Below are 53558 nucleotides of genomic sequence, written 5' to 3'. Positions count from 1 at the left end.
GAGATTTCTGGTCTTCTCTCACTTTGCTGGCCAAGTCGATGTAGTGATCGAGCTCGGCGATCTCGGATTTCAGCAAGGCCAAGTCCACGGCTGCGGGGGCGCTGGTGGCTTCATCCTCAGCCTCCAGCTCATCGACCAAGTCGGATTCGAGGTCTTCGTCGTCCAGCAGCTTGCCCAGCCAGTCTTCGTCAATGCTTTGCTCGTTCAGCAGCGCTTGCAGGCGGGCGCGCATGCCTTGCAGCGTAGCCAGCACGGCTTCAGTGGATGAGGCCAGCAACTTGCGCAATACCAGTGAAACCAGGTGCTTCTGTCGCAGCGGAAAGCCGTAGCTGAAATCACGTTGCAGGTAGGCCGTGATGCAGGCGTAGAGCTCTTGCTCTGCGTCGCTCGGTGCAAAAGGCGTGGTCAGGGCATGGCGCTGTGTGTAGGGCACGTACTCCAGCACGTCACGGCGCAGGGTGCGTTGCACGAAGGGCTTCAGGCGCTGTCGCAGGGCATTCAGATCGCCATCACTGTGGCTGTATCGGGTGCGGAAGCTGCGCTCATCACCGAACACGTTCTCGTCGATCAGCGAAGTCAGGCCATACAGCTCCATCAGGGAGTTCTGAAGGGGCGTGGCTGTCAGCAAGAGCTTTTTGCGGCCCGCCAAGGCGCGTTTGAGCGATTGGCCGGTTTCATGACTTTTGCGGTGGGCGTTGCGGAGCTTGTGTGCTTCGTCGATCACCACCACGTCCCATGGGATGGCGCCGAGCTGCTTTTCCATCCTCGTCGCGAAGTTGTACGACATGACGCTGATCACATCTCGGTTCAGCGGATCGAACTCGCCGGCCTTGCGCAGCAGTCCCCACGTACGGGCATCGAGCACTTCGGCGGGCAAGCTGAACTTGTCTGACAGCTCTTGCGCCCATTGCTTTCGGAGGGCTGCCGGGCAGATCACCAGCAAGCGGCGGCGGCGCTCTGCCCAGAGTTGACACATCACCAGTGAGGCTTCGATGGTTTTGCCGAGCCCCACCTCGTCGGCCAGCATGACACCTTGGCTTAGCGGGTTTTGCAAGGCGAACAGCGCCGCATCGATCTGATGGGGATTCAGGTCAACGCTGGCGTCGAACAGCGATTGGGAAAGTCGGTCTTCTTCGGAGGAGGACCGCTTGCGCGACAGTTCCCACGCGAAGTACTTGGCGTGGAATGCGGAAATGCTTTGAGCGCTGTTGGACACGATTTCTCCCCTTGCGGCCAGCTGTCTTTGTGGACGAAAGCGTAACCGATGGGCAGCAATTTCCAGTGGGCTGGGCTGCCCGTGTGTTCAGTACCCGGCTTGGCTGCCTCGGGGCGAATATCATTTGAGGAAATGCTAGAAATCGTTCGGGACTTTGTCAGTCAAAACCCAGGGTTGAAGGCGAGAACGATTGCTTCTCGCCTTGACATAGAGCGCTCCACCATCAACGCGTTGCTTCATGCGAACAAGGACACATTCCATCAGGACGAGTCCTCCTGCTGGTCAGTGGTGCCACCAGCGGAGCTGCGGGTTGAATTTGGAGTTGACGGTAAGAAGTGGCTGACCGCCAGAGACGTCGAGAAACTGTTGAGCAAGGCTGGTTCACCGCTGGACTCGCCGTGTCAGCGGGTGGTGTTCAGCCTCAAAAAGGGCTCTCACATGATGCTGGATGCGCTGGCTCGACTGCTGGCGCTCAGCAATCAACTTGCTCACGCGGGCAAGACAGTGGTGCTTGACTTCACCGAGTCACGAAGCACGTACACCTATCTGGACCGGTTGGGGTTTTTCGACCACTTGAATGGGGCGATTCAGGCGCTGCCCAAGCGGGCTTCGCGCGGCCGGTCTCAGGAGTTCAGGGGCAACAATGATGGCCTCATGGAGCTTCGGTCGATCGATCCAACGAAGGAAGATCGTGAGGTGCCCGATCTGCTGGAGCGCAGTTTCGTGAGTTGTGCGGGCGAAAGCTATTCCGTTGCGGTCAGCACCATCTTGTACGAGCTATATCGCAATGTTCTTGAACACTCGGGCACGCAAGCCCCGGGGCTTGCTGGACTTCAGTTCTATAAGGCGAGCGGAAGAATCCAGGCCGTCATATCAGACAGTGGTGCCGGCATTGTCGGAACCTTGATGCCTGTGCTTGAGGCGCGCTACCCCGATGTGGCCAAGAAGGTTGCATCTGCGAAAGGTCACCCAGGCGTCACGTTGTTGAAGCAGGTTTTTTCCTCGGGTGGCATCAGCAAGGTTGACGATGATGGCCGTGGAACCGGGCTGAAGATCTCGGGGGACAAGGCGAAAAAGTTCAAGGCAACGATATCGGTTCGGCAAAGCGACTTCGAGTTGCGCATCGAGCACCGTGACGATGGCGTACGGTTTGCGTCAGCCGCCGACCTTGTGCGCATCGAGGGCACACACATTTGTTTCGACTTCAGGCTCACGCTTGACGCCCCCGGCAACGCTCTTTAAACTGCTAAAATGAACCAGAATTCCATCGTCGTGAAACTACGCGACTTCACGGGAGGCACTGATCGTCCGTTTGGCAATAGCCAAGGGAAGGCTGTTTTCCGTGGTCTGGCGGACTTTGTGGAAGCTCACCCGGCCACGCGAGTGTTCGGTGTTTCCCTGGATGGCATCGAGGCGACCGACGCCTCTTTCCCTCGTGAAAGCGTGATCGCTCTCGCCAAGCAACTGCGTGGCGAGAGAGGGATCTATCTCACGGATCTGCACAACAGGGACTTGATCGACAACTGGAGCTATGCGGCTCTGGCCAAGGCGCAGCCGATGGTCATATGGAACGGGCAAGACTTTGAAGTGATCGGGCCCGAGATGAACCAAGCGACCAAGGCGCTCGTCCACTACGTGCTTCAGCAGGGCCAAGTGACGACCTCTCAGGTCGCCGCCGATCTGGGCCTGTCTGTACAGAACGCCAGCACGCGGCTGAAGAAGTTGGTCCTGGAGGGCTACTTTTTGCGCGTTGAGGAAGTGGCTGAGACGGGCGGCATCGAGTTCAAGTACCTCGCCATCAAGTAATCTGGATAAACGGCTTGCTTTAAGCAGAACTTGGTGATAGTCTTCACACCAAGTCCTCGGCAGTGTTGTTGTGGGCGAAGTTAAACAGATTCATTTAAGCAGAAAGAAAGGACACTGCAATGAACGCCCAAAACCAGCATCCGGCGAACAGCCAACATGAAATCGGCACCCATGAACTGCACCTGATCAGCGATGAGCTGTGCACCGTGCGCGTTTGTACCCCGCCCAACGCGCATGAGGCGCTTGGTGAACATCTCCTCTCTTTGGTGGGGCATCCTGTTTCCCCTGATCAGATCGTGCTGCAGTTGCTGCACGGCGGAGGAATGGAGAGCATCCGGCTCGATGAGCGCATCAACTTGGCGCAGGGGAACACGTTCGTGATTGCCTCGGGCGATCGGGTGTACCGCTTCACCATCGATGGCAAGCAGTATGAGTGGCCACATCGCTTCATCTCTGGGGCGCTGCTGCGAATGCTTGCGGGGAACCACCCTCAGACGGTGATCGAGTTGATCGGTCCGCAAGACGCCGTGGAGGTCGCCGCCAACGAGCGTGTTGACCTGACTCTCCCCGGCGTCGAGACGTTCAGGTCGCGGATCAAGCCTCAGGCCTGGACCTTGTCGATCCAGGGGGTCTTGCTGGAGTACAACCAACCAGAGGTCAAGGTGGCAGACGCCATGGCGCGAGCTGGCTACGACCCGAACAAGTCGTGGCACATCTACCTCATCGTGCATGGCCAGCCGAAGCAGGAGATCACGGGTGACTTTGTCGTGGACTTGCGCCAGCCGGGAATTGAGAAGATCAGGCTCATGCTGCGAGACGTCAACAACGGCGAATGCGCTTCACTCGCGCCTACCCGTGCCTTTCAGCTGCTCCCCAAGGATCATCAGTACTTGGATGCTCTGGGCCTGAAATGGGAAACCGTGATCGAGCACGATGCAACTGCCGGCGCCACGCGACGCTGGTTGCTCATCCACGACTACCCCCTGCTGGAGGGCTTTTCTCAATCCAAGGTTCAGTTGGCCCTGGAGATCGTGCTGGACTATCCAGCCGCCCAGATCGACATGTTCTATTTCCTGCCCTTTGTATCACTGGCCAATGGCCAGGAAGTTGCCAGCACCCAAGTGCGGGCAACCATCAAGGGGGCGACGTTTCAGGGATGGTCGCGCCACCGCAATGGGGCGAGTGCATGGGATCCGAACTCAGACTGCGTGCAGACCCAGCTGGCTTTGGTTGAATCTTGCATGCTCAAGGAGCTGGGCGCATGACGCCCGCCACCACGCTGAGCCTGACGCAGGCAGCTCACCGGCAGCTGTTGGCTCACCTGTTCCCCGGTGATGGTAAGGAAGCCGCCGCCGTATTGGTGTGCACACGTGTACCCGAACCGCGTGTGCGGCTGTTGGTGAAAGACATTGTTCTGGTGCCGCATCAAGCCTGCAGCCGCCGTACGGAAAACGCTCTGACTTGGCCTGGCGAGTACATCGAGGCAGCAGTTGATCTGGCGGAACCTGCTAGGTTGAGCATCATCCTGCTGCATTCCCATCCAACGGGCTACCCGGACTTTTCTCGGGTCGACGATGCGAGTGACTCGGAGGTCATCCCGTGCCTTCAGGCTGCGGTCGCGGCGGATCATGGTTCAGCAGTGATGCTGCCTGATGGCCGGATCTTGGCGCGCTTGTACAGCCCAAGCGGCCAAGCGACACCGGTCGACCTTGTGTCGGTGGCGGGGGATGACCTGAGCTTCTGGTGGCGTGAACAGATTGCTTCCCCAGCGTCGCGTCCAATGGCGTTCACCCCCGAAATGAGCAAGGAGCTTGGGCGTTTGACTGCTTGCGTCATTGGTGTTTCTGGCACGGGTTCCGTGACGGCTGAGCAGGTGTGTCGACTGGGTTTCGGTCGAGTGATCGGCATCGACCATGATCACGTTGAAGAGAAGAACCTCAACCGAATACTGAACACCACGCTGGCTGATTCGCATGGCGCGAAGATCAAAGTCCACGTATTCGCTGATCGCATCAACCTCTTGCGGGCAGAGCCCTTTTTCTCGCCAGTTGACGCTGATGTGATGACCCGGCGTGCGGTGCTGGCGGCGTCACAAGCAGATGTCATCTTCTGTTGTGTCGACAAGCTTCGCGCAAGGATGGTGGCAGACCGCCTGGCTGCGGCATTCCTGCTGCCATTGATCGACGTGGGTGTGGCCATCCCCACGCGTGCCACACCGCATGGACTGGCGATTGCAGAAGTCACTGGGCGGGTGGACTACGTGTTCCCTGGTGGAAGCAGCCTGGCTGATCGCGGCGTTTACACCGCTGCATCTCTGCATGCTGAAGCTCTTGAGGAGGCAGACCCAGCGGCGCATGCCGAGCAAGTCAAGGCGGGTTACATCGATGGCATGTCCGAACAAGGCCCCTCGGTGATCACGCTCAACATGCGTGCCTCTAGCGCATGCGTCATGGAGTTCATCGCCAGGGCATATCCATTCCGGCAACAGCCCAACTGCAACTTTGCGCGCACGCGCTTCATGCTTGCAGAGGCATTTGAAGAGCATGAGGCCGAATCGGCTATCCCAGTGAAATCAACTTCCTTGTTGGGGATCGGGGCGACGGAGCCGTTGCTTGGACTGCCGGTACTCGGGTACCAGGAGCGCGCATGAGTCAGTTCAAGATTGCTTGGCTCAGGCTCGCGGAGTGGTGGGCCGGCCCTCGAAAACTGATTGAGGTACAGGGGGACTTACCACTTGATCAGTTGCCGCCAAGAGATTTGGTGTTGCTGCGTGAGGGCGGGGAGGCATGGTCGGTCATGATGCGCTGCCCTTGCGGCTGTGGTCAATCTGTGGAGCTTCCGCTGATCCGTGAGGCCCGTCCTCGCTGGTCACTTCAGGTGGATCAGGATGGGCACCCCACGCTGGCGCCCTCTATCTGGCGACGCGAGGGGTGCCGTGCACACTACTTTGTGAGGCGTGGCAAGGTGGTGTGGGTCTGACAAGCTCACTCGGTACAGGGCGATGGATAGACCCAGTGCGAACCTGCCTCGACTCAGCCATAGTTACGGACTCTATTCCGGGGCGATGTCGGTCGAATCGTCCATTTTTACGGACTTTATTCCATGGTTACTGACTCTATTCCGTTGAACCACGTCGACCTCGATCAGGAGTGCGGCCAACTGCCGCTGCCAGGGTTTCGCGCGCGAAAGTCCCTTCTGCAGCAGCGCCACCAGCTCCTGAACGTCCTGGATGGAGGGTTGGCCGATATTCAGGAAAATTTATCAAAAAGTGAGCTAACTCTTTGATATTAAACGACTTTTCGAGCGCAAAAGTTGTGCTGTACGAGCCCCTCTTCTGGCCGAGCGCAACTCGCCCTTCCGCACGCTACGGTGACTGGCTAGAGTCCCGGACTGTGAAGGTCCAGCCATGAAGAGAATTCGAGTCGCACCCGGCAAGTTCGTCACCATTTCCGCCGAGCTGGCAGAGAGGGCGGCGCGCGTGTTCGGCGCCGGGCTCATGCGCGATCACGTCCTCGCGCTGAGTGGGACCGAGCCGAAGGGCACAGCCGGTCTTATGGCTGGCTCACCAAAGCCCCTGGCCATCGCGAAGGTCCGAGGCGCTGCGAAATCTAGACCTCTACCCGGCAAATCCGCACGTTCCCGCTGAATGCGGAACTTCCGCATGCAGCGGGATTTGCGGGAACCTCGTCACCACGAGCACCACCGCTAGCCGTCGGTCAGCAGCGATTTGAAGCCCCGCCGAATACGGCCGGTGTGTCGGCGGTCACCGCGGCGGCCCTGTGGCTTCGGTGAGACTTCAATCCGACCAAGCCCGGCCTGGAACCACACGCGCTGGCCCAGCCGCCACGGCAAAGTGCCTTCTGGCAGTACGACTTGCTGACTACCGTCGGGACGGCGCTTCAGCCGGGCCACCGTTGATGGGGGATGCTTACCCCTCATGCTTTCGACCTGGAGGATCGTCGGACCCAGCCGCTGTTGATGCACTTGGTGGCGCCAACACTTCTTCAATGCTGCCATCGCGAAGCCAGATGTCGATGGCGTTGTTGATCGTGTCCGACATCCGCTGCTCCATGTCGATTAGCCAGTAGATATCGCGGCCATCGAACATCAGCTTCCCCTGGCCCGGATCGATCAATACGTCGTACTGCTCTCGGCCATTGAAGAAACCCAGCATGATCTGCTTGCGAATATCAAAGTGGCGTTCGACGTGAGCGCCCTTGCTGCCAGCGCCGCTCATGAGCTTTTCTTCCCGTGGCGGGCGGCACGGCGCGCCCGGCGATTGGGCGCCTGGCCGGCCGGCTTCGGGTCGACGCGCAGCAGCAGTTCCTTCTCGACGTCGCCGACGTGCTCCGGGATCAGCCCGCAATCGAACTCCTTGCCGTCGGTGTCGGCCAGCACGATGTGCTTGCCAGTGGGCGAGCTGTGAACCCAGACCTCTCGGATCTCGCGAGACCACCACTGGCCGGTGGGCGACTGCCAGGCGGGCATCATGCACACGATGCCCTTCACCCGGTCGGCGTCGAGCGGGCGCAGCACGTCGGCCAGGTCGTACTCCCAGGCGATGCACAAGGTGCGCGTGATGCTCAGTTCGGGCTCATCCGGATCGACGAGCTCCACCGAAAGCAGGAACCATGGCGCGTGCAGGCTCAGCTCCACCATGCGCCAATGCTGGGTGCCCGGGTCGTCGAGGGCTGGCGGGATCGGGAACTCGTACTCGGGGTGCGAAACGAACATGGGCAGCTGTCGCAGGCGGGTCGATCCGCCGGCTGAGTTTTGGAAGCCGCGGATTCTTTGAGCAGGCCTGCGATATGCAAATTCTTGATATGGAAACGGCTGGGATACGGTGCGAGGCTGAGAGAAATCCATGTCCAAATCCCTATACAGCCGCCACAACGAAGCCTTCCTGAAGAAGCTCAAAGGCCTGCGCGAGTCACGCCAACTGCGCCAGTCCGACCTCGGCGATCTGCTGGGCCGCAGCCAAGGCTGGGTCAGCTACGTCGAGAGCGGTGCCACCACCCTCAACGTCATCGAGCTGCGGGAGTGGATCGAGGCGCTGGACTTCAACTTCATGGAGTTCCTGCAGGAACTGGACGATGAGCTGCGTTGGCTCAGCAGCGTCCGTCTGCGCACGCGGCCGCGCAAGCGTGCTGCCGGGGCGGCGAACGGTCGGCGGGCTTCTGGAGAGAAGTGAGTCGGGCCCGCTCAGTGGCGGTCCGAGCCCGTGGCCCGCGCCAGGCGTCGATCCATACGCTCGGCAAAGCCCTCGAGCGAGGACTCGCAGACTTGGCACCACCGAAACAGCTCGACCACGTCGACGTGGCGCTGTCCTGCTTCGCTGAGATCGACGTCGGCTGTCTCGATGCCAAGCTGCTCAGCCAACTTTCGCCGGCTCAGTCCCGCCTGTAGCCGGAGCTGGGCCAGCTCTGCGGCGAAGGCAGCATCGGCCGTCGGCTGCATCGGGTTCACGTCGTCCGGCGATGCCTGTCTCGCGAGCCCAGCCGCAGGTTCTCGAACGAGGCAATTTCGTCGCGGACAGCGGCCAGGACCTTGTCGATTTCTGCCAGGGTGCCCTTATTGCAGAACGACAGCGTCAGCAGGGTCAAGGGATGGACGTCCATCGTCTGCGCCAGCTGGGCGACCTTGTTCAACGACGGGCTCGCGCCCTGGTTCTCCAGGCGGCTGAGGTGGGTTCGCCCCGAAACCTCGTAGAAATCTTCCTGCGACAGCCCACGCTCGAGCCGCACAGCGCGAAGCGCCTGGCCGAATTTGGGGGGTGCTGCCTTGAGACTCATTGCGGGCCGATTCCGGCCCGCATTGGCTCATCACGCACCTTTAAGGACTACACCATATAAGGTGCGTTTGCATGGGGAACTTGGCCTAACTGGACCCATCTGAACCGTATCGGCCACTGCCAAGCGCGGCCACTACCAACCCCGGTAGCGAAAGGCTGATGCGGACGCCTCTACGCCAGCTCGTCGAAAGCAGCCCGCAGCTTGTCTCCGAGGTCGCTGACCAGCGCCACGGCCTGGAGCGGTGGATAGTCCGCCCGGCTGTCGGCCAGTGACGCTGCGGTGCAGCGACAGGCGCCGGCGACAGCTTCGGCCGCAGCGACGATCTCACCGTTCGGCTTCTCCATGGCAATGGTCAACCGGAGCACCTGCACCAGTCGGTCGACGTCGCCCAGGCGCGCAGCCAGTTGGCGCTGCCAGGGCTTTGCTCGGGTCAGCCCCTTGAGGATCAGCCGCACCAGATCGTCAAGGTCATTGATAGTCTTGGCCACCGCGACCAGCTTCGGGTCCGCGGGGCTTTCCGTCGCACCACTCATGTCCCGCCGGAGCCTGCCTTGCGGCGACTACCGCGCCCGGTTGTCGTGCTGCCTTCTGGTGCCGGCGGTGGTGTGAGACGCTCCACCATGGCCTGGAGGGTCTGGGCTTCGGCCTGATGGCGGGACACGGCCTGCTGACTGTCGGCGAGCTGCTGCTGAAGCTCCCCCACTTGGCGGGTGAGCTCGTTGCGGGCTTTGACCGCCGTGTCCAGCGCCAGTTTGGCCTGGTTGGCGTCGATTTCTAGGCGCGTGGCCTTGGCCGCATGCTGGACTGCCTGTTCCCGCGCGGCGGCTTCGACTTCGGCCATCTTCTGGCGCGCCGCCTCGGCCGCGGCATCGGCCCGTGCACGCGCCTGGCGCTCCTGCTCGATCTCCTTGAGCGCACGGCGTTCGGCGCCGGCGGCGCGTTCGTTGGCGGCCTCGACCGCCTCGCGGGATCTGGCCAGCTCGGCCGCAAACCCCTCCTGCAGCGCCTGCTGCTGCCGGCCAGCCTCTTCGAGCTGACTTTGCATTTGCTGGACCCGGGCCTGGGTTCCGGCGTGGGCACGGCGCTCGGCCTCCAGTTCTTCGCGCGTGGCCTGGCTCACGGCCTGAACCCGCTCCATGTCGGCGCGCTGCTGCTCGGTGGCTGCGTGCATGCGGGCGACCGCCTGTTCGGCGATGTCGCGGCTGGCCCGAGCCTGTTCGGCTTCCTGCTGGAACTCCAGCCGGGCTGCGGCCAGCTCCGCCCGGGCCGCTTCCGTCGCCTGGCTCCAAAGCGCTGCGATGGCCTCTGCGGCCACGGCCTTAATGGGGTCCGGCAGGTCTGGATGCTGGATGTCGACGCGCGCCCGGTGCCGCAGGTCGTCCCAGAACTTGCCCACCTCTTCGGTCGGCACGTTCATCGAGCCGCGCCGCACGTATTGGTAAAGCTTGTTGGCGGTCGGTGTGATCCCGAACCTGAAGAACAGCAGCGCGCAGACCTCGCGGTACAACGCTCGCGTATCGCCGAATTTGGCCTTCAGGGACTCGACTTCGGACAGGATCTCGATTTCGGTGCTCATGGAATTTATATTACTGCGTAATACGTTGGATTTCTAATGCTCAATTGAAGATTTTTGACATTAACCGTATAGTGTCAAAATTATCCAAAAAGACTGCTCGCGAAACCATGGAGACCCAAACGCCCGCCAAAACCGACGTCTTGGTGCCCGCTGGACTCGCGCCTGTCGGCGAAATCGTCGTCATTGATGCCCTGTCCGGCCGGGACGGCTCGAACCGATCCCGCGCGGGCAATCGGCAGCTCGACGCGGACACCGACCAGCACGCGGTGCTGGCTTGGCTGGCGCGGTTCGCCGGCAGCCCCAACACGCTGGCTAACGCCCGTCGCGAAGCCGAACGCTTGCTGCTCTGGTCGTTGACCGAGCGGAGCAAGCCGCTGTCGTCGCTGGCGCACGAGGACCTGCTGATCTACCGCCGCTTCCTGGCCAACCCACAGCCCGCCGAGCGGTGGGTAATGGCGCCCGGACGCAAGGCCGGGCGTCGGGACCCACGCTGGCGACCGTTTGCGGGACCGCTTTCGGAGGCCAGCATCCGGCAGTCGATGGTGGTGCTGAATTCAATGATGTCCTGGCTGGTCGAGGCCGGCTACCTGGCCGGCAACCCTCTTTCGCTGAGCCGGACCCGCCGCAAGGCACCTCCCCCGCGCGTGGTGCGCTTCCTTGAAGGGGACCTCTGGGAAGCCGTCCGCCAGTCCATCCTGGCGCTGCCGCAGGAGTCGCCGCGCCAGCGCGCGGTCTATGCTCGGGCCCGATGGCTGTTCAGCCTGATGTTCCTGGGCGGCCTGCGCATCTCGGAGGTTGTGGGCAACGGGATGGGCGACTTCTTCATGCGCTCGGATCCCAAGAGCGGCGACCAGCGCTGGTGGCTTCAGGCCACTGGCAAAGGCTACAAGGAGCGGCTGATCCCGGCCACAGCGGAATTGATGGTCGAGCTGATGAGCTACCGACGGTCGCTGGAGCTGAGTGACCTGCCACAGGTGTCCGAGCCCTCACCGTTGATCTTCCCTGTCGCATGGCGCCGCTCCACGCATCCTGCGCCGGCCTGGCCTGAACCGCTCACGCGCAGCGCCATCCATGGCATCCTCAAGGAGGTCTTCGCGCTGGCCGCCGATCAATGGCAGCGCGACGGGCGTGGCGACGCCCAGGCGGAAAAGCTCAAGGCGGCCTCTGCCCACTGGCTGCGCCACACCGCCGGCTCGAACATGTCCAACCAGATCGACCTGAAGCACGTACGCGACACGCTTGGCCACGTGTCAATCGCCACGACCAGCATATACGTCCACGGCGAAGACGACGCGCGCCACGATGCGGTCAGCGGCGCGCACCGCATGAGCTGGGAGGCGGTGGGCGGCGCGCCCAAGACCTGACCGATCTCAAACCTTCGCGAAGAGGCGGTATGGTTTTCATGGGTCCAAGCCAGCGTGCGTCCTGCACCGGGAACGCGCTGGTAACCGATGGCGGACTTCAATAGCAGCTGGACTACCCGCACACGCTCCTCTCTGAAGTGATGTTGGTTTCGGTGCCAAAACTGACGGTCTGAATTTCGCGTAAACCCGTAGTGCCTGCCAGCGCCTGGTCGCGGCGCGAGCCGCGGGTAGCCGAGACGCTAGAGAGCGGTCGATTCACAGTCCGTCACTTTCCGCACCGTCAACCAGAAGGTCCGAAATCAGCTGCATCCGTAAGCCGTTCCCGGAGTCAGCCTTGCGGCCCAGCAGCGCCTCGCTGAAATTGCATGCGACGTCGACCTCGACCATCAAGTCGCTGAGCTGCTTCTCACCGATGGCTCGGAACATGGCGTCGCGGGTGTTGGTGACCTTCTCGTAGACCTCCATCGCCTCGATCGGCGGGATGTGGATCTCCCCTTTGTCGCCGATCATGACCTTGCCTGCCTCAACGGTCTCGCCCAGCGCTTTTACGCTGACGCCAAGGATGGCTAGCAGTGGCTCGATGAAGCGATCAGGATCGACGGGCATGTTCAGCGCGCCCATCAGCACGCTGCGCTTCTTCTTCCAATCCTCCTTGGAGATCAGCATGCCATCACGCTGCGGAAAACCTCGCTGTGGTCGATCTACATGCGGCCGCCCTTGAGGCTCGACGATCGTCAGACTGCGCAGGGCATCCAGTTCGCCGTGCTCGTGATCACGTTTTGATCGACATCAGCGCGTGCCCACCTTCATAGACGAGATACAGCCCTACCAACATGATCAGCGCGCTCGAAAAGTACGGCGCCTTCCTGGCGAACTCGCCGAAGCCACGCCAGCGTCGAGACACATGCTTAACGCTCAGTGCGGCCATCGCGCCGGAGGCGATCATCGTCAGCGCCAGCCCGATGCTGAAGCACAGCACCAGCGCAGCGCCCAGCGTGAACTGCTTAAGCTGCAGGCATAGCAGCAACACCGTGATTGAAGCCGGGCATGGGATCAGACCGCCAGTGAGTCCGAACACGATGATCTGCCCCGTCGTCACATTGCAGTTGGAAAACCGGCGCTGGATGTCGTTGGCATGCGCACGCTCGTGGGCGTCCTGGCACTCCTGTTCGCCAAGGTCGAGACCTTCGTGCGAATGATCGTGCTCCTCGTAGACCAGATCGAATTCGTGACGATGTCCCTCGTGACCCAGGCTCAGGCGCGCCGTGAACTCATGCGGTTCGGGAGTCTCGTCGACCGATTCCAGGTAGCCGTCGCACTGGGCGAACTTGAAGATCTGCTGTGAACCGTCTGGTCGAGTCGTCGTGACTTCCACCTCCCCAGCCGTCCAGCCCTGGCCTCTTTCCGAGAAGAGGCGGAAGCGCGGCGGAACGCCGGTCTCGAAGATTTCCAGCCTAGCCACGCCGTGGCCTGTCAGAACGCGCTTGGATTCTTCGTGGTCCTTTCCATGGTCGTGATCGTGGGAATGCTCATGCCCACGTTGTTCGCTCCAGGTGCGCCACAACATCCACACAGCGACGGCGAGGATCACCAGGCCTGACGCCACCTGGAGAAAAGGCTCCGTGTTCTCCGCATTCCAGCCCTTGCCAAAGTGCAGGCCGGCCAGCGCCACCATCCAGACGATGGCCGTGTGCGACAGCGTAGCCGACAGGCCGAGCAGGATGGCTTGGCCTACCGTCCCGCGCATAGCGACGATGAAAGCCGCCATCATGGTCTTCGAGTGCCCGGGCTCCAGGCCATGCAATGCGCCTAGCAGGACGGCGCTGGGAACAAACAGCCAAGCATTACCCTGCTGCAGCAAAGTCGAGAACTCCGCCATGATCGCCGCGCGAACGGTTGGCCCCGGTCGTGCATGAATGTTTCGTCTCTGGTACTCTACCCTAGCACCCTACCCGATTTGCAAATGTCCCACACCGTCAAAGGTCAGAAGAGTTTGTTGGCGCGCGTCCGACGCATCAAAGGCCAGGCCGATGCCCTGGAGCGTTTGATCGAATCAGGCCATGACGTAGATGCTGGCAAGGTGCTGCAGCAGATTGCTGCCATCCGCGGCGCCGTCGCGGGGCTAATGGCCGAGGTGCTGGAGGGACACCTGCGCGAGCATGTCGCTGCGGAGGACATCACGCCTGAGCAGCGCTACGACGAAATCGAAGAAGTCGCTGCGATCCTACGTACCTATTTGAAATAGACCCACGATGCCGAACCCGGCCGCATCCACCTGCCCGCCTGTCACCGTGACGGCGCGGTGGTGGCTGCTCGCGCGCTGGGTGCTGGTCGCGCTACTCGTCGTTGACCAGGTGAGTGCGCCATTCCATGAGCATCAGCACGGTGGCGGCGTCGATGCGACGTGGTCGGCTGCACACAGCCATGACGACAAAAAAGCGACGACTCACGCCGAGGATGTCAATCACGACGGTGTCGGCCATTGGGCATTGGCGGTTCGTTCCACATCTAGTGCAGGTTCTGTCGCTGCTGCTGGCGAAGTTACGAACGATCTGGCACTGGCCTTCTTGGCCGGCCTGAACAACGAGGTTGTGTCGGAGGCCCGGGAGGGTGCCGATGCAGGGTTGACTTATGCCAGGTGGCGACCCCCGCCCATTTCGGCACACCGCAGTCTGCCTCCTGACGGTCACGCTCCGCCCGCGCTCGCCTGAACGCTGCTGCCCGTTGCTGTCGGTTGACGTCGTGTGATCCTTAAGGCCTGCCGGCGCCCGAGGCTTTGCCGGCTAGATCGGACAGCCATCTCCTTACCTCGCGCGCTCCTACGAGCGCTACCCATTCCCGATGAGGAGCATCGACATTTCGCATCTGCGCACGCACAACGCGGCCCTCGTGAGTTACATGATGGGGTCATTGCTTGTGCTGATCGTCGCTGTGGCGGTGCTGTGGGTGATCGTCATGCGCCAGCACTCGCGGGAGAAAAGGAAGCGGCAGCAGCAACACGCCGCCAAGCGCGCCAAGGGCCGCAAGCGTCGCTGACGACAGATGCGGCACCGTCAACTGTTTTCAGAGTCCGTCTCATGTTCATCATCCTCGGCTGAGGGCTTGCCTTGCCCTGCATCTTCAGCATCTTCAGCTTCCACGGCGGCAACATCGGCGTGGTACTGAAGGCGCTGCCATTCGAGCTGATCAAGGTCTTCGGCGCTGCGGTGCACGGCATGCTCGCCACAGATACGATGAAGGCCATGAAGGCTACGGCTAAGGGCCTAGGCGACTGCTTCAAGAGCAGCAAGTGCATCAAGGCGCGGTACCTTTAGCTGCTGGCAGTGCTCTACGAAAGCTTGCAAAAGGCGCGCAATGAGAGGCTGTTACCCACCGAGAGGGGCGTCGAAGACCCTCACAGACCATTGCCAAGGACCGCCACGTGGCCGAGTTCACGACGGACTACCTACGCTTGACGGTGTCGGGCAATGTGAACGCCTTGAGATCGAATCGCTGATGAACGCGGAGATCGAGACGCATCACTACGAGGCTTTCATGGCGGTACGGACATTGCAGCGACCGGCAGGCTGTCTGCCGGCCTTTGGAATCGAGGCCGCTGTGCTCGGCGTTGTGAACACGATGGGCTCTGTTGGGCAGCCGCCTGCGGTGCTGGGCGGAGTGATCGGCTCCGCGCTCGTTGGCACCTTCCTGGGCATCTTGCTGGCCTATGCCTTTGCAGAGCCCCTGGCAGGCGCTTTGGAAATCAAGGACGAGGAAGCTGGCAAGGAACTCCAGTGCATCAAAACCACGCTGCTGGCGTCCATGCAGGGCTACGCGCCCCAGCTCGCCATCGAATTTGGCCGAAAGGTCCTCTACCCAACCGAACGCCCAACGTTCTAGGAACTCGAAGGGCATGTGAAAGGCAAGAAATGAAGAAGCAACTCCTCCTGACTCCCGCTCGTCCCGCTCAGGCCATGGGCCTCTCACTCGTTGTCGGGGCCGCCGTGGCCCTCGGCTGTGCTGCGTCTGCCGCGCGTGCGCACGACGAGCCCATGCTGCCGCCGCCTGCTCCCCCCATGACGCTCGCCGAGAAAGCCGCCATGCTGTTCGGCAAGCAGCCCGGCCAGAGCTTCAACGCGGAGGCGCTGTCCAGCTCTCTTGGTACGCCCCGTACCGACACCATGACCATTACCCTGGCGCCTGGCAAGGGTGCTGAGGTCAAGGCCGCGATAGACGCCGGACAGGGCTTTGTCTTCCAGTGGACCGCGTCCGGCGAGGTGCTCGTGGACATGCACGGCGAACTTCCCGATGCCACCAGCGAATACACGAGCTACGACGTCGGTGTGAGGCAGCGTCAGGGCGCGGGCACCTGGGTTGCGCCGTTTGCGGGGCACCACGGCTGGTTTTGGCAGAACAAGGGCAAGGAGCCGGTCACTGTGAAGGTCACGGTGACCGGGTTCCAGAAGAGCCTGTTCCGTCCAGGCAAGAAGTAGCCATCGCGCCAGATGACAACTTTGTAATGCAAACGCCAGGGATGTCGTCAGGCCATGGTTTCTACATTGAACCCCGTGATGAACGAAGTTTGTTGCCTCCTCGGGCAAGGCGTTCATCGAGGAGTCCAACATGAAGCGTGCCACCCTGACGATCTCGACCCTGCTCGGCCTGCTGATGTCCGTCACCGCCGCACAAGCGACCCCGTTGCAGGAAAGCATGTTCAACGGGCGTTCGGTCTACGGCGTTCCTGCCTCCGCACAGCAGGCCAGCAAAGTTGTCGATGTCGACAAGGTCAGCGCGGTGAACGTTGAGTGTGGGGAGACCGTCGTCTTTCGAAAGGGCGAGCAGTCATTCGCCTGGAAGTTCGACACGGTGGGGCACCGCGCCGTGAACCTGGCAAAGATTGCGCCGAAGGAATTTGCCGGCAAGCCGCTGACGGTCTACGTCTCCCCCAACGAAGCCGAACGGACCTGACCATCGCTGCCTCGGCTTTCGCGCCGCGCGCGGTGTACCCATCGAAAGATGGGGGCTCGCCTGGTGCTCCCCGCCAGGCGAGCTTTTTCGTGACGTGCCACCTCACGAGTCATATCCGTCGAGCTCCCTTCCTTGAATTCCGCTACCCATGAAGCTGTTGGTTGTCGAAGATGAACCCAAGGCCGCGTCATACCTGCGCAAAGGGTTGACGGAGGAGGGGTATGTCATCGAGGTCGCCTACAACGGTGTCGATGGTCTTTACCTCGCATCGGTGCACGATTTCGACTTGGTGATCCTTGATGCGATGCTTCCTGGCATCGACGGTCTCGCAGTGCTTGCAGCGCTGCGCAAGACCAAGTCAACGCCAGTGCTGATGCTCACGGCTCGCGGCGGGATCGAGGACCGTGTCCAAGGCCTGCAGAGCGGCGCCGATGACTATCTTGTCAAACCTTTCGCCTTCTCCGAGCTGGTGGCGCGCATCCAGGCGCTGTTGCGTCGGCAGGGTGTCGTCCGGTCGGCATTCGACTCGGGCGTCCTGCGGGTGGCTGATTTGGAGGTTGACCTGCTGCGTCGCAAAGCAGTGCGGGCGGGCCAGCGACTTGAGCTGACGGTGAAGGAGTTCAGCCTGCTGACGCTGCTGTTGCAGCGCCAGGGGGAAGTGCTGTCGCGCACAGAGATCGCAGAGCGCGTTTGGGACATGAACTTCGACAGCGAAACCAACGTCGTCGAGGTCGCGATCCGACGCCTGCGCATCAAGCTTGATCAACCTTTCGAAAAGCCGTTGCTGCACACAGTGCGCGGCATGGGGTATGTGCTGGAGGCTCGCGGCTCATGAACTTGCCTCTGCGGCATGGTGGAAGCCTTCGACGCCGAATCTCCCGTTGGTTGGCGCTGCAGTCCGTGCTGGCGCTTGGCGGTGTATGCATCGTCGTCTACATCGTCATCGCCCTCACGCTCGCTGAGCGGCAAGAAGCCACACTCGACCAGAAGGAAGAGGCCATCGAGCACCTCCTTCTGGACGGTCGCAACCTCAGCGACGTGTCCAGCGTGCGCCACATGCTCAACGACTATCTGGCCGGGCATGACGAGCTGTCGTTGAGCGTGCTGGATGGCGGTGGCCACCTCATTGCGAAGTCGGAGCTGCAGCCGCCCAAGGACGCGAAAACGAAGCTCAGACGGTTCGACGTGAAGTTACCGGCCAACCTGGGCGAAGGGCGCGCGACCTTGGTACTCGACATGCGCCGCGACAGTGACTTGCTTGAAAGGCTGGCTTGGACGCTGGCGCTCGCGGCGCTGGCAGGCTCCAGCATCATTTGCGTGGGCGGCTATGTGTTGGTGTCGCGCGGCTTGCACCCCTTGCGCACCCTGGTGCGACAAACCTCGGCGGTGAGTGCGAGCCGCCTGGACGTGCGGCTGGATGGCGGTGAACAGGCCGAGGAGTTGCAGCCACTCATCGCGCAGACCAATGCGTTGCTTGGGCGACTGTCCAGTGCCTACACACAGATGGAGGCCTTCAACGCCGACGTGGCCCACGAGCTCAACAGCCCGTTATCCATCCTGATTGGCAGTTGCGAAGTGGCCTTGCGCCGCCCGCGATCTACGGCCGAGCTACGAGAACTGCTGGAATCCAATCTAGAGGAACTCCGCAGGATTGCCATGATCGTGGCGGACATGCTGTTCCTGTCGAACGCGGAACGGGGCGCAGTCGCGCGGCGTGGGCTGGCCCAGAGTCTTGCGCAGCTTGCCGGTGAAGTGGTCGACTATCACGAGGCTGCGCTTCATGAAGCGGGTCTGCAGACCGAGATTCGGGGCGATGCCACGCTTGCCGTCGATGCGGGGTTGATCCGGCGCGCGCTGTCGAACCTGGTCGGCAACGCGACCCGTTTTGCGATCAGGGGATCGACCATCTGGATCGACATTGATGATGAACCGGATGGCGGAGCCACGTTGAGCGTCTGCAACATTGGTAGTCCCATCCCGCCCGAGCATTTGCCTCGATTGTTCGACCGCTTCTATCGGATCGACGCGTCCAGGACGGATGCAAGCAGGAACCATGGCCTGGGTCTGTCCATCGTCGCCGCCATCTCTCGCATGCATGGCGGCACCGCAGGGGCCACGTCCACCGACAGCTACACGACCATCGGGTTCAGCGTCAAAGGGGGCGTGCCCGCTCAGAACAGCGTGATCACCCAGAAACCCACGAAGCCGGCGAACAACACGAGCATCGAGTAGGGCTTCTCTTCGTGCACATGTGCCTCTACCAGCAACTCCTCCGTGACGAGGTACAGCAACGCCGCCGCGGAAAACGCCAGGACGACAGCCACCGTCGATGCGGGCAGGGCGCTCAAGCTCCGATAGCCGACCAGTGCAGTCGTCAGGAGCGTCGCGGCAAGCGCCACGCACACCCAGAGCACACGTCGGCCTTGGATCGCCTCGGAAACCAGGGACATGCCCAGGAACAGCATTTCAGCGGACAGGCCAATGGCCAGCGCGAAGCCAACCTTCTCTCCAGCCGCAAAGCCGGCACCGATCGTCACGCCGTCCAGCGCCGCGTCGAGGAACACGGTGATGACCAGTCCGTAGTTGAGTTGCGCGGAATTGCTGCCTGGCGCAGTGTTCGCTGCGCGCGCCTCCAGCCAGGATCCCAGGCGCTGAACACCGAACATGAACAGCACGCCAAAGGCGAACATGCCCACCAGCGCTTGTGGAGATGCTGTCGACTGACGCATCTCTGGGAACACCTCGATGGTGATCGCAGCCAAGATGATGCCGGCTGCGACGTGCTGAACATTCGAGATCAGCGTCTTGCTGGGCTGCCAGAACGACGCCAGCCACCCTCCGAGCACCATGACGATGGCCGGAAGCGTGAGGAAGTAGTACACGCTGCCCATGACTTCATGGTACTGGCCCCCAGTACCTTGCCAAAGTACCCCGGATCGGGGACACTGTTTGCAACAGAAACCTTGGTCACTCGTGATCTTGGAACACCTCCAAGACCGCCGCAGTGATACTATCAACGACCCTCAGCTCCTGCTCGAGGCGGTACATGAGCACAGCGAACTAACTCAACATTTCAGAGGATCGTGAAGCCAATCAGCGTCATCCCACGAACATGCTCGCGCGACGGGGTTGCCCCCCAGCAGCGCGGCTGGGTGTGGGCGTTTCGCTTGTTGCTGGTCATGGTTCTGGTGTTTGACCAGGTCAGCGCACCGTTTCACCAGCATCACCATGACTTCGGCATTGATGCCGACGCTGGCTTGGCCGCTTTGCACAGCCCCTCCGGGGATTCCCTGGCCTTCGAATCGCATGCTGAGGACAGCCATGATGGGCTGCAAGCTGGCCACCCTGCCATCGCGCTGCGCTCGCAGGCCGCGTCGGAGCTGAGCGGCGTTCAATCGGTTTCCGATGCGCTGCTTTCTGTAGCGGCGTTCGTGGTGGCCTTCCCGGCCATCGAAGTGGATACGCCCGTCCCTGACTGGCCCGACCGCGGGCCACCGCAGTTCACCTCTTTCAAGAGCCTGCCCCCCGCAGGCCGTGCCCCTCCGCTCCACGCCTGAAAAGCCGCAAGCCGCTTTTCCCGGGCGCGCACCAGCGCGCGCTCAGTCCGTGGAGTTTTCATGTCATCGCAATTTCCCCTTCGCGCGCCGGTGCAGAGGCAGCGCGGTGCTGGCCTTGCCAGCCGCCGCAATGTCGTCTCGCAACCGAGCCTGGCGCTGTGCGCCCTCGCGCTCGCGCTCACCCTTTCAACAACCACCTCCCAAGCAGCCGACGCGCCGGCCTTCGGCGTGCTGCTGCAACAGTCACTGGCGCGGGCGCCCATCCTGCTTGAGCAGCAGGCCAATGCCGAAGCCGCGCGCCTGGACGCGGCGCAGAGCCGCAAGTGGCTCAATCCCAAGGTCGACGCACTTTCTGAAGACCTGAACGCGCCGAGCAACGGCGGTCAGAGCCCGCGTCAAATCACCTTCTCCATCAGTCAGCCGCTGGAACTGGGCGGCAAGCGAGCCTCTCGCATCGCCGTGTCCGACCGCGATTCCGATGTGGCCGAAGCCAGGCGCCGTGAAGCCGAAGTGCTGTGGGCTGCAAAGCTCGCCGTCGCCTACGGAACGGTCGAGGCGGCCCAAGGGCGGCAACGTGTGGCAGCAGATGAACTGAGCCGCGCCGGCGACGACTTGCGGGCCGCGCGCGCCCAAGTCGAAGCAGGCAAGGAAGCCAGTGTCCGCGTCGCGCAGGCAGAAGCCGGTGCCGCTGCCGCCCGTGGCGCCGAGCGCGCAGCCGCCGCCGACCTGACCCAGGCCCTGGAAGAGCTGTCTGCACTCGTTGGGTCCCAGGAGCGCTTCACCGGCATCGCCGGATCCCTGTTCAGCACGGCAGCCGACGCAGGCGCCGCAGCCGACGAATCTCCCACGCTGCGCGTCGCGCAAAGCGAGCGTGAGGCCTCCGAGGCCCGGCTGCAAGTGGAAGAGCGGCGCTGGATTCCAGACCTCAGCGTGACGGCCGGCGTGCGTCGCTATGCCTGGACGTCCCAGAACGGCTATGTGGTCGGCTTGTCCGCATCCATCCCGTTGTTCGACCGCAATCGAGACGGCGTCGCCGCCGCGCGCCAGCGCGTGCAGGCCGCCGACGCACGCGTCCTGGCTGCCCGGCTGGAGACAGCTGCAGCCCGTCGATCGGCGCAGGCGCAACTGCTGGCTGCGGAGGGGCAACTGGAAGCTGCTCTTGAGGGCGAGCGTGCGTCCGCCGAAGGCTATCGACTGGGCCGCATCGGCTACGACGCCGGACGCACGCCTCTTGTCGAGCTGCTGTTCGCTCGTCGCGCTTATTCCGAAGCTCAACGTTCAACCATCGACGCGCGATTGGCGCGCGTCCGTTCCCTGGCAGCGCTCGCGCAGGCGCAGGGCCGTCTCGCATTTGGAGAATCACAATGACAAGCAAATTCAAGCTGAACCAAGTGCTGATCGCGGCCTGCATCGCCGCCGGTGCAGGAGCACTGGGCTACGGCATTGCGAGCCGCAGCTCGAGCGGTGCAGAGCCGGCGCCAGCCGCCGCCGCACCGAAGCCGGCAGCGACCGCAAATGCGGCCAAGAAGGACGCGCCCGAGCTGAAGATCCCGGCGGACTACATCACCGCCGCCAACATCACTGTCGAGAACGCGTCTGGCTCTGACGTCCGCAATGAGCTTCTGCTCCCTGCGGTCGTGACGGCCGCACCGGGCGCGGAAGCCGCCGTGGTGAGCCGCGCAAACGGCACATTGGTCCGGGTCTTGCGCCGCCTCGGCGACACCGTCAAGGCAGGTGAGGTGCTCGCAAGTATCGAGAGCCTCGAAGCCGCCACCATGGTGAGCGACCGCCGCGTGGCGCAAGCCAAGGTCGACCTGGCGCGCAAGACGCTGGCCCGTGAGAAGAGCCTCTTCGACCAGGGCGTCACGCCTCGTCAAGCGCTGGAAGCCGCTCAAGCAGATGTGGACGTCGCTGAGGCTGAGGCTCAGCGGGCCGCTGCTGTCGCAGGCGCCGCGCGCGTCGGCAGCGACGGCCGATCGCTCAATATCGTGGCGCCCATCGCCGGCCGCATCACTTCCATCACTGCGCTTGCAGGCGCCCACGTGACGCCGGACCTTGAGCTGTTCCGTGTGGGAATGCCCGGTGCCGTGCAGATCGAGGCGCCTCTGACCGCGGACGATCTGCGTCGCGTGGCAGTGGGCGACTCGGCTACTGTTCTGACTCGCTCCGGCAAGCCGGTGCCGGTGACGGTTCGCGGCTTGACGCCAGGCGTCAGCGCCACCACGCGTGCGGCCACGGTCGTGCTCATTCCGACGGCGGGGCCGGATGCGCAATCGCTCCTCGCCGGCGAAGGTGTGCAGGTCCGCCTGCAGACCCGCGGTCAATCCACGCCGCAGGGCGTCGCCGTGCCCGAAGAGGCGGTGCAAAACATCGACGGTACGGATGTCGTGTTCCTCCGCACGCCTGAAGGCTTCCGCGTCCAGCAGGTCTACGTGGGTCTGCGCAGCGGTGGCCTGGCGCAGATCGTCACTGGCCTGAAGTCGGGCCAGCAGGTCGCCGTCCGCAATGCCTTCCTGCTGAAGGCCGAGGCGAAGAAGCTCGCGGGAGACGACGAATGATCCAAGCTCTTCTCCAGGGCGTGGTTCGAGCCCGTTGGATGGTGCTGTTTCTGACGGCGCTCGTCGCCGCCTTCGGCGCCTGGCAGCTCAACTTGCTGCCCATCGACGTCACGCCCGACATCACGAACAAGCAGGTACAGATCAACACGGTTGTCCCGACACTGACACCGGTCGAGGTTGAAAAACGAGTGACCTATCCGATCGAGACAGCGCTTGCCGGCCTGAACGGCGTGGAGAACATGCGCTCGTTCTCGCGCAATGGCTTCAGCCAGGTCACGGTGATCTTCAAGGAGAGCGCCAACCTGTACTTCATGCGCCAGCAGGTCACCGAACGCTTGAATCAGGCGCGGGCCAGCCTGCCCGAAGGTGCCGACCCCGTCCTCGGACCGGTATCCACTGGCCTCGGCGAGGTGGTGCACTACAGCGTCGAGTACAAGTACCCGCGCGGCGAGGGTGCGCCTGCACCGGCTGAAGGCAAGGCCGGCTGGCAGAAGGACGGCAGCTTCGTGACGGACGAGGGCGAACGCTTGCCCGATTCCGTCTCGCAGTTGGCCTACCTCCGCACGGTGCAGGACTGGATCGTCCGGCCACAGCTGCGCATGACGCCCGGCGTCGCTGACGTGGACTCGCTGGGCGGCTTCGTCAAGCAGTACGTCGTCGAGCCCGACCTGACGCGTCTTGCGGCCTACGGCCTGGACTGGAGTGAACTCGGTCGCGCGCTGGAAGACTCGAATCTATCCATCGGTGCCAACTACTTGCGTCGCTCAGGCGAGAACTACCTCGTCCGTGCCGATGGCCGACTGCGCTCCGTGGACCAGATCGCCAATACGGTTGTCGCGCAACGCAACGGCGTGCCGGTCACGGTGGGCCAGGTGGCCACGGTCAAGATCGGCGGTGAGATTCGCACCGGTGCAGCCAGCCGCGACGGCAATGAGGCGGTCGTCGGCAGCGCGCTGATGCTTGTCGGCGAAAACAGCCGGACGGTTGCCGCCGCCGTGGTCGAGAAGCTGGGAGAGATCAAGAAGACGCTGCCGGAAGGCGTCGTGCTGGAGCCCACGCTGGACCGCTCCCAGCTGGTGGTGGCCACCATCAAGACCGTCGCCAAGAACCTGACCGAGGGTGCGCTGCTGGTTGTCGCCATCCTGTTCGCCCTGCTGGGCAACTGGCGCGCGGCCGTCATCGCGGCGCTGGTGATTCCGCTGTCGCTGCTGATGAGCGCCATCGGCATGAACTCCTTCGGCATCTCGGGCAACCTGATGAGCCTCGGTGCGCTGGACTTCGGTCTGATCATCGACGGCGCCGTCATCGTGGTCGAGAACGCCTTGCGGCGCCTGGCCCATCGACAGGCACTGGAAGGCCGCTTGCTGACGCTCGGCGAGCGCCTGCAGGAGGTCATGGCTTCGTCCAAGGAAATGATCAAGCCGACCGTATACGGCCAGCTGGTGATCTTCCTGGTGTTCCTGCCGTGCCTGAGCTTCCAGGGCGTCGAGGGCAAGATGTTCTCGCCCATGGTGATCACGCTGATGCTGGCCCTCGCGTCCGCCTTCGTGCTGTCCATCACCTTCGTGCCGGCCATGCTGGCCGTCGTGATGACGAAGCACATCGAGGAGCGCGAAGTCAAGGTGATCCAGGCGACCAAGAACCGGTACCTGCCGGTGCTGCAGCGTACGGTGGCCAACCCGTGGCCATCGATCGTCACCGGCCTCGTCATAGTGGCGGCGGCAGCGGTCACCTTCCGATTCGTCGGCAAGGAGTTCATGCCCACGCTCGACGAACAGAACCTGAACCTCTCGTCAGTCCGCATTCCTTCGATGTCGATCGAGGACTCGGCCGCGCTGGACCTGCCCATCGAGCGGACCCTGTTGACCCTCCCTGAGGTCAAGACGGTCTACTCGAAGGCGGGTACGGCCAGCCTGGCGGCGGACCCGATGCCTCCGAACGCCTCCGACAACTACGTCATCCTGAAGCCCAAGAACGAGTGGCCCGAAGGCGTGACCACCAAGGAGCAGGTCGTCGAGCGCATCCGCGAGAAGATGTCGGCGATCGTGGGCAATGCCTACGACGCGACGCAACCGATCGAGATGCGGTTCAACGAGTTGATCGGCGGCGTCCGCAGCGATGTGGCCGTCAAGATCTACGGCGACGACCTCGACCAGTTGGCTGCGACCGGCCAGCGCATCGCCGCGTTGCTGAAGAAGATCCCGGGCGCGGTCGATACGCGCGTGGCGCAGACATCGGGGTTCCCAACCTTCGACATCGAGTTCGACCGCGTGGCGATTGCGCGCCACGGCCTCACGCTCAAGGAAGTTGCCGACACGGTGTCCGCCGCGCTGGCAGGCCGGCCGTCGGGTCAGATCTTCGAGGGTGACCGTCGCTTCGACCTGGTCGTGCGCCTGCCAGGCGATCAACGCAACAATCTGGACCAGCTGCGCGGATTGCCGGTGACGCTGCCCGCGGTCGACGGCAAGCCGCGTGCTTCGGTGCCGCTGGGTTCGCTGGTGCAGTTCAAGTTCACGCAAGGTCTGAACGAGGTCAGTCGTGACAACGGCAAGCGCCGCCTGTATGTCGAGGCGAACGTCAGCGGGCGGGACCTGGGCAGCTTTGTCGCCGAAGCGCAGAAGCGCATCGACGCCGAGATCAAGCTGCCAACCGGCGCGTGGATCGAATGGGGCGGCCAGTTCCAGAACCTGCAGGCTGCTTCCAAGCGGCTGGCCATCATCATCCCGGCGTGCCTGGTGCTCATCAGTGCGGTCCTCTACCTGGCCATCGGCAGCGCTGCGCTGACGGCGACGGTGTTGGCCACCATCCCGATGGCAGTGGCGGGCGGCGTGTTCACGCTGGCTATTCGCGACATTCCGTTCTCGATCTCCGCTGCTGTGGGATTCATCGCCGTGTCAGGTGTGGCGGTGCTCAACGGCCTCGTGATGATTTCGGCAATCCGTAAGCGGCTGGAAGACGGCATGGCGACTAGCGCGGCCGTGATCGAAGGCGCGATGGAGCGCGTGCGACCCGTCCTGATGACCGCTCTGGTCGCGTCCTTGGGCTTCATCCCGATGGCGTTCGGTACCGGCACTGGGGCCGAGGTACAGCGGCCGCTGGCAACGGTCGTGATCGGCGGCCTGATCACCGCGACGGTCCTGACGCTGCTGGTCCTGCCCGCGTTGTGCGGTCTCGTCCTGAAGCGGTCGGATCAGGCCAAGCCTGAGCCGGAACCCGAACCCCTGCCGCAAGCCTGAGCTTGATAGGGGAGGCGCGAGCGCTTCCCCGTCTCCCTGATTTTTCACCAGCAGTAAAGGAAATCATGTTCCAACGTCTTGCCCGGCCGCTGCTCGCGGTGGGCCTGCTCCTCTCCGCCGCGGCCGCCTGGGCGCACGGCATCTCCGAGGCCGACAAGCAGCGCATGCTGGATGGCGGCTACCTGCAGTACATCGGGCTGGGCGCCAGCCACATGCTGACCGGCTACGACCACCTGTTGTTCCTGTTCGGTGTGGTGTTCTTCCTCACGAAGTTCACCGATGTGGCCAAGTTCGTCACGGCGTTCACGCTGGGCCACTGCATCACGCTGATCTTCGCGACGTTCCTGAAGATCACCTGGAACTTCTGGCTCGTGGATGCACTGATCGCGATCAGCGTCATCTACAAGGGGTTCGACAACAACGGCGGCTTCCAGAAGTACTTCAACCGCCCGTCGCCCAACCTACTGCGTGTCGTCTTCGCCTTCGGGCTGCTGCACGGTTTCGGCCTGTCCACCCGCCTGCAGCAACTGCCGCTGGGCGACGACAACTTCAGCATGCTGATGCGGATCCTGAGCTTCAACGTCGGCGTTGAGATCGGGCAGATCGCCGCTCTCGTGGTCATGGTCGCCCTGCTGTCCCTGTGGCGCAAGCGTGAGTCGTTCCAGCGGTTCAGCACGTTCTCGAACAACGCACTGATGACGCTCGGCGCGCTGTTGCTGTTGATGCAACTGCACGGCTACCACCACGACTTCGATGCAGAGAACCTGCGCTTCCCCGAGGAGGAGCACAAGCACCTGCATGAAGACATGGACATCGACAAGAGCACCCGCACGGGACGCGAGAGCCTCTGATGGCCGCGTTCTTTGAGTTTTCCCCCACCCCCCACCAAAGGAGTTTTCCATGAAGAAACTGTTCGTCTCGATGGCCGCCATGGCCGCATTCAGCCTCTCCGCTCCCGCCTTTGCCGGCGGTGACGGCGACTGCCATTTCCACGGCAACACGCCAGCCAAGGCCGAGACCGTGTCGGGCTGCGCCGTGAAGCGCCAGCAGGCGCTCATCGCCGGCGGCAAGCTCGACAAGTCCTGGCAGAGCATCAAGCCCGGCACGCCCGAGCAGGTCGATGGCCAGAAGGGCAAGGAATGGAAGGTCACCTTCAAGGATCCGGCCGCTGCCGACAAGTCCAAGGCGAACCTCTACATGTTCTTCACGCCGCAGGGCAACTTCATCGCTGCCAACTTCACCGGCAACTGATCGGTCTTTGACCGTTGCGGCGCCAGCAGGCATTGCGCCTGCTGGCGTCTGTCCCCCTTTCGCGGAGCACCGCCATGTTGGATGTCCTTGCCAATCGGACGTACCGCCACCTTTTCTTCGCCCAGGTCATTGCGCTGGTCGGAACAGGGCTGGCCACCGTCGCACTGGGCCTGCTGGCCTTCGACTTGGCAGGTGCGGACGCGGGCGCAGTGCTCGGCACCGCGCTGGCCATCAAGATGGTGGCCTACATCGGCGTCGCACCCATCGCCTCGGCGTTTGCCGACAGGGTGCCGCGCCGCACCTTGCTGGTTGCGCTGGACCTCGTGCGCGCCGCCGTCGCGCTGGTGCTGCCCTTCGTCACGGAGATCTGGCAGGTCTACGTGCTGATCTTCGTGTTGCAGTCGGCCTCTGCGGGTTTCACGCCCACATTCCAGGCGACGATCCCTGATGTGCTGCCCAAGGAGGCGGACTACACCAAGGCCTTGTCGCTATCGCGCCTGGCCTATGACCTTGAGAGCCTGGCCAGTCCGGCGCTGGCTGCAGCACTGCTGACCGTGGTCAGCTTCCACAGCCTTTTCCTTGGGACGGTTGTGGGTTTCGTCGCCTCGGCCGTACTGGTTGTCTCTACCGTGCTCCCCAAGGCAAAGCAGCCGCCGCGGCGCAGCATCTACGAGCGCACCACGCGCGGCAGCCGCATCTACCTCTCCACACCGCGGCTGCGCGGCTTGCTAGCGTTGAACCTCGCTGTCGCGTCCGCCAGCGCCATGGTCATCGTCAACACGGTGGTGCTGGTGCAGAGCCAGCTGCAGCTCAACCAGCGTTTCACGGCCGGCGCACTGGCGGCCTTCGGCGGCGGCTCCATGCTGATTGCCCTTGGGCTACCCAAGCTCCTGGAGCGCTTGCCCGACCGGCGCGTCATGGTCTTTGGCGCGTCTGTCCTGACCATCGGCCTGCTGCTTGGACCCTTGGCGACGGGCAACTATGCGGCGCTCGTGGTGCTGTGGCTGCTGTTGGGCATGGGCTACTCCCTCGCTCAAACGCCGTCCGGCAGGCTGCTGCGCCGCTCGGCCAGCGAGCAGGACCGACCAGCGCTTTTCGCCGCGCAGTTCGCGCTTTCGCACGCCTGTTGGCTCATCACCTACCCGGTCGCCGGATGGCTGGGCGCCAAGGCCGGCCTGAACGCCAGCTTCATCGCTCTGGGCATTCTGGCGGGAGTGACCACGTTCGCGAGTCTCTGGCTTTGGCCCAAGGACGATCCGGTGGAGGTTCCTCATACCCACGGTGATCTGAAAGAAGGCGATGAGCACCTGCAGAGCCCGGCCGTGGACGACGCTCGGCAGCACTCACATGCATACGTGATCGACGACCAGCATCAGCGGTGGCCAAGGAGCTGAAGTCATGGACAGGCGCGCAGTACTGGCTTGGATGAGCTGCGTCACCGGGAGCTTGCTACTGCCCGGTTGCGCAAGCTTCCTGCGGGGCAGCTCCGTGGGACCGCAGTGCTACCGCGCGAGGAATGGCCCCGGGATCAAGGCGATATGCACGCCGGAAGCCGTCCCTGACGAAGAAGCCGAATCGCGAGCCAAGCGGTTCGAGCCGGTCGCCGGTCAGCTGACCATCTATCTCGTCCGCCACCGGTGGGGAGATGCCGCCAATAGGGTCAAGGTGGGCATTGCCGGGGAGCGGTTGGTGACGACCATCCCGGCTTCGCTGATTCGGATCGCCGTGCCGCCTGGAAAGCACCTCCTGGTCTTTAACTGGGCCAAAGGGCATGGAGTGCTACAGGTCCAGGGCGACGCCGGACAAGTGCTGTTCGTGGATCTGGTCGGCAGCCTGTGGATCTGGAACGAGTGGTACCGGTTGGAGATGGGCGACCCCTCGTTTCGAGACAGGGCGATGAAGAGTCGGCTCGTGGCTGACGTCAAGCTGGGCGTGCGCGAGTGACGCAAAAACTCCTGCTGGACGTTGGGACGCAAGTGGCGGAATCGGACTTCCCGCCAGAGTCCGCCGCGGCTCACTTTGAGGCGATCGGCAAGGGCATCAACGACGTGGATGTCATCGTGCAGGCCTTGCTGGAGAGGCTCCCTCCGTCCAAGCCTTGGCAGCGCCAGTTGCGCAGCCATCTGCGCGATGCGGACCGGCACGTGGAGATTCTCAGGCTGGAGATTTCACTGGAACACGACAGTTCGGAGATCCACGCGGCTGCGCTCAAGCTCAAACATGTCCTCGAGATCGCGAACTTTCATATCGCGGGTGGTCGCGCGGAAGGCTGGATAAGGAACGCGCTGGCGGTGGCCTACCGCAATGCGTCGCTTGTCAGTAAGTTGCTGGCGCCTTGACTTTTCAAGCTAGCAATATGTCGGCCAGTTAACGCCATTGCTCCGCTGACGACAGATTCGTAGTCGACCCACCCGGACTCTGTCCGGGGGGGTGCCAAAGTGCTCTTGAGGTTGACCGAGCTTGCTGCTTTGTCGGGAAAACGTTCAAGGACCCTCATGACTGATATGCAATGTCTGAACCTGCTTGCGCCGATAGCTATGGAGGAGCGAACTGTCAGTGCGCTTGTCTCCTCCGGCGTGTGCAGGACATATCTCTGTTCGCCCGTCTACGCCCATGGGTTCGAGCATTTCGACCTGGATGATGACGGAGGCCTTGCGGGCGGTATTGCAGCCTTGGTCAAGGCAATCGTGCCCGCCGAAAGAATGGAGGAGCTTCTCAAGCACCTGCAATTCGAACTGGCGCTCACCGGTGTGCGCTTCTGGATCAGTCCGGTTATCCGCCAAGGGGAGTTCGCGTGAATCACCGGAGCCTGGCATTGCACCGACCCGCCGTACTGCTGTCGGCAGCCGTCGGCGTATGCCGCCGACGAAGACGTACTCGCAGCTCCAGTCGAACTGGAAGGCGTCGCCCAGCTCGAAGCTCATCGGCACGAAGGCTGCACTACGCGGTGCGGCGTCTTGCTCGGCCCGCTAGGCTCGCACCCAGCGGGTCACACGGGCGTCGCTGCCGGCCGCTGGCTTCGATGGTCGTCGCGTCCAGCGTCAGCCCGCACCGGTCCAGGGCTTGGCGATCACAAGTGGCTTTGGGGAGCCCGCGATCAGACCGGTCGCGCCCTTTGGTTCCATCGCCGCTGATCCCTAACCTGGTCACGAGTCAGACCCCGATCGAAGATGCGCTGCGCCCTTTACGCCACGTCATTGGGGACGGCAACAAACTTGCCAGGGGCGACTCGAACTCGCTTCATGCTTAACCCTTCGCATCCGAGTACTTTGCCATGCTCGCGATTCAAACAAGAACGCGCCAGGCTGGGGTTGGTTCGGATCGTTGTAGCCAGCGGCGGCGTGCATAAAGGCGTACCGGCTGCGCACGCGCTGGCCGACTCCGCTCCGGTGGACGAGCCGTCGATCTTGATGATCTGGGCGTGTGCGGAGAACGAGAGTGCGGCAGCGCAGACAGTCAGCGCGCCAGTGATGAAAGAGGACGACGGCGGCCGCATCGGCACCTGGGTCACCATCACCGTCGCCGAACGAGGGCGAGCGGTTGCGCAAAGCCCAGATCACGGCAAAGGGCTCGCTGCGTGAGCGTCGAAGAGCGGCGGCTTCCGCTCAAACCCTAGGTTCAACGGCGAGCTGTGTTGCTTATCATTTCTCTCGACCACCACGGTGCACTGAAACAGAGCCGATGAGCTCACGAGGCGACGGGTGGAGACAAGCGCGGGGGCGAAGTTCTACAGCATTGAGGTTTGTTCTATGCCCGTTTTCATCGGAAGTTTGCCGCCCGAACCGCCAACCCCTGCGCGACCTGATTGCGCCAGGGTGATTGCCTCCACGTTTGGCAGTCGGGATGTGACGTCGCGCCCGCCGGCCCATGGCGAGCGTTGAGCGCACCGCCTATCCTCGATTTCCTCGTCTCCTAACACCGCAAAAGCTGCGGAAGCTGTTCACTCCGTCGAAAGACGAGGTGGAGTGGGTCGCTGCAAGTTCGCGCGGTGAAGACCGTCGGCTGTCGCTGACGGTGCAGTTGAAGTGCTTCCAGTACCTGCACTTCTTCCAGCCTGCAGAGAGCATTCCGCCAGAGGTGGTCGAGCATGTGGCCGTCTGCTTGGGCTTCGCGCCCCAGCAGCAGCTCCGGTATCCCGAGGCCAGCGGGAACGGGGCCTTGTATCGTGACCACGACAAGGTTCGCGCCTTCCTGAAGATCCGGCCGTACAGCGGGCCCAAGCCCCGGGCCGAGGCTGTTCGCATCGCGCGCAGAGCCAGCTCGGTCGTCAACACCGTGGTCGACGTCATCAACGCGCTGACCACGGAACTCGTGATCAAGGACTACGAACTGCCGAGCTTCAGCACGCTTCACAAGATTGCTGAGAAGGAGCACGAGGCTGCCGAGCAAGCCATCTTCGACGGGGTCGAGCGCAAACTCACCAACGACCAGCGGCGTTGGCTGGACGAGTTGTTGATCTCGGAGTTATCCAACTGGCAGACCCGGTACAACGAGCTGAAGCGGTCGGCCAAGAAGGCGTCGCGCCAGCACCTTGATGAACTGCTCGAGCAGCTTGGCTGGCTCGAATCGCTGCCGGACAGTGACTCGCTCCTCGAAGGCTTGACGCAGCCCAGGCTTAAGTACCTTTGCGACCTGGCCACGACTCGCGACGCCGGGGAAATGAAGGACTTCTCGCAGGCCAAGCGCCACACGATGACTCTGGCGCTGATCCGGCAGATGCGCGTGCGCGCCCGTGACGACATCGCGGAGATGTTCATCCGTCGGCTGACAGCCTGCCACAACGCCGCCCAGGAGGAGCTGAAAGAACTGCAGGCGCGCCAGCGCGAACTCAGCGAGGAGCTTGTGGCCAAGCTGGAGCGGGTGCTCGAGCTGCTGGCTGAAGATCTGTCCGACGAGGAGACGGGCAAGCGGGTGCGAGAGCTGCTGGCACCGCACGGCAGCCTGGACCAGTTGCGCGCCGACTGTGAAGCGATCCGCGTCTGGAGCGGCAAGAACTACCTGCCCCTGCTGCGCAAGCCGTTCAATTCCTGGCGGGCGCCCCTGTTCCGCATGGCCAGGGCGGTGGAGTTTGGCTCGACGAGCCAGGACAAGAGCCTGATCGATGCGCTGCAGATCGTGCTGGCTAACCAGGGCGCCAAGGCCGAATGGATAGCGGACGAGGTCGACCTGTCGTTTGCAACCTCGCAGTGGCACAAGCTCGTATTGCGGTCGGGCGGCCACGGCCATCCGACCAATCGCCGCTTCTTGGAGGTCTGCGTCTTCAGCTATCTGGCCACCGAGCTGCGCAGTGGCGACGTGTGCATCGCGGGTTCGGACCAGTTCGCTGATGACCGCAAGAAGATGATGCCGTGGAGCGAATGCCTGAAGCTGCTGAGCGAGTACTGTGAGAGGGCAGGCATTCCGGCGACCTCCGAGGCCTTCGTCGAGGACCTGCAAAAGCAACTCGGCGACACGGCCATGGAGGTCGACACAGAGTTTCCGCACCATGCATCCGACGTCACCATCGGGCCCACGGGCGAGCCGTCGCTGCGACGTGCCCAGGCCAGGGAGGTGCCTCAATCGGCCATTGCGCTCAATACCGCGGTCGCGGCCAAGATGCCGTCCCGCCATCTGCTGGACGTGCTGCAGAACATCGAGCACTGGACCAACTTCACGCGGCACTACGGCCCGCTGAGCGGGGACGACGCCAAGATCCGAAATGCGACGGCCCGCTACCTGGTCGTGAACTGGGCGCGCGGCACCGGCATGGGCGTCGTTCAGGCCTCGCGCCACTTGGTCAACCAGATGTCGGCGCACCAGCTCTCGTTCGTAGATCGGCGGCACATGAGCTTGGACCAGCTCAATGCGGCGTTCCGGGAGATGAGCGAGTTGTTCCTCCAGTTGCCGCTGCCCAAGCACTGGGGTGATGCCACCAAGGTCGCCGCCGACGGCACGCACTACGACTTCTACGATCAGAACCTACTGGCCGGCATGCACTTCCGCTACAAGAAGATGGGTGCCGTGGCATATCGCCACGTGGCGACCAACTACATGGCGGTGTTCCACCACTTCATCGCGCCTGGCGTACTGGAGGCGGTGTACGTGATCGAGGGCCTACAGAAGGCGGGACTTTCGGTCCAGGCTGACACTGTCTATTCAGACACCCATGGCCAGTCGGAAACCGTCTTCGCCTTCACCTACCTCAGTGGCATCGACCTGATGCCTCGCATCCGCGGCTGGAAGGATCTGAAGTTCTACCGCGTCGACCGGAAGACGAAGTACCAGCACATCGACAAGCTGTTTACCGACGTCGTGGACTGGGCCCTTATCAAGTCCCATTGGAAGGACCTGATGCAGATCGCGATCTCGATGGAGGCCGGCCATGTGGCCTCGCCGGTGATCCTCAGGAAGCTGAGCAACAACAGCCGCAGCAACCGCGTGTACGCAGCCGCTCGGGAGCTGGGCCGCGTCTTGCGCACGATCTATCTGCTGCGCTGGATCAACAGCAAGGAGATGCGCCAGGAGGTGACGGGGCAGACCAACAAGATCGAGCAGTACCACGCGTTCTCTAAGTGGCTCGACTTCGGCGGCGGGGTCTGGGAGAACGATCCGAACGAGCAGCAGAAGGCTTTACGCCACAAGGACATCGTGGCGTCCGCCGTGATGTTGCACAACACAGTCGACACGATGATGGTCATCGAGGATCTGATCTCTCGCGGCTACCCGGTCAGGGAGGAGGATTTCCCATGGCTGAGTCCCTACGGCCAGCACACAAAGCGCTTTGGGGCTTTCGCGCTGGACCCGAAGAAGCCGGTTGAACCGTGGCTGAAGGACGCCCTGTATCGTCAGGCTGCCCGACAGGCAAGGGCGAACGCCGAGAGCGTCGCCAAGGACCCATCGAAGGGTAAAGGAAGGCGAGGACAGTCATGACCAGCGAATCCTCTGTTCAAACGGCACACGGCATGGTGGACGCGGCGGCTCTCGAAGCCGCACAGGGCTCGTTCGACACCCGATTGCTGCTGCAAAGCGTCGACGAGATTGACGAGGTGGTCCGCCAGTTGTCTGGCGAGGGTGGGTTGAGGGACCAACTTCTTCAGTTGCATGCCATGGCCAGCACCGTCCTCAACGGGGCTGGGATTTCTAGCTCAACCGGCACGTCGTTGCCGGAAGCTGCGGCCGACGTCATTGACGATGTGAGAGAGGTCGTATCGGTCTTGCGCCGCACCGCTGATCGAACCGCGCCGCTCGCGGCCTTGTCGCCAGGCGAATAGGACGTCCAGCCGCGCCGAGGCTGTGGGCGTCAGCGCTCCATATTCCAATCGCGCATAGAACGGCCAGCGGTTAGATTCCAATGGCTTATGTAGGATTTTGACCCGTATCTCGGCAGACCCTCGTGCGGATCAGCTGGCCACAGGATCCCCACCGATGCTGATGAGGCCTCTTTCATCGAGCAAGTCGGCCAGGCGGCCACCGCTACGAGCGTGCTCGACCGGCAGTTCCGACAACAGTGAACGCTGAAGCAGTACGACGACATCCGCCAGCTCGTGCTCGTCGCCGCCGAATCCCTCGTAGATCTCCCAGGAAAAGTCATCGAGCCAATCCTCGATCTGCTCCAACAGTACCTGCTCGGATTGATCGGCGCCTGCGGCCGACAAGGCAAGTGCCTCGGGGTCAAGCACAAGGTCCTTCGCCTCCACATCCGCGTATGCGTATCCACGGCCGTTATCGTCAATGGCAAAGTCACCCGCCACGACCAACCGTACCTCCCGAATCCATGGGAATTCGAGCAAAACACCCAGCACGCAACAGCCGGCATAGGCCCTGTCCATTGCCGCCCTGGCACGCTCGGCGAGCGGCAGAAGATCTCGGATCAAAGCCACCCCAGCATGGTTGACCTGGAAGGGCTGGTCCTCATGGCCAAGCGTGTAGTCAGCCTGGCTAATCAGTTCTTCGAAATTCATACGCACCTTTCTATGTTGGAACGGTGGTTGCCTTCGGAGAAGACAACACAGTTTTTGTGGATGGAAGGGAGCACCGAACTCCACCAGGTCGGCCTGTCGCAGACCTTGTGTTGATCCCATCGACCATCGTTGTCGCTGACATGGACCTCGATGCAGCGCGGCGAACTCACCAGCTCCTGCACCAACGCCATGCTTCGATCACCCGAGGCCGAGGCCAAGATGCTCAGATGCGAGAGATCGATGGCGAAAAAGACGTTCGCTTCGAGCAGTTGCCCGTACTCAGCCCAGCTAGACACCAGCAACTCCTCCCCTCGGGCACTTGGGTACTGCCCCTCAATGGCGACAGGACAACCGAAGAGGTCCTGGCAGCGCAAGGTGTTGTCCACCAACTGGGAAAAAGTCGCATTCCGGCGCCGGCCGCTGTGGGCGGAGTAGACAGGCGCCCTCAACCTTTGGCTGACCCGCGCTGCCTCAATGAAGTAATCGGCATGCGATTCATAGTTGGAAAGGTCTGCCAGTCTTTGCCCCACCGTCAGGCGCACGTTGGCGTGCAGTCGAAACTGAACGGCTGGAAAGGCCTCCTGAAGCACGTCGACGAGCTCGTCATCGATGCAACCGCGAGACTGGGGGACCAGTTGAACATGATCCGTCCCGAGACTCCCAAACACGGGCTCCACTAGGCCGTTATCAGTCACAAACCGCATGGCCTCAAGAACTGGTCGACCAGGCAGGCAGGCTAATGAGACTTGGGCTCTCATAGCTCGGTCACCGTCTGTTCAGTTTCGACATAGCAATCGTGATGGTCCAGCCACGCACGACCGCCCTGGCAATCCATCACCAACTCACCGTGGCCACCGTCATTGATCTCATAGCCGCTGTGGTTCTGCCCGATCACGTGTTCGGCAAAGGCTGTCAAAGCATCCTCGATGGACATGGCCTTGAACTCTTGGTGCCTGATCCATCCGCGCTCAGCTTGGTAGGCGGCGCGCTCGTGCAGCATGGAAATTTGAACCGAGAGGTCAATGCAAGGCTCTGTGCAAACCTCGTTGACTTGCCCTTCGTCGCCCGCCCCGGAGTAGGTCACCGTTGCGGTGGCGACGGAAGACGCGCTCAGCACCTCCAGCAAGATGCCCTTGTTGAAGGAGATCAACTCCTGGGGCGAAAGGCATCTGCCCAGTACGGACGTGGATGGTTCTTCGTAAGGAACTACGCTCATAGATGGCTCCATGTGTGGGATGGGCCACCTCCCCCAATGGGCTGCTGGCGAGCCCATCAGGGGTTGTGAAAATCGACAGCAGTGCTGCCTACGTAGGGTGTTCCGAGACACCTAAGCTATGAACAAGTCGGCAGAAACAGAAGCGGCGTAACCGCACCGCGAACAACAATCAATGCCGCGTCACATTCATCCCGCTTTGCCCGCTTGGCGCAGCGCATCCGCACCCCGCGTTGCGCGCTCGATGATGAATGAGGCCTCCCGCAAGCTCAGCCAAAGCGACGCAGGCGAGTGATACGACGTGTGCCGTACCGTCTCAACTGCGGCATGGATGTGCTCATCATTGAAAAGACCAGGAAAGCCGATCGCGACGAGGGCCCAGTCGCAGTCCTCCTCAAACCAGCAGGGATTCCCAGTGAACGTCGGAACCGCCTGCAGCTGAGCTGGCATTGCGGCGAGCCGCGTCGAGGAAAGATGAAACCCGCCATGGCTCGGCGTGCTGATCTGGACGACGCCAGGCAGCAGCTCCACGCCATAGTCGGGCTTGCCCCAAGGCGAGTTGAGGCAGAGCAATTCTGCCGCCGTCAGCCCGCGCTTGCATGCGGGCCCAACCTGCAATGAACTGCCTGGGACGATGATGGTCGAACTCATTTTGCTTCTCCGGTGATGGGGAAGCGCCCCGCGGGGATGCGCTCCCCTTGGGGTTTCAACAATGGCTTCGTCAGGCAGTCATGCGGGCAATCCACACGCTTCCGAGGAACGCATGCGCGCCACCCGAGTCCTTGAACTCTGACGACGCCTCAAGGTCCTTGATCAGGTCAGAGCGACCCAACACCTCGCGCACAGCTTCCGTCGTCCACCCCTCTCCGGAGTTAATGACGCGCAGCTCGTGCTTGGCATCCCGTGAGGTGATGCGCAGTGGCAGCAGTTGAGCCTCCACAGGGATCACCATTTGGTCACCAGAGCCAGGTGAGGCCAGGCCAACAAAGTGACCACCAAGCTCCAAATCGGTGTGGTAAGCGACGTGCTTGTTGCCCACGTTCTTCTGCTTGTCGAGCTCGAGGTCCTCGATCATCTGCGCAGGAAGCGTGATGTCGAGACTCTTGAGCTTGTCGAGGAAGTATTCGAGGTTCAGGCATCCAGAACGAAGCTCATGATCCTCGAACGTCGAATAGAGGTAAGGGGACACCTCGTCATCGTCATCATGGGCGATCAGCTTTTCGACATGCATGAAGAACTCATGCAAAGGGCGATCCCATCCCAACTGGATGTGGATTGGCGCACCGTTGTGCAACATGGTCAGGTGATGTTGAGACATTGCTTTCTCCTTGAGGTTGAAGGCACAAGGGAAGGCCACCGCACGGGAGCATTCCCCATGCGGGTTTGAGGGCAAGCCCTCGGATTGAATCGGCAGGCATCAGCCGATGACGAATGTCCTGGCGTGGCCAAGACGGGGGAACGGAGGTGGCCAGTGGCCATGCAGCGCCCAAGACATCGCTCACGCGGCCTGGACAGTAGGTAACTCCACAGGCGGGTAGCCCCGCATGCGCTGCTTCGCAGGAGCCGAGCAGCTGATCACCTCACGGTGATATTCGGCTCGCTACCGGCGAGCCTTCGGTTTGCTCTTGGATTATGGACGCAACTACCTGCACCCATCAATCCCCCCGAAAAAAGAAACCCGCTGGCAAGCCAGCGGGTGTAAGCCTTGGCGCTGTCATCACGACAAGGCACCTGCTCAGGGAGGAAAAGCAGGGGAGGCACGCTTGGTAGCGGCTCCGAAGCGGAGTATAGATGCCGGCCGGTGAATTTGCCCCCCCCTGCATTGACTCTGCAACAATAGCGGTGTAGATTCGGGGCGTTTTCCCTTGGCTTCGGCCCGACGCATGCACGTTACGCATGGCCCTCAAGCTGCTCGGCTCCTGTGAAGCAGCGAAGACCTCCCGGTCTTGGAGTTTTATTGCAACCCTGTTGGGACTCTGATCCCAATAGGGGTGATGGGTCCCTTTTTTATTTGGAGATCCATCATGGCAAACCGCACTTCCAACTCTTCCTCTTCCCGCGCCAATGAAGAAGTGACCTTCTTCGACCTGATCACCACAGGCATTGGCTACCTCAATCGGATTCGCGAAGTTCAACCGAACGACGGCGATCCGTACACCTGCTGCAAGATCAATGCACTCGTCGGCCCCTCCAACAAGGTGGCTTATCGAGAAATCGATCTGCGGGTTGTGGGCACGCAGGCCCTGGACGCGCTCGACATCATCGACCAGGCCATCCCGAACAAGGATGCCAAGGTGATCGTCTGCTTCCGTATGGGCGATGCAAAGCCCGACTCCTATGTGATCCAAGCCGACGACGGTCGAGGCAATCAGCGTCCCAAGACGCGGTACTGCCTCAAAGGTCGTTTGCTCAAGATCACGTCCTGCAAGATCGATGGCCAAGCCATTGACCTGCCCGGCCTCGATGATGACCAGAATGACCAGGACCACTCTGGCCACGACGATCATCACGACGGACAGCCCTTCGGTGATGAAGCCGACCAGCAGCAATCTCAGCCGCCACAGGATGCTCGCAGCTCCGGTTCCCGCCAACGCGACGAACCTCAGCAACAGCAACAGCAGCGCACGAGCCAACAAGCTCGTCGCCCTGCTCCGGCCCAGCGCAACGCACCGACCTCGCGTCGTCCCGCCCGCGCCGCAGCCTAAGCCTTATTCGGCCCCATAGAAACCCAAGCGAGCTTCGGCTCCTTGGGTTTTTCTTCTTTTGAGGACCCATTCATCATGAAAACCATCGGAACTGTGGACACGCCCTATGGCAAGGCGGATATCAACATCGGACGCTACCCCCAAGGTGGCGCGATCTTCGTCCAGCTGATCAGTTGTGCCGGCGACGACGAGGACGACTTTCCAGGCCCACTGGCGACCTTCTCGGTCAATCTGAAGTCCTACGGCTGCAACGTCAGCGATGACGAGTTCAACGTCAAGAACTGGAGTGAGAACGAGTGCTTTGTTGAACCGATGCTCGCCAGCGGTTTGTTCGAAGACACCGGTCGCACGTGCCTCTCAGGTTACGTTGTTTCCCCCATCTGGCGTCTGCGCGATCCGGCACACGTGCCTGAATCGCTTCGGCGCAAGAAGGGGGGTGTAGCATGAGCCAACCGATCAGCTTCGAAGGCATCAGAAGCGACCTCTGCAGGAGCTTGGCCATCATGACCCGCTTGGATCATCAGGCTGGCCACCGCTCATCTGAGACCGCACTTGGCTTGGTCGGCCCCCATGCAACCGCGTGGATTGACCAAGTAGCCCGCCAACTTCTCAACCGCCAGCTTATGCATCCCGACTCTTCCGACGCACATGCACTGATCGAGCAAGCAACGCATGCTGCCCTCGATGCCGGGGCCAAAGTCATTCAGGATCGCCTCGGCATCCAGAATGGCGATTTGGCTGGAATGCACTTCACCGGCAAGGTTCATGACGTCGCACGAGATCTCTTCACCACCTACTTGCTTGCAGAGCTGAAGTCGCTCAACGACACCCGCGCATTTGCGTTCAATGGCCAGATCAGCAGCATGTTCGACATGCTGCTGGCCAATGAGCACGACGCCGGATTTGTTGAATGGGTGCTCAAGGCAGAGATCGGCGATGAGTTCCAAGGCTGTCGCTGCATCGACTCAACCACCTGATTCTCAGCACCACCGAGGTTTCCCTCGGTGGTGTCGAGTTTTCCAGTGCAAGCCATCAACTGATCAGAACGCTCTTCATTGCGCATTCAGATACTCAAGCCGAGCGGGAGGTCGCTACAATGGCTGCATCTTGATTTTCACGAGCAGGCCCGCTGCCTGTTGGTGAAAGTCAAAGGTTTGTTCCCGTTGGTGCTCATCGGCAAAAGCACCGCCCGGTTTGCTCGTTCCATCAAAACGAGCGCCCTAAACATCGTCCGGCTTCTGAAAGACGATGGTTCAGGTTCGCCTGATCTGAAGTTTCATCGATTGCATCAGAACTCCCTCTTTGCTGGCATAGCCCTCTCAAACTACGCCGGCTTTGACAGTACCTGTGCGGTCCTACTGCCCTGATCTGAACCATCAGGGTCACCTCGAAGCATGACAAAGCGCCGCTCACGCGGCGCCTTGTTCACCCTTCTCACCCGCCGCGGATCCTGCTGTCCGCCGCGGCCAGTGTGGCTCCGCGCATCTCATGGAGTCCACGCATGAAGAAGCCATCATCGACGGCTGATTTTTCCATTTGCCTGCCAGGAACGCTAACGGTCAAGAAGCACGCCGGGACCTACCGGACCTTCACGGTCGGAGAACTGGTCACCCCGCTTGCTGACTTCAAAGTCATCGACAAGTGGGTCGAGCAGCTCGACGCCGGAACTTACGAAGGCGACTTTTGGATATCGAGGCTTGAGCCCACGTCCAGAAACTGGCGCACCAGGGTGTTCATCGAGATCCAGGCCCGCGTCCTCGACTATCGGCTCAAAGAGGCTGAAGAGCCCACCAGCAGCGATGGCGCCACGTTCCCTGAGCGAGATCCGCTGGAAGATGAAACCCCGCCGCCGGCGCGCACCGAAGTAGCCTCCAAGCGCCCGGCCAACGCTCGAGCTGCAGGCGCTTCAGGCCCACGCAACCGCCGCCAGCAAGCTGGACGGAAGGACGATCGACTGGAGCAGCTCATTGACCTGTTCGGCGCCGAAACTGCCGAGCTCATTTCTGCCGGCACAGAACCCGTCAAACTGGACTCGACGGTCGATCGCCAGCTGCTGAGGCAGCAGATTCATTTCTTGCGCGAGGACCTTCGCTACACCTTGGACCTTGCCAATCAGCACTGGCAGCCACCTCAGAAGTAACGCTCTGATGATCCACCAGCCCGTTTCAGCGGGCTATTGCGAGTCGGCCAACACCGCCTGGCAATAGCCCACTGAGAGCTCACGCTCAAGGCGGGGTATCTTTGCAAGGGTGACCATGGCCTCGAACGTGGTGCCGTCTAGCCTGCGGGCAGTCAATGGGTGAATGGGTAGTGCTCTGGTCTGCAAATCGAGCACGCTGCAAGCGAGTCTATGGGATGGACTACGTCAGTTATGCAGACAACACCTCCAAGCCCGGACCTGGCGTCATTTGCACGCCGGGTTCTTCAAGCATCTGCCAAGTTGGTTGCTTGAAGAACCTGGTTGACAGGAACAGGCGAAACGCCACAAGTACCCCTTGAGCTGAACGCCGCACGCTGCTACAACAACAGGAGTTCCACAGCCTGGACGACTAATCGTCCCGACCGATGCACGTTACGCATCGCCCTAGCTGCTCGGCTCCTGAGAAGCAGCAAAGACCTCGGTCTTGGAGTTTCATTGCAACCCTATGGGGATCCAATCCCCATGGCGGGTAGTGGGTCCCCTTTTCTTTTGGAGATCCACATGTCTACTCGTCGTCACCCCAAGGCTCAAGGTTCCATCGCTGACCAGCTGCAACCCGTCAAGGATGCACTGGCACAAGGTGGCCACAGCGCCAACGACCACCAGGCCGATGCCGCCGAACTGGTCTTCCCCACCTTGCTGTCTGTCGAGGAAATCCACGTGCCTGGTGACGCTCCGTCACCAGCCACCGAGATGACCCCGCTGCAGCTGCGCTCGAACAACGCCCACTGGGTTGAGTTCGAGCAGCTGATCGAGCGCGGTGAATACGCCGCAGCTGCGACGGTCGTCGACTTCCTCGACTCCGATGCGGAACTCAAGGCTTCGCTCACCGGCTTGTATGTGAAAGCTCAGATCGTGATCAAACGCGGTCAGATCGAATTCGCACAAGCCCAGAGCAATGCCGAGAAAGCTGCTGAAGAGAAAGCGCAAGCCGCCGATCAGTTGGTCGTTCAACGACAAGCTGAACAGCGTCGGCAAGAGGCTCGGCAACTGCAAGCAGCACGGCAGCGCTCCCTCGCGTACTGGCTTGGTCGTGGCGTTGCCGCGATGAAGCAGAACCCGAACGTGGCAGGCCCAGGCTTCGCTGCGGTCGCCTTGCTGGTCCTCAGCAAACTGGGCTCCTGAGCCTTTCCTTGGCCCCTGACGCATACGCGTCAGGGCCTTCCCTCTTTCAGATAATCAACCACCATATGAACACCATGGGACAGCACACTCACGTCGTTGATCTGGGCTCTGAATATCAGAACGCCATGATGACCCTCATGACTGCCACCGTTCAGTTTCAGAAGCTCGTCGAAGCCATCGCCATCAGCGACGCCACGATCGAGCTGAAGGCAAAGCTGAACGATCTGATCGACCGGATGGCCAAGATCCTGGTCCTGCCCGTCGACCTCGCCGAAGACGTCCTCCGAGGCACCGTCAACACGACACTCGAAGGCTCAGTCCTTCAGCTTCACTTCACGCCGGAGCAGTTTGACCGGATGAAGATGCACTGACCTATGGCCGACGTAAGTCGGCCATTCCTTCTACCCTGCGGGCACCTTCCCGCGGGAAGTGCCCGCATCCTTCCCAGGACCGCCATGGCACTGATATTTCCTCGTGTGGCTCACAACCACATCAAGCAAGGCTACTACCCCACGGACCTTGCAACGCTATCCACGATCTGCTCCCGAATTGACACCGACGCCGGCGCCATCCGGAGCTGCGATCCATGCTGCGGCGAAGGCGCTGCGATGCTCCACCTGATCGACCACCTGAGCCGGAACGGCACGAAGGTAGAGGCCTGTTGCATCGAGATCGATCAAGATCGCTCCGATCAAGCGCAGCATGTTCTCTCGCCGTTCGGCGCTACGGTGGTTCATGCGGACATGGCCGACGTGCTCGCGCCCCGTGGTTCGTTCAATCTCCTGTTCCTCAACCCACCCTACGGCGACACCATGAACACCGCCGAGGCGTTCCAACGAGGTAACAGTGATCGTCATGAGAAGCTCTTTTGCCGGCAGTGGTTTCAGACGCTGCAGGTGGGAGGCATTCTGATCCTCGTCGTGCCGTTCTATGTGCTCGATGAAGAGCTGTCGACCCTGATCGCACGCAACTTTGACCGGCTATCGGTTCGAAAGGCACCTGAGCAGGCATTCAGACAAGCCGTGATCATCGGTGTCAAACGACGCCCTGCTCATCCTCCCGCAGAACTGGTTCGCCAGATGGTGGGCTTCGCGGCTGGCCAACAAGAGGCCATTGAGCTCGACGACACGGGCGTCTACCTGGTGCCCGAGATCCCCGAGCTTGAGTTCTCCTTCACCTTGGTGAGACTCGATCCCAGGCAGCTCGGGCAAGAAATTGCCGGCCGCATGGCGAACTCGACGCTGTGGCCACGCTACAGGCAGATCTTCCGGTCCGGCCAGATCCAGGCGCACCGGCGCCCTCTGTGCCCCCTGTCTCAATGGCACCTTGCCCTGGCCCTTGCGGCTGGGCAGATCTCCGGCCTGGTCTCATGCGACAGCCGCATCCTGCTGGTCAAAGGCGCCACGTTCAAGCGCAAAGAGATTTCGCGCGAGTTCGACCATCGCCCTGACGGTTCGGTCCTGCAAACCACCGTCGCGATCGACAGGTTCGTCCCGGTCATCAAGGCCATCGACCTGACCCCGCACACGCCGCTTTTCGGATCCATCCTGACGATCCGCTAACGACCACGCCTGGCCAGCCAGGCGCAGAACGACCGCAGAGCGTTGCCTGCAGTCACACCTCATTCCAACCCGCCGGGTGGCAACACCCGCATTGGGTCTGCCCATGGCGTTCTTCCACTTCACAAAAGGATAGGCAATGCCATCGTCAGATCCCCAAACCCATGAGAAGGCCGAAAGGAAAGGCCATCCGGCCGCCACGGCCGAGCAACTGCTCGCTGCGATGCTCCCGTATGGCTTTCGCGACCTGGTCGACCAGACCTTTGTGTCGCCCATGAGGCACCAGTCGGAGGGGCTGTTCGTCCCCGAGCTGCTGCGCGCAGTGATCACCCCAGATCAGATTCGACGCCTGTTCACGCTTTGGGCCTGCCTGAAGCTGTCTGGCGGACATGAGATCCATGAGTGGCATCTCACGACCTTCGAGTTCGTTTCTTCCCCCGAAGAGGGAGAGGACTACGCAGTCATCAGGCAAATGACACGGGCTGCGGAAAACGACTTCACCGGCCTGCACGCATGTGTGTTTCCTGATGGTGATGTCGGCTTCTACGTCACCCACATCTCTTCTGGACCAGTCTTCGCCTCTTCGGTGATGAGCCTGACCCAGTTTGGAAATCTCGGCAACCGCTGAGCAACCCAGCGCCCACCTCCTTCCGGTGGGCGCCTCTACCTGGAGCAACAACATATGGACGTAACCACATGTGACCAGCAAGGCGACATCATGATCGACGCCATAGGGCGTGACTTGAATGGCCAGCTGGTCTTCCTCAGCATCTACGGCCGCGATGGCTCTGTGCAGCAGTTGCTCAGCCGCATGCAACTGAGCCAGCACGCAGACAGCGTCACCAAGGTGACCACGACATTCCCCGGCCGACCAAGCAAGTTCGAAGCACTGGTAGGAGACCCTCGGCGTTTGCAGAAGATCACCTGCAGGTTGCCAAAGCAATGCCTTTTTGGTCCCCTCGTTCACGGCTGGATCTTCGACCCAGAGCTCACAACGCCAGACCGAGTCAACGGTCGAGGCTGGTTGACCTTCGACGCAGGTCACACCCCACAAATGCGCGAGGGTGCGACGTGGTCCTTGGTCAAGCACTTATCGCCAATTCCGCTGCTGGATGAATGGAAGGACTTTGTTCTCACCACCCTCCGCGAAACGCTGGTTGACGAAGAAGCAGGCCATCGATGCCTGTCCCGAACGCCAAGCATCGGACCCATTGAGCTCTCGCTGATCCAGCTCCCCTCCTCTTTCGAGACGCTGATCAGCGAATCGATTCGCAATGGGAAGTTGTTCGCGCCTACCGCAGCCGCTGAAACGGCCCGATTCTTGACCTGAGGAGGATGGCCGATGGCAGATCAACCTTGGTGGGAACCACCACCTCAGCTGCAATGGGAGGTCTACCCTGTCGACAAGAAGGGCAAGGCTTGCGGCAGCCCAGTCTACGTGCGTGCCGTCAATGAACAGCGTGCATTGGCCTGTGGCAAATACTGGCGCCGAGTCTTGTCGCTCAAGGGCGGCAAGAAGATCGTCGCCAGACGCTATTACCCAGAACGCGATCCGAGCATGAGCGCCTGGATCAAGAAAACCTGATCCTTTTCAATTTCACCCCATGGGGCCACGCCCCTGGGGACGGTGGCCCCACTTTCTTGGAGTCACCATGGAAACAGAAGCCATTCAGGCAGAAATCACCGACACCCAGCCGGAGCTCACCCTGAGCCTGCCGGACTTCATCGCCTCGTTCGGCACCGGCCTGCTGCAGGCCGTGCAAGCCCAGAACGCCCCGGTCTACAACAAGGACCCTCACCCCGATCGCGCTCTCGTGATGGAGCAGCTGCTGCGAACTCCGTTCGTCGAGCAGCAGCACGTCGTGCAGGCCTGCGCCAGGTTGCTCGTCGACGTCGGAGAACGCGCCTGCATCATCAATGGAGAGATGGGCACGGGCAAGACGATCATGGCCATCGCATTGGCGGCCGTGCTAAGCACAGCAGGCCTCAACCGCAACCTGGTGGTTTGCCCGCCCCACCTCGTCTACAAGTGGCGCCGAGAAATCAAGCAGACGGTTCCGGGAGCTGCGGTTTGGATCCTGAACGGGCCCGACACGCTCCGCAAGCTGCTGTTGCTGCGCGCCATGCAGGAGCGGCCGACCGCTCCAACATTCTTCATCATGGGGCGTGTCCGCATGCGCATGGGCTTCAATTGGAAGCCCAGCTTCACCCTCCGCACCGTGTGCGAGCGCACCGAGGCAGGCGATTTCTCCGCACAGCGGGTTGCAGCCTGCCCTCGATGCGGCCAACCTATCCACGGCGACGACCCAGAGGGCCTGCCAAGGCCTCTGAGCCCGGTGGAAGCGATGGAGGTACTCAACGTCCACCAAACGGCCTGCAAGGCCTGCGGAGAGGCCTTGTGGACCCTCTATCGCAATGGCCCGACCAGGTCCAAGGAGGAAGTGATGACCGAAGCCTTGAAGCAGATCCCCACGATCGGCGACAAGACAGCGGCCAAGCTACTCAAGATCTTCGGCTCCGATCGCATCGGCAGCATGCTCGAGGACAACGTCCACGAGTTCATCAACTTGATGGACGAGGACGGTGACCTGGTCTTCACAGACCGGCAAGCCAGACGGATGGAACGCGCCATGGCCAACAAGGAGTTCAGCTTCGGCACCGGCGGCTATCAACCCAGCGAGTTCATCAAGCGCTACCTTCCAAAAGGGTTCTTCGAGACGGTCATCGCCGACGAAGGGCACGAGTTCAAGAACGAAGGTTCCGCCCAGGGGCAAGCCTTTGGCGTGATCGCCAGTCAGTGCCGCAAGGCGATCTTGCTGACCGGCACGCTGATGGGCGGCTACGCCGATGACCTCTTCTATTTGCTCTGGCGCTTGAACCCTCAACTGATGATCGATGACGGGTTCACCGCCCGAGACGGATCGCTCACCTCGGCCAGCATGGCCTACATGCGAGAACACGGCGTGCTCAAGGACATCTACAAGGAGTCCTCCGGCGTCGATGGGCAGCGCGCCCACAGGACTGCGAAGGGCAAGACCAAGACCACCCACCGGGTGGCCAAGGCGCCCGGATTCAGTCCGGTCGGCATCATGCGCTACGTCCTTCCGCTGACCGCATTCCTGCGGCTCAAGGACATCGGTGGAAACATCCTGCCTCCCTACAAAGAGGAGATGGTTCCCATCGCCATGACGGACGACCAGGCTGCCGCTTACGCTCATCTGGCGGGGCGTCTGCAAGAGGAGCTTGCCCAGGCCATGCGTTGCGGTGACAAAACGCTGATGGGCGTGGTTCTAAATGTGTTGCTGGCCTGGCCAGACTGCGCGTTCCGGTCAGAGCTGGTCTACCACCCTCGCACCAGGGCGCTGCTGGCCAGCGCACCGCAGATCTTTGTTGATGAGCATGAGCTCAGCCCCAAGGAGGAGCGGCTGGTCAGCCTCTGCAAGGAGGCCAAGGCACGTGGACGCAGGGTGCTGGTCTACACCACCTACACAGGTGTCCGAGATACCACTTCTCGCCTGAGAAGCATCTTGGAGCTCCAGGGCTTCAAAGTCGCCGTTCTTCGCGCTGCCGTCGATGCGGCAGAGCGCGAAGACTGGATTCTTGAGAAGGTTGACCAGGGCGTCGAGGTGATCATCACCAACCCCGAACTCGTGAAAACCGGCCTGGATCTGATGGAGTTCCCAACCATCGTGTTCCTTCAATCCGGCTACAACGTCTACACACTGCAGCAGGCCGCCAGGCGCTCATGGCGCATCGGCCAACGCTGTGATGTGGAGGTGTACTTTCTTGGATTCCTGGGCACAGCACAGATCAGCTGCCTGCAGCTCATGGCCACCAAGATCGCCGTTTCTCAGTCCACGTCGGGCGAGATGCCCGAAACGGGGCTAGACGTCCTCAATGAGGGAGGTGACAGCATCGAGGTAGAACTTGCGCGCCAGCTACTGGCCGCATAACAAAAGGGCCAACCGCAAGGTTGGCCCTTTTTCTTCATACAACGCTCCGATCTCAATGAGAGCGAGGGCGCTTATAGGTTACCCGCGAGGATGCTTTGGAACGTCCCCCGAAGCCGAGTCAAGGTTGCATTCTCGGACCCCGCCGGGAGCAGGTGCAGTAAGGCCAACAGGTTCTCAGCAATGCCTTCACCGGTCACCGGATACACAGGGTTGGCAATAGCGAACATTTGGGCATCCGAAATGCGCTTGGCCAATGGGACAACGTCAAACCCAGACAACCCGCCCCCAGGAAGATTTCGCCGGAAGTCGGTGTCATATGCATCGCTGATGGTTGCTAACGGGACCAGCTCCGAGAAGGCGCCAAGCATGGCCAAGTAGTTCGCTTGCGTGATCGCTGCGTTGGGATTCTTTGCGTTGCGATAAGCATCTCTAACGTCTGTCAGTGTCTGATTCCAACTCATGTTCCATTTCCTTGGGTCAGGTGGCTGCGCAGGTCAGGCGGCTTAGGCTGCGCGTTGCGCCGTGGTCATCCACGCAGATGGACATTAAGTGCATTGCGCATGTACTGGACCGGCTCAGGCATTGGATGAGCCTTGCCCGGCTTTGTCTTGCGCTCGTGCTTCTGGTACTCACGCACGACGTTTGCCCATTCCTTTGGGTACGCGGCTTGAAATGCTTCGAGGAAGGCCTCGAAGCTGAACCCAACGGGAAGGCTACTCACCACCGCAGCAACTTTCTCAGCTTTCTTGACGATCACAGCCATCTCGATCCTCTCGCCGTTCTGTTCAGGCAGTCGTGTCATCCTGCCTGTGCCACTCGGCAACGCCTTTTCAACCTCATCGGCCGGCATGCGAATCACGCTCGTTTCGCGTGCTCGCTGCGGCCTAAGCTCGCCTTCGTTGCCTTGAGGCTTGAACCGCAGCAACAACTCGCTCAATACCTTCGCTGGCAACGCCATCGCCTTCCTTGACCAGGAAGTCGTAGGTCTCCTGCACAAGGGTAACGGACGTGCGCTTTGCAAATGCCGCCCCGCCTTTTCGTCGTCGTCCGCGAGTTTCCCCGCCGCTCGGCTTCTCCGCCTCGTTGGCCACGGCTTTCCGCGCCGCAGACTTTCGCGCGGCAGGCTCCTTGGCGGGCAGGTCTTTGTGCGTCATACGGCCTAATTCATGGAAAACAATTTAGTACGATTAAATTCTATACCGGAGGGTGCCCGCGGATCTAGAACTGCCGCAAAATGCTGCTCACATCAATTCTCAAGGAGCAGACGATGAACACGGTTGCCAAGGCACGCAAAGAAGTGATGCTCATGGGCATGGTTCTGACGTTGATCGGCTCGGCCTGCGCCGCGACGGCCGCCATGGGGGTCATCAACGCCTTTCACGGAGATACCATCCGGGCCCTGACCTCCCTCTTGCTACCAGTTTTCTTGGGCTATTGGGCGTTTGTGAGCAAGCGGGATCAGGGGAGCATTGACACCATGGTGCCCGTCTACGCATGCGTATGGCTGATGGGCCTACCGCTCGGCTTGGCTGTGCATATGGGGCGTACCCTCTTGACGGCCTCCGGCCTTTCTTGATGCGGTGGTACTGGCGGCTGGCCAGGCCTCGCTGGTCGCGTTGATTGCCAGCCCTGCGGTGCGACGGGACTCGACGCGGCTAACGAACATGGCGCTGCGCAAGACTAAATGGAAAAAGGCCGGACAGTGTCCGGCCTTTTCGTTTCAAGTCATCCCGTCACAGCCCTTGCTGGTGATCGGTTGACCCCTGGTCTGAGATCAAACGCATGACGCGCATTTGAACGAGCGTCCTTGGCCCAGTCTTTCAGCGCACCGGCGAGAACCTCGAAGAGCCAGGCTACTGGCTCAACCGCAATGGACTGTCCCAGCGCCTGATGGCCCGCCGTGAACGAAAGCCCATCAACCAGGTGCTCTGGCACACCCTTGAACCTCGCATGCTCTGCCACAGTGAATTGGCGTCGCAGTTCTGGTTTGGATGGGTGCTGCAGGAGCGGATCTGTCGATCCCGCCTTCTGGTAGCCTTTCCGAAGCGTAGGAACCTCTATGGAGTGAGCTTCAACGACCTGAGGGCTGAAGCCATTCCCAACCAGGGCATCACGATCAGCCTTCTCACCGATGTAGGCGAATGATCGCCAGCTCGGGTCGTCCAGCGGCACAGGATCCAACAGCTCCCCCACGTAGCGCGCCGGCGGACGGAACCGCTGCAGATGAAGCTCCAAGGCATGTTGCACATCCAACTCGATGCCGCATGTAACTGCGACCAAGAACCACCTTGTCCGTCCTTCCATCGCGCCAAAGGCCGTGGCCTCGAGCACGACTTCGTGGACGTCGTAAGCCATGTCTCTCAACATTAACCTCAGGATGGCAGCGCTCGCTTCGTTGGCGTAGCTCGTGACGTTCTCCAGCATGAATGCAATCGGCTGGCAGCTTTGTACCACCCCAATTGCAGGCGCCACCAGGTGCCCCACCTCGGGATGATCTTCCATGCACCCAAGTCGACGCTTTGCCTTTCCGGCCCGGCTTGCACCGGAACATGGCAAGCCAGCTTCGACCAGGTCGACCAAGCCGATACGCCTAAGCAATGCCCCATCCTGCACAACCTCCTGCAAGGGGGCCGCAATGCCCATCGTTTCCTGTGACCAGGCGTCATTCCTTTCGCACGCTTGGTCAATCCAGCGCGCGTCGAGCTCGACGGCGGCCACAAGCCTGAGCGCCATACCTTTCCGAGCAAAGCCAAGGTGAGCCGCTTTGGCCATGACACCGATCCCATGAGCAAGGCTGGCAGAGCTAATCCAGCCCTGGGCCTCACACGTCAGCAAGCGCCGCAGGCGGGCGATCCTGGCCAACTCGCTGGCAAGCGGGCTGATCAGCACACGATCCGCATAGAGCTCGATCCGCACGGCCATGCCGGCCGGGAACGAGCGCAGCACCTCTCTGCCATTGATGTCTATGACCGATTCCTCGGCGTCCGCTCTCTTGCGAGAACTGGTCTTGCGCTCACCGCCAGAAGCCAGCACGAGCTCGATGCAGCAACGCTGCACGTCGAGCTGAAGATCGAATCTTGAGCCGGGTCGGAACCCTGTGGCGCGCAGCAGCGGACCGTCGAGGAAAATCCGTGGAGCACCGCGATTCAGCCCCACAGATCGGACCAGATAGTGAAGCATCATGGCTGCGCTCCTTGACGATTGGCGGCGCGCCGGTCGCGCTCCAAAATTCGGCTAAGCCGCCGCTGAAAATCGTCATCCGACAGCGTGCCTTGCTGCCTCTGCAACTCCATGTCGTTGACGACATCTTGCAGATGCGCCGGAACCTCGGCTTGCTCGGGTATCGATGTCGACCTGGTTGAATCACCCACGCGAACGTCTCGACGGTTGGTCATGTTGAGTTCCTCATGAAAGAGGCGCCCCCTCTGGCATTGGCCAGTGAGGACGCCTGAAGTTGACGCAGCCACGATGGGCCACAGTGCGAGATAGCGGCCCGGGCCTCTGCCCGAGAACGCCTAGCTTTAATCGGTGGCCAGGTAAATTTGGGAGCCTTCCGGGTGTACGACGAGTACCTCACGCAACTTGTGATAGTTCTCCGCGCAGGTATCCGTTCGATCGTGGAAGCTCATCTCGCTCAATGCACATAGCGTCACGATGATTCCGGCTGCATGAGCGCTGACGCGCCCCTCGTACCCGTTGCCGTGCCACTTCAGTTCAAAGTTCTCGGCACCTGTTGGCACCATGTAAACGGCCCCATTAGCCAGCTCGTAGTAGTCCCAGAAGCCGCCGCCGTAGGCGCTACACATCGCGCTCATGAAGTTGTAGACGGCGTGCTCTCCTCTGATCATGAGACGCTCACCAAACAGCTTGGGGAGCATGGCAAGTCGACGCTCCTCAGGGACGTGCGTGGCATGCCACGCTTCTGGGTTCAGTGTGGCCATGGGCTGGCCTTGTTCAACGGTATCTTGCATATTGGCCTCAGAAATGAAAAAAGGCCGTGCGACGGGCCAGAGGCTCCGGTCGCAACGACCTTGGGTTTTAAGGATGCGGTTGGACTTACCGCAGGGTGGTCTCGCCAGGCAAGCCTGGTCGGCCCGTTTTCCGAACGTAGTTCACGGCGATCAGCGCCTCGTACTCCATCAACGGCTCCAGCAGCACGAACTGGTCGTACATGCGCTCGCGCAGACGATCTCCCTTCCGTCCTTCCGGGCGGATGAAATCAAGGCGAGCTTGGAAGTTTCGGTACACCCATCGATCAGGAATGACCGCCACATGCGAGCACACGAAGTGCGTCACACGCATGGACATGGGCGAGCCTTTAATGAGGGAGCTGTCGACGCTGAAAATAGCCCCGTTGTGGTTCTCGAGGAGAGGCTCATCGAGACGGGACGTGCCGTAGCAGACTGCGTAGTAAATCCTGTCGCGGATCTCGAATGAATCCACGAACAAGCAGTAATGCGGGTGAGGACCCGGCCTGCTAGGGCGATCGACGTAGGGAAACGAACATCTGAGAACCGACCCACGAACAAAGTTCGTGGCGGCCATCGCAGGACCTTAGCTACTGGAGCCTGCGATAGGCTTCGCACCACCGAAAGGCGTGAGTGCGATCTTCGCGGTACGAGCGCGGGCTGCCAGACGTTCTTCGAGCTTGGCAGCCAGGCCGTCGAGCGCGCTCATGGGCACAGAAGTATCCACGATACCGGTCACACCATCTGGCGTGCGGAACACACGAACCTCTTTGTCGCCTTGGCGAATGATCTTATCCATGAACAGATAGTACCTTCGTATGACCTGCCTTGCCAACTGCACAAGGTATTTGATCAGGATGATAGACATGGGATCTCCAATAAAAACGGAGCCCGCACGTGACCCCTGAGGGGCGTGACGAGCCCCAGGGGGTTGATGAAACTTCAAATACCGCAAGCGGTACCCATGGTTTTTCAGAAGCCAAACCATGTGCAAGGCGCTGCGTGACGTGCAGCGAACGAGCTGATTAACCTCAGCCGGTGGATTTCGCATTAGTCTACAGAAAGACGCCCTCACAAGGAAGGCGGCTCAAAGGGCACTCAGATCGTCTGCAAATTCACAAACTTGGTCTGAGGTTTGAGGAATCCTAGCTTGACCGTTCCGACAGGACCGTTGCGTTGCTTTGCAAGAATGATCTCTGCAACCCCGGGCTCGCTCGATTCCTTGTTGTAGTAGTCGTCGCGGTAAATGAACATGATGACGTCGGCATCCTGCTCGATGGCCCCCGACTCTCGCAGGTCAGACATCATCGGGCGCTTGTCAGGGCGGCTCTCCACTGCACGGTTGAGTTGTGAGAGCGCGATGACAGGGCATTGAAGCTCTTTCGCAAGCGCTTTCAGTCCTCGCGACACCTCGCCCAACATGGTCGCCCGGTTCTCTTGCGCAGCCCCACCACTTGCCGTAATAGTCCGACGCGCACCCTCTTGTCACGACCGGCCGCTAGGCTTTAGACATCCAACACGTGGCGAAGCGCTGCAAACGGCAGGCGCCATGATTCGGTGCCGCAATCGACAGTTGCCGTGCGTTGGTTGAT

62 protein-coding genes and 2 pseudogenes (1 of these 64 running past the window's edge) are annotated in these 53558 nt (G+C 61.6%); 41 read left to right on the top strand and 23 right to left on the bottom strand.

Features of this window, described 5'->3' with window-relative positions; genetic code table 11:
* A protein-coding gene (locus ABG80_RS09950) for an SNF2-related protein (protein ID WP_058087545.1) crosses the window boundary here: on the bottom strand, positions 1 to 1216 show its 5' end (the start). 1661 nt of this gene lie to the left of the window's left edge; only the first 1216 of its 2877 coding nucleotides appear in the window; the start codon lies at positions 1214 to 1216; its stop codon lies beyond the left edge, outside the window.
* Between the two features lie 48 nt (positions 1217 to 1264).
* Here ABG80_RS09950 and ABG80_RS09945 point away from each other — a divergent pair, with 48 nt between their 5' ends.
* The 5 genes from ABG80_RS09945 to ABG80_RS23775 all read left to right on the top strand — a co-directional run bounded on the left by ABG80_RS09945 (position 1265) and on the right by ABG80_RS23775 (position 6001).
* Positions 1265 to 2458: an ATP-binding protein gene (locus ABG80_RS09945; protein ID WP_152987559.1), complete on the top strand. Its 1194-nt coding sequence runs from the start codon at positions 1265 to 1267 to the stop codon at positions 2456 to 2458.
* A 9-nt stretch (positions 2459 to 2467) separates the two neighbouring features.
* Positions 2468 to 3022, top strand: a complete 555-nt coding sequence (locus ABG80_RS09940) for a helix-turn-helix domain-containing protein (RefSeq protein ID WP_058087543.1) — start codon at positions 2468 to 2470, stop codon at positions 3020 to 3022.
* A gap of 119 nt (positions 3023 to 3141) precedes the next feature.
* Positions 3142 to 4287, top strand: coding sequence for a multiubiquitin domain-containing protein (locus ABG80_RS09930; protein ID WP_083505981.1), 1146 nt, complete (start codon positions 3142 to 3144; stop codon positions 4285 to 4287).
* The gene (locus tag ABG80_RS09925) at positions 4284 to 5672 is read left to right on the top strand and encodes a ThiF family adenylyltransferase (protein ID WP_058087540.1); all 1389 of its coding nucleotides are present in this window, start codon (positions 4284 to 4286) and stop codon (positions 5670 to 5672) included. Before ABG80_RS09930 ends, ABG80_RS09925 begins: the two co-directional genes overlap by 4 nt.
* Positions 5669 to 6001 carry a DUF6527 family protein gene (locus tag ABG80_RS23775; RefSeq protein WP_083505980.1) on the top strand — a complete coding sequence of 111 codons (333 nt, stop codon included), beginning with the start codon at positions 5669 to 5671 and terminating at the stop codon, positions 5999 to 6001. The genes ABG80_RS09925 and ABG80_RS23775 overlap by 4 nt, the downstream gene beginning before the upstream one ends.
* A gap of 949 nt (positions 6002 to 6950) precedes the next feature.
* On the opposite strand, the gene ABG80_RS09920 is transcribed toward ABG80_RS23775, so the two are convergent.
* Together ABG80_RS09920 and ABG80_RS09915 are read right to left on the bottom strand one after the other, a co-directional pair.
* Positions 6951 to 7259 (bottom strand): hypothetical protein, encoded by a 309-nt coding sequence (locus tag ABG80_RS09920; protein WP_058087539.1) that lies wholly within the window; start codon positions 7257 to 7259, stop codon positions 6951 to 6953.
* Entirely contained in the window at positions 7256 to 7756 is a 501-nt protein-coding gene (locus ABG80_RS09915) for a hypothetical protein (RefSeq protein WP_058087538.1), read from the bottom strand. The genes ABG80_RS09920 and ABG80_RS09915 overlap by 4 nt, the downstream gene beginning before the upstream one ends.
* A gap of 130 nt (positions 7757 to 7886) precedes the next feature.
* Between ABG80_RS09915 and ABG80_RS09910 the strand changes: the two genes are divergently transcribed.
* Positions 7887 to 8213 (top strand): helix-turn-helix domain-containing protein, encoded by a 327-nt coding sequence (locus tag ABG80_RS09910; RefSeq protein WP_058087537.1) that lies wholly within the window; start codon positions 7887 to 7889, stop codon positions 8211 to 8213.
* A gap of 11 nt (positions 8214 to 8224) precedes the next feature.
* Here the strand turns inward: ABG80_RS09910 and ABG80_RS09905 are convergent, their stop codons facing one another.
* From ABG80_RS09905 to ABG80_RS09890, 4 genes are all read right to left on the bottom strand, one after another.
* Positions 8225 to 8479, bottom strand: coding sequence for a helix-turn-helix domain-containing protein (locus ABG80_RS09905; RefSeq protein ID WP_058087536.1), 255 nt, complete (start codon positions 8477 to 8479; stop codon positions 8225 to 8227).
* Positions 8480 to 8484: 5 nt separating this feature from the next.
* Positions 8485 to 8814 (bottom strand): helix-turn-helix domain-containing protein, encoded by a 330-nt coding sequence (locus ABG80_RS09900; RefSeq protein WP_058087535.1) that lies wholly within the window; start codon positions 8812 to 8814, stop codon positions 8485 to 8487.
* Positions 8815 to 8984: 170 nt separating this feature from the next.
* Complete coding sequence (locus ABG80_RS09895; RefSeq protein ID WP_058087534.1) at positions 8985 to 9347, bottom strand: hypothetical protein; 363 nt, start codon at positions 9345 to 9347, stop codon at positions 8985 to 8987.
* On the bottom strand, positions 9344 to 10390 hold the full coding sequence (locus tag ABG80_RS09890; protein WP_058087533.1) for a DNA-binding protein: 1047 nt from the start codon (positions 10388 to 10390) through the stop codon (positions 9344 to 9346). Before ABG80_RS09890 ends, ABG80_RS09895 begins: the two co-directional genes overlap by 4 nt.
* Positions 10391 to 10497: 107 nt before the next feature.
* On the opposite strand from ABG80_RS09890, the gene ABG80_RS09885 reads away from it, so the two are divergent.
* The gene (locus tag ABG80_RS09885; RefSeq protein WP_058087532.1) at positions 10498 to 11754 is read left to right on the top strand and encodes a tyrosine-type recombinase/integrase; all 1257 of its coding nucleotides are present in this window, start codon (positions 10498 to 10500) and stop codon (positions 11752 to 11754) included.
* Between the two features lie 255 nt (positions 11755 to 12009).
* Here ABG80_RS09885 and ABG80_RS09880 read toward each other — a convergent pair whose 3' ends face one another.
* Positions 12010 to 12420: a hypothetical protein gene (locus ABG80_RS09880; RefSeq protein WP_058087531.1), complete on the bottom strand. Its 411-nt coding sequence runs from the start codon at positions 12418 to 12420 to the stop codon at positions 12010 to 12012.
* A 106-nt stretch (positions 12421 to 12526) separates the two neighbouring features.
* Positions 12527 to 13633 (bottom strand): nickel/cobalt efflux protein RcnA, encoded by a 1107-nt coding sequence (locus ABG80_RS09875; protein WP_058087530.1) that lies wholly within the window; start codon positions 13631 to 13633, stop codon positions 12527 to 12529.
* Positions 13634 to 13717: 84 nt separating this feature from the next.
* Between ABG80_RS09875 and ABG80_RS09870 the strand changes: the two genes are divergently transcribed.
* The 8 genes and pseudogenes from ABG80_RS09870 to ABG80_RS09840 all read left to right on the top strand — a co-directional run bounded on the left by ABG80_RS09870 (position 13718) and on the right by ABG80_RS09840 (position 18933).
* Complete coding sequence (locus ABG80_RS09870; protein WP_058087552.1) at positions 13718 to 13999, top strand: metal/formaldehyde-sensitive transcriptional repressor; 282 nt, start codon at positions 13718 to 13720, stop codon at positions 13997 to 13999.
* A gap of 7 nt (positions 14000 to 14006) precedes the next feature.
* Positions 14007 to 14465 (top strand): hypothetical protein, encoded by a 459-nt coding sequence (locus ABG80_RS23460; RefSeq protein WP_235513813.1) that lies wholly within the window; start codon positions 14007 to 14009, stop codon positions 14463 to 14465.
* A gap of 130 nt (positions 14466 to 14595) precedes the next feature.
* Positions 14596 to 14790, top strand: a complete 195-nt coding sequence (locus ABG80_RS09865) for a hypothetical protein (protein ID WP_058087529.1) — start codon at positions 14596 to 14598, stop codon at positions 14788 to 14790.
* Between the two features lie 71 nt (positions 14791 to 14861).
* A pseudogene (locus tag ABG80_RS09860) lies at positions 14862 to 15633 on the top strand (motility-associated protein).
* A gap of 176 nt (positions 15634 to 15809) precedes the next feature.
* Positions 15810 to 16226: a hypothetical protein gene (locus ABG80_RS09855; protein WP_067512197.1), complete on the top strand. Its 417-nt coding sequence runs from the start codon at positions 15810 to 15812 to the stop codon at positions 16224 to 16226.
* Between the two features lie 130 nt (positions 16227 to 16356).
* Positions 16357 to 16701 (top strand): CzcE family metal-binding protein, encoded by a 345-nt coding sequence (locus ABG80_RS09850; protein WP_058087527.1) that lies wholly within the window; start codon positions 16357 to 16359, stop codon positions 16699 to 16701.
* Positions 16702 to 16849: 148 nt separating this feature from the next.
* Positions 16850 to 17536: a heavy metal response regulator transcription factor gene (locus tag ABG80_RS09845; RefSeq protein WP_058087526.1), complete on the top strand. Its 687-nt coding sequence runs from the start codon at positions 16850 to 16852 to the stop codon at positions 17534 to 17536.
* A complete protein-coding gene (locus ABG80_RS09840) occupies positions 17533 to 18933 on the top strand; it encodes a heavy metal sensor histidine kinase (RefSeq protein WP_051068934.1) in 1401 nt (466 codons plus the stop codon). Before ABG80_RS09845 ends, ABG80_RS09840 begins: the two co-directional genes overlap by 4 nt.
* On the opposite strand, the gene ABG80_RS09835 is transcribed toward ABG80_RS09840, so the two are convergent.
* Positions 18873 to 19592, bottom strand: coding sequence for a ZIP family metal transporter (locus tag ABG80_RS09835; protein ID WP_009238021.1), 720 nt, complete (start codon positions 19590 to 19592; stop codon positions 18873 to 18875). The genes ABG80_RS09840 and ABG80_RS09835 overlap by 61 nt on opposite strands.
* A gap of 276 nt (positions 19593 to 19868) precedes the next feature.
* Between ABG80_RS09835 and ABG80_RS09830 the strand changes: the two genes are divergently transcribed.
* The 13 genes from ABG80_RS09830 (at position 19869) to tnpC (ending at position 34553) form a co-directional block, all read left to right on the top strand.
* Positions 19869 to 20258 carry a hypothetical protein gene (locus tag ABG80_RS09830; RefSeq protein ID WP_017510856.1) on the top strand — a complete coding sequence of 130 codons (390 nt, stop codon included), beginning with the start codon at positions 19869 to 19871 and terminating at the stop codon, positions 20256 to 20258.
* A 60-nt stretch (positions 20259 to 20318) separates the two neighbouring features.
* Entirely contained in the window at positions 20319 to 21626 is a 1308-nt protein-coding gene (locus ABG80_RS09825; RefSeq protein ID WP_058087525.1) for a TolC family protein, read from the top strand.
* Positions 21623 to 22816: an efflux RND transporter periplasmic adaptor subunit gene (locus tag ABG80_RS09820; protein ID WP_009238024.1), complete on the top strand. Its 1194-nt coding sequence runs from the start codon at positions 21623 to 21625 to the stop codon at positions 22814 to 22816. The genes ABG80_RS09825 and ABG80_RS09820 overlap by 4 nt, the downstream gene beginning before the upstream one ends.
* A complete protein-coding gene (locus ABG80_RS09815) occupies positions 22813 to 26052 on the top strand; it encodes a CusA/CzcA family heavy metal efflux RND transporter (protein ID WP_058087524.1) in 3240 nt (1079 codons plus the stop codon). The genes ABG80_RS09820 and ABG80_RS09815 overlap by 4 nt, the downstream gene beginning before the upstream one ends.
* A 65-nt stretch (positions 26053 to 26117) precedes the next feature.
* A complete protein-coding gene (locus ABG80_RS09810; protein WP_009238026.1) occupies positions 26118 to 26903 on the top strand; it encodes a HupE/UreJ family protein in 786 nt (261 codons plus the stop codon).
* Between the two features lie 49 nt (positions 26904 to 26952).
* Positions 26953 to 27303, top strand: coding sequence for a DUF6488 family protein (locus tag ABG80_RS09805; protein WP_009238027.1), 351 nt, complete (start codon positions 26953 to 26955; stop codon positions 27301 to 27303).
* Between the two features lie 74 nt (positions 27304 to 27377).
* Complete coding sequence (locus tag ABG80_RS09800) at positions 27378 to 28697, top strand: MFS transporter (protein WP_009238028.1); 1320 nt, start codon at positions 27378 to 27380, stop codon at positions 28695 to 28697.
* A gap of 4 nt (positions 28698 to 28701) precedes the next feature.
* Entirely contained in the window at positions 28702 to 29247 is a 546-nt protein-coding gene (locus ABG80_RS09795; RefSeq protein WP_009238029.1) for a hypothetical protein, read from the top strand.
* Positions 29244 to 29642, top strand: coding sequence for a hypothetical protein (locus ABG80_RS09790; RefSeq protein WP_009238030.1), 399 nt, complete (start codon positions 29244 to 29246; stop codon positions 29640 to 29642). The genes ABG80_RS09795 and ABG80_RS09790 overlap by 4 nt, the downstream gene beginning before the upstream one ends.
* 156 nt (positions 29643 to 29798) lie before the next feature.
* Positions 29799 to 30101 (top strand): DUF3240 family protein, encoded by a 303-nt coding sequence (locus ABG80_RS09785; protein WP_058087523.1) that lies wholly within the window; start codon positions 29799 to 29801, stop codon positions 30099 to 30101.
* A 444-nt stretch (positions 30102 to 30545) separates the two neighbouring features.
* The gene (locus ABG80_RS09780; protein WP_148496246.1) at positions 30546 to 30884 is read left to right on the top strand and encodes a hypothetical protein; all 339 of its coding nucleotides are present in this window, start codon (positions 30546 to 30548) and stop codon (positions 30882 to 30884) included.
* Between the two features lie 286 nt (positions 30885 to 31170).
* Positions 31171 to 34212, top strand: a complete 3042-nt coding sequence (locus ABG80_RS09775) for a Tn3 family transposase (protein WP_058087522.1) — start codon at positions 31171 to 31173, stop codon at positions 34210 to 34212.
* On the top strand, positions 34209 to 34553 hold the full coding sequence (gene tnpC / locus ABG80_RS09770; RefSeq protein ID WP_067511783.1) for a Tn3 family transposase post-transcriptional regulator TnpC: 345 nt from the start codon (positions 34209 to 34211) through the stop codon (positions 34551 to 34553). The genes ABG80_RS09775 and tnpC overlap by 4 nt, the downstream gene beginning before the upstream one ends.
* A gap of 129 nt (positions 34554 to 34682) precedes the next feature.
* Here tnpC and ABG80_RS09765 read toward each other — a convergent pair whose 3' ends face one another.
* The 5 genes from ABG80_RS09765 to ABG80_RS09745 all read right to left on the bottom strand — a co-directional run bounded on the left by ABG80_RS09765 (position 34683) and on the right by ABG80_RS09745 (position 37774).
* Complete coding sequence (locus ABG80_RS09765; RefSeq protein ID WP_058087520.1) at positions 34683 to 35243, bottom strand: hypothetical protein; 561 nt, start codon at positions 35241 to 35243, stop codon at positions 34683 to 34685.
* Positions 35240 to 35947: a hypothetical protein gene (locus tag ABG80_RS09760; protein ID WP_058087519.1), complete on the bottom strand. Its 708-nt coding sequence runs from the start codon at positions 35945 to 35947 to the stop codon at positions 35240 to 35242. The genes ABG80_RS09765 and ABG80_RS09760 overlap by 4 nt, the downstream gene beginning before the upstream one ends.
* Before the next feature lie 50 nt (positions 35948 to 35997).
* Positions 35998 to 36393, bottom strand: a complete 396-nt coding sequence (locus tag ABG80_RS09755; RefSeq protein ID WP_058087518.1) for a DUF6878 family protein — start codon at positions 36391 to 36393, stop codon at positions 35998 to 36000.
* Positions 36394 to 36645: 252 nt separating this feature from the next.
* Positions 36646 to 37107, bottom strand: coding sequence for a DUF7007 domain-containing protein (locus tag ABG80_RS09750; RefSeq protein ID WP_058087517.1), 462 nt, complete (start codon positions 37105 to 37107; stop codon positions 36646 to 36648).
* A 70-nt stretch (positions 37108 to 37177) separates the two neighbouring features.
* Positions 37178 to 37774, bottom strand: coding sequence for a hypothetical protein (locus ABG80_RS09745; protein WP_058087516.1), 597 nt, complete (start codon positions 37772 to 37774; stop codon positions 37178 to 37180).
* Positions 37775 to 38480: 706 nt separating this feature from the next.
* Here ABG80_RS09745 and ABG80_RS09740 point away from each other — a divergent pair.
* The 12 genes from ABG80_RS09740 (at position 38481) to ABG80_RS09680 (ending at position 47998) form a co-directional block, all read left to right on the top strand.
* Positions 38481 to 39161 (top strand): DUF3577 domain-containing protein, encoded by a 681-nt coding sequence (locus ABG80_RS09740; protein WP_058087515.1) that lies wholly within the window; start codon positions 38481 to 38483, stop codon positions 39159 to 39161.
* Between the two features lie 75 nt (positions 39162 to 39236).
* Positions 39237 to 39608: a hypothetical protein gene (locus ABG80_RS09735; RefSeq protein WP_058087514.1), complete on the top strand. Its 372-nt coding sequence runs from the start codon at positions 39237 to 39239 to the stop codon at positions 39606 to 39608.
* A complete protein-coding gene (locus tag ABG80_RS21930) occupies positions 39605 to 40138 on the top strand; it encodes a hypothetical protein (RefSeq protein ID WP_152987557.1) in 534 nt (177 codons plus the stop codon). The genes ABG80_RS09735 and ABG80_RS21930 overlap by 4 nt, the downstream gene beginning before the upstream one ends.
* Positions 40139 to 40216: 78 nt before the next feature.
* Entirely contained in the window at positions 40217 to 40528 is a 312-nt protein-coding gene (locus ABG80_RS09720; RefSeq protein WP_058087511.1) for a hypothetical protein, read from the top strand.
* 134 nt (positions 40529 to 40662) lie between these two features.
* Positions 40663 to 41301, top strand: coding sequence for a DUF3275 family protein (locus ABG80_RS21385; RefSeq protein WP_083505978.1), 639 nt, complete (start codon positions 40663 to 40665; stop codon positions 41299 to 41301).
* A 561-nt stretch (positions 41302 to 41862) separates the two neighbouring features.
* The gene (locus ABG80_RS09710) at positions 41863 to 42486 is read left to right on the top strand and encodes a hypothetical protein (protein ID WP_152987556.1); all 624 of its coding nucleotides are present in this window, start codon (positions 41863 to 41865) and stop codon (positions 42484 to 42486) included.
* A 74-nt stretch (positions 42487 to 42560) separates the two neighbouring features.
* The gene (locus ABG80_RS09705; protein ID WP_160322503.1) at positions 42561 to 42857 is read left to right on the top strand and encodes a hypothetical protein; all 297 of its coding nucleotides are present in this window, start codon (positions 42561 to 42563) and stop codon (positions 42855 to 42857) included.
* Between the two features lie 3 nt (positions 42858 to 42860).
* Positions 42861 to 44048 carry a DUF6094 domain-containing protein gene (locus tag ABG80_RS09700; protein ID WP_321166052.1) on the top strand — a complete coding sequence of 396 codons (1188 nt, stop codon included), beginning with the start codon at positions 42861 to 42863 and terminating at the stop codon, positions 44046 to 44048.
* A gap of 136 nt (positions 44049 to 44184) precedes the next feature.
* A complete protein-coding gene (locus tag ABG80_RS09695) occupies positions 44185 to 44673 on the top strand; it encodes a hypothetical protein (protein ID WP_058087506.1) in 489 nt (162 codons plus the stop codon).
* Positions 44674 to 44763: 90 nt separating this feature from the next.
* The gene (locus ABG80_RS09690; protein ID WP_152987555.1) at positions 44764 to 45375 is read left to right on the top strand and encodes a hypothetical protein; all 612 of its coding nucleotides are present in this window, start codon (positions 44764 to 44766) and stop codon (positions 45373 to 45375) included.
* A gap of 12 nt (positions 45376 to 45387) precedes the next feature.
* On the top strand, positions 45388 to 45630 hold the full coding sequence (locus ABG80_RS09685) for a hypothetical protein (RefSeq protein ID WP_058087504.1): 243 nt from the start codon (positions 45388 to 45390) through the stop codon (positions 45628 to 45630).
* 67 nt (positions 45631 to 45697) lie between these two features.
* The gene (locus ABG80_RS09680) at positions 45698 to 47998 is read left to right on the top strand and encodes an SNF2-related protein (protein WP_133611351.1); all 2301 of its coding nucleotides are present in this window, start codon (positions 45698 to 45700) and stop codon (positions 47996 to 47998) included.
* Positions 47999 to 48069: 71 nt separating this feature from the next.
* Here the strand turns inward: ABG80_RS09680 and ABG80_RS09675 are convergent, their stop codons facing one another.
* Positions 48070 to 48459, bottom strand: coding sequence for a hypothetical protein (locus ABG80_RS09675; RefSeq protein ID WP_133611352.1), 390 nt, complete (start codon positions 48457 to 48459; stop codon positions 48070 to 48072).
* 65 nt (positions 48460 to 48524) lie between these two features.
* Positions 48525 to 48956 (bottom strand): hypothetical protein, encoded by a 432-nt coding sequence (locus ABG80_RS23240; protein ID WP_200964296.1) that lies wholly within the window; start codon positions 48954 to 48956, stop codon positions 48525 to 48527.
* Positions 48957 to 49265: 309 nt separating this feature from the next.
* Here ABG80_RS23240 and ABG80_RS09665 point away from each other — a divergent pair, with 309 nt between their 5' ends.
* A complete protein-coding gene (locus ABG80_RS09665) occupies positions 49266 to 49574 on the top strand; it encodes a hypothetical protein (protein WP_133611353.1) in 309 nt (102 codons plus the stop codon).
* A gap of 149 nt (positions 49575 to 49723) precedes the next feature.
* Here ABG80_RS09665 and ABG80_RS09660 read toward each other — a convergent pair whose 3' ends face one another.
* The 6 genes and pseudogenes from ABG80_RS09660 to ABG80_RS21380 all read right to left on the bottom strand — a co-directional run.
* A complete protein-coding gene (locus tag ABG80_RS09660; RefSeq protein ID WP_058087500.1) occupies positions 49724 to 51181 on the bottom strand; it encodes a DNA cytosine methyltransferase in 1458 nt (485 codons plus the stop codon).
* Positions 51178 to 51393 (bottom strand): hypothetical protein, encoded by a 216-nt coding sequence (locus tag ABG80_RS21925; protein ID WP_133611354.1) that lies wholly within the window; start codon positions 51391 to 51393, stop codon positions 51178 to 51180. The genes ABG80_RS09660 and ABG80_RS21925 overlap by 4 nt, the downstream gene beginning before the upstream one ends.
* A 126-nt stretch (positions 51394 to 51519) precedes the next feature.
* Positions 51520 to 51939, bottom strand: coding sequence for an antirestriction protein (locus ABG80_RS09655; RefSeq protein ID WP_058087499.1), 420 nt, complete (start codon positions 51937 to 51939; stop codon positions 51520 to 51522).
* A 115-nt stretch (positions 51940 to 52054) separates the two neighbouring features.
* Positions 52055 to 52306 carry a hypothetical protein gene (locus ABG80_RS09650; RefSeq protein ID WP_235513811.1) on the bottom strand — a complete coding sequence of 84 codons (252 nt, stop codon included), beginning with the start codon at positions 52304 to 52306 and terminating at the stop codon, positions 52055 to 52057.
* A gap of 246 nt (positions 52307 to 52552) precedes the next feature.
* Positions 52553 to 52834, bottom strand: a complete 282-nt coding sequence (locus tag ABG80_RS09645) for a hypothetical protein (RefSeq protein ID WP_058087497.1) — start codon at positions 52832 to 52834, stop codon at positions 52553 to 52555.
* A gap of 230 nt (positions 52835 to 53064) precedes the next feature.
* A pseudogene (locus ABG80_RS21380) lies at positions 53065 to 53406 on the bottom strand (replicative DNA helicase); the annotation flags it as partial.
* Between the last annotated feature and the right edge of the window lie 152 nt (positions 53407 to 53558).

The sequence above is a fragment of the Aquabacterium parvum genome, assembly GCF_001447195.1.
In the GTDB taxonomy this organism is placed as follows: domain Bacteria; phylum Pseudomonadota; class Gammaproteobacteria; order Burkholderiales; family Burkholderiaceae_C; genus Aquabacterium; species Aquabacterium parvum.
The sequence above is the reverse complement of the archived record's forward strand: the minus strand, read 5'-3'. Positions and strand labels throughout refer to the sequence as shown.

What these genes read in the sequence shown, in the direction of transcription:
- ABG80_RS09945 (WP_152987559.1), top strand. Translation starts at nt 1,265, where the DNA reads ATGGGCAGCAATTTCCAGTGGGCTGGGCTGCCCGTGTGTTCAGTACCC.
- ABG80_RS09940 (WP_058087543.1), top strand. Translation starts at nt 2,468, where the DNA reads ATGAACCAGAATTCCATCGTCGTGAAACTACGCGACTTCACGGGAGGC.
- ABG80_RS09930 (WP_083505981.1), top strand. Translation starts at nt 3,142, where the DNA reads ATGAACGCCCAAAACCAGCATCCGGCGAACAGCCAACATGAAATCGGC.
- ABG80_RS09925 (WP_058087540.1), top strand. Translation starts at nt 4,284, where the DNA reads ATGACGCCCGCCACCACGCTGAGCCTGACGCAGGCAGCTCACCGGCAG.
- ABG80_RS23775 (WP_083505980.1), top strand. Translation starts at nt 5,669, where the DNA reads ATGAGTCAGTTCAAGATTGCTTGGCTCAGGCTCGCGGAGTGGTGGGCC.
- ABG80_RS09920 (WP_058087539.1), bottom strand. Translation starts at nt 7,259, where the DNA reads ATGAGCGGCGCTGGCAGCAAGGGCGCTCACGTCGAACGCCACTTTGAT.
- ABG80_RS09915 (WP_058087538.1), bottom strand. Translation starts at nt 7,756, where the DNA reads ATGTTCGTTTCGCACCCCGAGTACGAGTTCCCGATCCCGCCAGCCCTC.
- ABG80_RS09910 (WP_058087537.1), top strand. Translation starts at nt 7,887, where the DNA reads ATGTCCAAATCCCTATACAGCCGCCACAACGAAGCCTTCCTGAAGAAG.
- ABG80_RS09905 (WP_058087536.1), bottom strand. Translation starts at nt 8,479, where the DNA reads ATGCAGCCGACGGCCGATGCTGCCTTCGCCGCAGAGCTGGCCCAGCTC.
- ABG80_RS09900 (WP_058087535.1), bottom strand. Translation starts at nt 8,814, where the DNA reads ATGAGTCTCAAGGCAGCACCCCCCAAATTCGGCCAGGCGCTTCGCGCT.
- ABG80_RS09895 (WP_058087534.1), bottom strand. Translation starts at nt 9,347, where the DNA reads ATGAGTGGTGCGACGGAAAGCCCCGCGGACCCGAAGCTGGTCGCGGTG.
- ABG80_RS09890 (WP_058087533.1), bottom strand. Translation starts at nt 10,390, where the DNA reads ATGAGCACCGAAATCGAGATCCTGTCCGAAGTCGAGTCCCTGAAGGCC.
- ABG80_RS09885 (WP_058087532.1), top strand. Translation starts at nt 10,498, where the DNA reads ATGGAGACCCAAACGCCCGCCAAAACCGACGTCTTGGTGCCCGCTGGA.
- ABG80_RS09880 (WP_058087531.1), bottom strand. Translation starts at nt 12,420, where the DNA reads ATGCTGATCTCCAAGGAGGATTGGAAGAAGAAGCGCAGCGTGCTGATG.
- ABG80_RS09875 (WP_058087530.1), bottom strand. Translation starts at nt 13,633, where the DNA reads ATGGCGGAGTTCTCGACTTTGCTGCAGCAGGGTAATGCTTGGCTGTTT.
- ABG80_RS09870 (WP_058087552.1), top strand. Translation starts at nt 13,718, where the DNA reads ATGTCCCACACCGTCAAAGGTCAGAAGAGTTTGTTGGCGCGCGTCCGA.
- ABG80_RS23460 (WP_235513813.1), top strand. Translation starts at nt 14,007, where the DNA reads ATGCCGAACCCGGCCGCATCCACCTGCCCGCCTGTCACCGTGACGGCG.
- ABG80_RS09865 (WP_058087529.1), top strand. Translation starts at nt 14,596, where the DNA reads ATGAGGAGCATCGACATTTCGCATCTGCGCACGCACAACGCGGCCCTC.
- ABG80_RS09855 (WP_067512197.1), top strand. Translation starts at nt 15,810, where the DNA reads ATGACGCTCGCCGAGAAAGCCGCCATGCTGTTCGGCAAGCAGCCCGGC.
- ABG80_RS09850 (WP_058087527.1), top strand. Translation starts at nt 16,357, where the DNA reads ATGAAGCGTGCCACCCTGACGATCTCGACCCTGCTCGGCCTGCTGATG.
- ABG80_RS09845 (WP_058087526.1), top strand. Translation starts at nt 16,850, where the DNA reads ATGAAGCTGTTGGTTGTCGAAGATGAACCCAAGGCCGCGTCATACCTG.
- ABG80_RS09840 (WP_051068934.1), top strand. Translation starts at nt 17,533, where the DNA reads ATGAACTTGCCTCTGCGGCATGGTGGAAGCCTTCGACGCCGAATCTCC.
- ABG80_RS09835 (WP_009238021.1), bottom strand. Translation starts at nt 19,592, where the DNA reads ATGGGCAGCGTGTACTACTTCCTCACGCTTCCGGCCATCGTCATGGTG.
- ABG80_RS09825 (WP_058087525.1), top strand. Translation starts at nt 20,319, where the DNA reads ATGTCATCGCAATTTCCCCTTCGCGCGCCGGTGCAGAGGCAGCGCGGT.
- ABG80_RS09820 (WP_009238024.1), top strand. Translation starts at nt 21,623, where the DNA reads ATGACAAGCAAATTCAAGCTGAACCAAGTGCTGATCGCGGCCTGCATC.
- ABG80_RS09815 (WP_058087524.1), top strand. Translation starts at nt 22,813, where the DNA reads ATGATCCAAGCTCTTCTCCAGGGCGTGGTTCGAGCCCGTTGGATGGTG.
- ABG80_RS09810 (WP_009238026.1), top strand. Translation starts at nt 26,118, where the DNA reads ATGTTCCAACGTCTTGCCCGGCCGCTGCTCGCGGTGGGCCTGCTCCTC.
- ABG80_RS09805 (WP_009238027.1), top strand. Translation starts at nt 26,953, where the DNA reads ATGAAGAAACTGTTCGTCTCGATGGCCGCCATGGCCGCATTCAGCCTC.
- ABG80_RS09800 (WP_009238028.1), top strand. Translation starts at nt 27,378, where the DNA reads ATGTTGGATGTCCTTGCCAATCGGACGTACCGCCACCTTTTCTTCGCC.
- ABG80_RS09795 (WP_009238029.1), top strand. Translation starts at nt 28,702, where the DNA reads ATGGACAGGCGCGCAGTACTGGCTTGGATGAGCTGCGTCACCGGGAGC.
- ABG80_RS09785 (WP_058087523.1), top strand. Translation starts at nt 29,799, where the DNA reads ATGACTGATATGCAATGTCTGAACCTGCTTGCGCCGATAGCTATGGAG.
- ABG80_RS09780 (WP_148496246.1), top strand. Translation starts at nt 30,546, where the DNA reads ATGCTTAACCCTTCGCATCCGAGTACTTTGCCATGCTCGCGATTCAAA.
- ABG80_RS09775 (WP_058087522.1), top strand. Translation starts at nt 31,171, where the DNA reads ATGGCGAGCGTTGAGCGCACCGCCTATCCTCGATTTCCTCGTCTCCTA.
- tnpC (WP_067511783.1), top strand. Translation starts at nt 34,209, where the DNA reads ATGACCAGCGAATCCTCTGTTCAAACGGCACACGGCATGGTGGACGCG.
- ABG80_RS09765 (WP_058087520.1), bottom strand. Translation starts at nt 35,243, where the DNA reads ATGAATTTCGAAGAACTGATTAGCCAGGCTGACTACACGCTTGGCCAT.
- ABG80_RS09760 (WP_058087519.1), bottom strand. Translation starts at nt 35,947, where the DNA reads ATGCGGTTTGTGACTGATAACGGCCTAGTGGAGCCCGTGTTTGGGAGT.
- ABG80_RS09750 (WP_058087517.1), bottom strand. Translation starts at nt 37,107, where the DNA reads ATGAGTTCGACCATCATCGTCCCAGGCAGTTCATTGCAGGTTGGGCCC.
- ABG80_RS09745 (WP_058087516.1), bottom strand. Translation starts at nt 37,774, where the DNA reads ATGTCTCAACATCACCTGACCATGTTGCACAACGGTGCGCCAATCCAC.
- ABG80_RS09740 (WP_058087515.1), top strand. Translation starts at nt 38,481, where the DNA reads ATGGCAAACCGCACTTCCAACTCTTCCTCTTCCCGCGCCAATGAAGAA.
- ABG80_RS09735 (WP_058087514.1), top strand. Translation starts at nt 39,237, where the DNA reads ATGAAAACCATCGGAACTGTGGACACGCCCTATGGCAAGGCGGATATC.
- ABG80_RS21930 (WP_152987557.1), top strand. Translation starts at nt 39,605, where the DNA reads ATGAGCCAACCGATCAGCTTCGAAGGCATCAGAAGCGACCTCTGCAGG.
- ABG80_RS21385 (WP_083505978.1), top strand. Translation starts at nt 40,663, where the DNA reads ATGAAGAAGCCATCATCGACGGCTGATTTTTCCATTTGCCTGCCAGGA.
- ABG80_RS09710 (WP_152987556.1), top strand. Translation starts at nt 41,863, where the DNA reads ATGTCTACTCGTCGTCACCCCAAGGCTCAAGGTTCCATCGCTGACCAG.
- ABG80_RS09705 (WP_160322503.1), top strand. Translation starts at nt 42,561, where the DNA reads ATGGGACAGCACACTCACGTCGTTGATCTGGGCTCTGAATATCAGAAC.
- ABG80_RS09700 (WP_321166052.1), top strand. Translation starts at nt 42,861, where the DNA reads ATGGCCGACGTAAGTCGGCCATTCCTTCTACCCTGCGGGCACCTTCCC.
- ABG80_RS09695 (WP_058087506.1), top strand. Translation starts at nt 44,185, where the DNA reads ATGCCATCGTCAGATCCCCAAACCCATGAGAAGGCCGAAAGGAAAGGC.
- ABG80_RS09690 (WP_152987555.1), top strand. Translation starts at nt 44,764, where the DNA reads ATGATCGACGCCATAGGGCGTGACTTGAATGGCCAGCTGGTCTTCCTC.
- ABG80_RS09685 (WP_058087504.1), top strand. Translation starts at nt 45,388, where the DNA reads ATGGCAGATCAACCTTGGTGGGAACCACCACCTCAGCTGCAATGGGAG.
- ABG80_RS09680 (WP_133611351.1), top strand. Translation starts at nt 45,698, where the DNA reads ATGGAAACAGAAGCCATTCAGGCAGAAATCACCGACACCCAGCCGGAG.
- ABG80_RS09675 (WP_133611352.1), bottom strand. Translation starts at nt 48,459, where the DNA reads ATGAGTTGGAATCAGACACTGACAGACGTTAGAGATGCTTATCGCAAC.
- ABG80_RS23240 (WP_200964296.1), bottom strand. Translation starts at nt 48,956, where the DNA reads ATGGCGTTGCCAGCGAAGGTATTGAGCGAGTTGTTGCTGCGGTTCAAG.
- ABG80_RS09665 (WP_133611353.1), top strand. Translation starts at nt 49,266, where the DNA reads ATGAACACGGTTGCCAAGGCACGCAAAGAAGTGATGCTCATGGGCATG.
- ABG80_RS09660 (WP_058087500.1), bottom strand. Translation starts at nt 51,181, where the DNA reads ATGATGCTTCACTATCTGGTCCGATCTGTGGGGCTGAATCGCGGTGCT.
- ABG80_RS21925 (WP_133611354.1), bottom strand. Translation starts at nt 51,393, where the DNA reads ATGACCAACCGTCGAGACGTTCGCGTGGGTGATTCAACCAGGTCGACA.
- ABG80_RS09655 (WP_058087499.1), bottom strand. Translation starts at nt 51,939, where the DNA reads ATGGCCACACTGAACCCAGAAGCGTGGCATGCCACGCACGTCCCTGAG.
- ABG80_RS09650 (WP_235513811.1), bottom strand. Translation starts at nt 52,306, where the DNA reads ATGTCCATGCGTGTGACGCACTTCGTGTGCTCGCATGTGGCGGTCATT.
- ABG80_RS09645 (WP_058087497.1), bottom strand. Translation starts at nt 52,834, where the DNA reads ATGTCTATCATCCTGATCAAATACCTTGTGCAGTTGGCAAGGCAGGTC.